54 protein-coding genes and 3 pseudogenes (1 of these 57 running past the window's edge) are annotated in these 52,931 nt (G+C 61.7%); 21 read left to right on the top strand and 36 right to left on the bottom strand.

Features of this window, described 5'->3' with window-relative positions:
- Positions 1 to 325 precede the first annotated feature (325 nt).
- From J4O76_RS21830 to J4O76_RS21790, 9 genes are all read right to left on the bottom strand, one after another.
- The gene (locus tag J4O76_RS21830; RefSeq protein ID WP_426284187.1) at positions 326 to 463 is read right to left on the bottom strand and encodes a hypothetical protein; all 138 of its coding nucleotides are present in this window, start codon (positions 461 to 463) and stop codon (positions 326 to 328) included.
- A gap of 302 nt (positions 464 to 765) precedes the next feature.
- Entirely contained in the window at positions 766 to 1,935 is a 1,170-nt protein-coding gene (locus tag J4O76_RS21825; protein ID WP_426284185.1) for an IS110 family transposase, read from the bottom strand.
- A 64-nt stretch (positions 1,936 to 1,999) separates the two neighbouring features.
- Positions 2,000 to 3,241, bottom strand: coding sequence for an IS1182 family transposase (locus J4O76_RS21820; protein ID WP_426284184.1), 1,242 nt, complete (start codon positions 3,239 to 3,241; stop codon positions 2,000 to 2,002).
- Positions 3,242 to 3,631: 390 nt separating this feature from the next.
- Positions 3,632 to 3,931 carry a hypothetical protein gene (locus J4O76_RS21815; protein WP_426284182.1) on the bottom strand — a complete coding sequence of 100 codons (300 nt, stop codon included), beginning with the start codon at positions 3,929 to 3,931 and terminating at the stop codon, positions 3,632 to 3,634.
- A 35-nt stretch (positions 3,932 to 3,966) separates the two neighbouring features.
- Positions 3,967 to 4,857 (bottom strand): SDR family NAD(P)-dependent oxidoreductase, encoded by an 891-nt coding sequence (locus J4O76_RS21810; RefSeq protein WP_426284181.1) that lies wholly within the window; start codon positions 4,855 to 4,857, stop codon positions 3,967 to 3,969.
- 15 nt (positions 4,858 to 4,872) lie between these two features.
- Complete coding sequence (locus J4O76_RS21805) at positions 4,873 to 6,441, bottom strand: class I adenylate-forming enzyme family protein (RefSeq protein ID WP_426284180.1); 1,569 nt, start codon at positions 6,439 to 6,441, stop codon at positions 4,873 to 4,875.
- Between the two features lie 10 nt (positions 6,442 to 6,451).
- The gene (locus J4O76_RS21800) at positions 6,452 to 7,819 is read right to left on the bottom strand and encodes an MFS transporter (RefSeq protein ID WP_426284178.1); all 1,368 of its coding nucleotides are present in this window, start codon (positions 7,817 to 7,819) and stop codon (positions 6,452 to 6,454) included.
- Positions 7,816 to 9,744 (bottom strand): cellulase family glycosylhydrolase, encoded by a 1,929-nt coding sequence (locus J4O76_RS21795; protein WP_426284177.1) that lies wholly within the window; start codon positions 9,742 to 9,744, stop codon positions 7,816 to 7,818. Before J4O76_RS21795 ends, J4O76_RS21800 begins: the two co-directional genes overlap by 4 nt.
- 204 nt (positions 9,745 to 9,948) lie before the next feature.
- A complete protein-coding gene (locus J4O76_RS21790; protein WP_426284175.1) occupies positions 9,949 to 10,629 on the bottom strand; it encodes a TetR/AcrR family transcriptional regulator in 681 nt (226 codons plus the stop codon).
- A 274-nt stretch (positions 10,630 to 10,903) separates the two neighbouring features.
- Between J4O76_RS21790 and J4O76_RS21785 the strand changes: the two genes are divergently transcribed.
- The 3 genes from J4O76_RS21785 to J4O76_RS21775 all read left to right on the top strand — a co-directional run bounded on the left by J4O76_RS21785 (position 10,904) and on the right by J4O76_RS21775 (position 15,175).
- Complete coding sequence (locus J4O76_RS21785) at positions 10,904 to 13,282, top strand: TonB-dependent receptor (protein ID WP_426284173.1); 2,379 nt, start codon at positions 10,904 to 10,906, stop codon at positions 13,280 to 13,282.
- Between the two features lie 77 nt (positions 13,283 to 13,359).
- Positions 13,360 to 14,343 carry an alpha/beta hydrolase fold domain-containing protein gene (locus tag J4O76_RS21780; RefSeq protein ID WP_426284172.1) on the top strand — a complete coding sequence of 328 codons (984 nt, stop codon included), beginning with the start codon at positions 13,360 to 13,362 and terminating at the stop codon, positions 14,341 to 14,343.
- Between the two features lie 4 nt (positions 14,344 to 14,347).
- The gene (locus tag J4O76_RS21775; protein ID WP_426284171.1) at positions 14,348 to 15,175 is read left to right on the top strand and encodes a lysophospholipase; all 828 of its coding nucleotides are present in this window, start codon (positions 14,348 to 14,350) and stop codon (positions 15,173 to 15,175) included.
- On the opposite strand, the gene J4O76_RS21770 is transcribed toward J4O76_RS21775, so the two are convergent.
- The 7 genes and pseudogenes from J4O76_RS21770 to J4O76_RS21740 form a co-directional block, all read right to left on the bottom strand.
- Complete coding sequence (locus J4O76_RS21770; RefSeq protein WP_426284170.1) at positions 15,172 to 15,327, bottom strand: hypothetical protein; 156 nt, start codon at positions 15,325 to 15,327, stop codon at positions 15,172 to 15,174. The genes J4O76_RS21775 and J4O76_RS21770 overlap by 4 nt on opposite strands.
- Positions 15,328 to 15,414: 87 nt before the next feature.
- Positions 15,415 to 15,603: pseudogene (locus J4O76_RS21765) on the bottom strand (type VI secretion protein ImpB); the annotation flags it as partial.
- Between the two features lie 5 nt (positions 15,604 to 15,608).
- Complete coding sequence (locus tag J4O76_RS21760; protein WP_426284200.1) at positions 15,609 to 16,004, bottom strand: LexA family protein; 396 nt, start codon at positions 16,002 to 16,004, stop codon at positions 15,609 to 15,611.
- Between the two features lie 102 nt (positions 16,005 to 16,106).
- Positions 16,107 to 17,206, bottom strand: a protein-coding gene (locus J4O76_RS21755; protein WP_426284169.1) for an IS3 family transposase whose coding sequence is annotated in 2 segments (ribosomal slippage) — positions 16,107 to 16,954 and positions 16,954 to 17,206 — 1,101 coding nt in all. Because the reading frame shifts where the segments join, the coding sequence is not laid out codon by codon here.
- 109 nt (positions 17,207 to 17,315) lie between these two features.
- Positions 17,316 to 17,750 (bottom strand): annotated as a pseudogene (locus tag J4O76_RS21750) (transposase); the annotation flags it as partial.
- 12 nt (positions 17,751 to 17,762) lie between these two features.
- A complete protein-coding gene (locus J4O76_RS21745; RefSeq protein ID WP_426284167.1) occupies positions 17,763 to 17,972 on the bottom strand; it encodes a transposase in 210 nt (69 codons plus the stop codon).
- 161 nt (positions 17,973 to 18,133) lie between these two features.
- Positions 18,134 to 18,691, bottom strand: a complete 558-nt coding sequence (locus tag J4O76_RS21740) for a hypothetical protein (RefSeq protein WP_426284165.1) — start codon at positions 18,689 to 18,691, stop codon at positions 18,134 to 18,136.
- A gap of 153 nt (positions 18,692 to 18,844) precedes the next feature.
- On the opposite strand from J4O76_RS21740, the gene J4O76_RS21735 reads away from it, so the two are divergent.
- Positions 18,845 to 19,258, top strand: coding sequence for a LysR substrate-binding domain-containing protein (locus tag J4O76_RS21735; protein ID WP_426284199.1), 414 nt, complete (start codon positions 18,845 to 18,847; stop codon positions 19,256 to 19,258).
- A 91-nt stretch (positions 19,259 to 19,349) separates the two neighbouring features.
- Here J4O76_RS21735 and J4O76_RS21730 read toward each other — a convergent pair.
- From J4O76_RS21730 to J4O76_RS21720, 3 genes are all read right to left on the bottom strand, one after another.
- Positions 19,350 to 20,107 (bottom strand): IS5 family transposase gene (locus J4O76_RS21730; protein WP_426284164.1). Its coding sequence is split into 2 segments (ribosomal slippage): positions 19,350 to 19,774 and positions 19,774 to 20,107, totalling 759 coding nucleotides; the frame shifts between segments, so codons are not numbered across the junction.
- 265 nt (positions 20,108 to 20,372) lie between these two features.
- On the bottom strand, positions 20,373 to 22,850 hold the full coding sequence (locus tag J4O76_RS21725; protein WP_426284163.1) for a DEAD/DEAH box helicase family protein: 2,478 nt from the start codon (positions 22,848 to 22,850) through the stop codon (positions 20,373 to 20,375).
- A gap of 192 nt (positions 22,851 to 23,042) precedes the next feature.
- Positions 23,043 to 23,348 (bottom strand): hypothetical protein, encoded by a 306-nt coding sequence (locus J4O76_RS21720; RefSeq protein ID WP_426284161.1) that lies wholly within the window; start codon positions 23,346 to 23,348, stop codon positions 23,043 to 23,045.
- Between the two features lie 111 nt (positions 23,349 to 23,459).
- Between J4O76_RS21720 and J4O76_RS21715 the strand changes: the two genes are divergently transcribed.
- The 3 genes from J4O76_RS21715 to J4O76_RS21705 are packed head-to-tail and all read left to right on the top strand — an operon-like array spanning position 23,460 to position 24,952.
- Positions 23,460 to 23,648: a hypothetical protein gene (locus J4O76_RS21715; RefSeq protein ID WP_426284160.1), complete on the top strand. Its 189-nt coding sequence runs from the start codon at positions 23,460 to 23,462 to the stop codon at positions 23,646 to 23,648.
- Positions 23,649 to 23,651: 3 nt separating this feature from the next.
- Positions 23,652 to 24,497 carry a hypothetical protein gene (locus tag J4O76_RS21710; RefSeq protein ID WP_426284159.1) on the top strand — a complete coding sequence of 282 codons (846 nt, stop codon included), beginning with the start codon at positions 23,652 to 23,654 and terminating at the stop codon, positions 24,495 to 24,497.
- Entirely contained in the window at positions 24,494 to 24,952 is a 459-nt protein-coding gene (locus tag J4O76_RS21705) for a hypothetical protein (protein ID WP_426284158.1), read from the top strand. The genes J4O76_RS21710 and J4O76_RS21705 overlap by 4 nt, the downstream gene beginning before the upstream one ends.
- A 135-nt stretch (positions 24,953 to 25,087) precedes the next feature.
- On the opposite strand, the gene J4O76_RS21700 is transcribed toward J4O76_RS21705, so the two are convergent.
- The 3 genes from J4O76_RS21700 to J4O76_RS21690 all read right to left on the bottom strand — a co-directional run bounded on the left by J4O76_RS21700 (position 25,088) and on the right by J4O76_RS21690 (position 27,366).
- Positions 25,088 to 26,545, bottom strand: a complete 1,458-nt coding sequence (locus tag J4O76_RS21700; RefSeq protein WP_426284157.1) for a hypothetical protein — start codon at positions 26,543 to 26,545, stop codon at positions 25,088 to 25,090.
- Between the two features lie 142 nt (positions 26,546 to 26,687).
- Complete coding sequence (locus J4O76_RS21695) at positions 26,688 to 27,176, bottom strand: hypothetical protein (RefSeq protein WP_426284155.1); 489 nt, start codon at positions 27,174 to 27,176, stop codon at positions 26,688 to 26,690.
- On the bottom strand, positions 27,094 to 27,366 hold the full coding sequence (locus tag J4O76_RS21690) for a type II toxin-antitoxin system Phd/YefM family antitoxin (protein ID WP_062126301.1): 273 nt from the start codon (positions 27,364 to 27,366) through the stop codon (positions 27,094 to 27,096). Before J4O76_RS21690 ends, J4O76_RS21695 begins: the two co-directional genes overlap by 83 nt.
- A gap of 373 nt (positions 27,367 to 27,739) precedes the next feature.
- On the opposite strand from J4O76_RS21690, the gene J4O76_RS21685 reads away from it, so the two are divergent.
- Positions 27,740 to 28,837: a site-specific integrase gene (locus J4O76_RS21685; RefSeq protein WP_426284154.1), complete on the top strand. Its 1,098-nt coding sequence runs from the start codon at positions 27,740 to 27,742 to the stop codon at positions 28,835 to 28,837.
- A 5-nt stretch (positions 28,838 to 28,842) separates the two neighbouring features.
- Here the strand turns inward: J4O76_RS21685 and J4O76_RS21680 are convergent, their stop codons facing one another.
- On the bottom strand, positions 28,843 to 29,379 hold the full coding sequence (locus tag J4O76_RS21680; protein ID WP_426284152.1) for an MSMEG_0572/Sll0783 family nitrogen starvation response protein: 537 nt from the start codon (positions 29,377 to 29,379) through the stop codon (positions 28,843 to 28,845).
- A 261-nt stretch (positions 29,380 to 29,640) separates the two neighbouring features.
- On the opposite strand from J4O76_RS21680, the gene J4O76_RS21675 reads away from it, so the two are divergent.
- Complete coding sequence (locus J4O76_RS21675; protein ID WP_426284151.1) at positions 29,641 to 31,050, top strand: PLP-dependent aminotransferase family protein; 1,410 nt, start codon at positions 29,641 to 29,643, stop codon at positions 31,048 to 31,050.
- A 520-nt stretch (positions 31,051 to 31,570) separates the two neighbouring features.
- Here the strand turns inward: J4O76_RS21675 and J4O76_RS21670 are convergent.
- Positions 31,571 to 31,975: a MerR family transcriptional regulator gene (locus tag J4O76_RS21670; protein ID WP_426284150.1), complete on the bottom strand. Its 405-nt coding sequence runs from the start codon at positions 31,973 to 31,975 to the stop codon at positions 31,571 to 31,573.
- Positions 31,976 to 32,059: 84 nt separating this feature from the next.
- Between J4O76_RS21670 and J4O76_RS21665 the strand changes: the two genes are divergently transcribed.
- The 10 genes from J4O76_RS21665 to J4O76_RS21620 all read left to right on the top strand — a co-directional run bounded on the left by J4O76_RS21665 (position 32,060) and on the right by J4O76_RS21620 (position 40,876).
- A complete protein-coding gene (locus J4O76_RS21665) occupies positions 32,060 to 32,830 on the top strand; it encodes a MauE/DoxX family redox-associated membrane protein (protein WP_426284149.1) in 771 nt (256 codons plus the stop codon).
- Between the two features lie 126 nt (positions 32,831 to 32,956).
- Positions 32,957 to 33,430 (top strand): DUF983 domain-containing protein, encoded by a 474-nt coding sequence (locus J4O76_RS21660; protein WP_426284197.1) that lies wholly within the window; start codon positions 32,957 to 32,959, stop codon positions 33,428 to 33,430.
- Between the two features lie 54 nt (positions 33,431 to 33,484).
- The gene (locus J4O76_RS21655) at positions 33,485 to 33,781 is read left to right on the top strand and encodes a hypothetical protein (RefSeq protein ID WP_426284147.1); all 297 of its coding nucleotides are present in this window, start codon (positions 33,485 to 33,487) and stop codon (positions 33,779 to 33,781) included.
- A 26-nt stretch (positions 33,782 to 33,807) separates the two neighbouring features.
- The gene (locus tag J4O76_RS21650) at positions 33,808 to 35,232 is read left to right on the top strand and encodes a PLP-dependent aminotransferase family protein (RefSeq protein ID WP_426284145.1); all 1,425 of its coding nucleotides are present in this window, start codon (positions 33,808 to 33,810) and stop codon (positions 35,230 to 35,232) included.
- A gap of 107 nt (positions 35,233 to 35,339) precedes the next feature.
- Positions 35,340 to 36,731: a cytochrome ubiquinol oxidase subunit I gene (locus tag J4O76_RS21645; protein ID WP_426284144.1), complete on the top strand. Its 1,392-nt coding sequence runs from the start codon at positions 35,340 to 35,342 to the stop codon at positions 36,729 to 36,731.
- A 6-nt stretch (positions 36,732 to 36,737) separates the two neighbouring features.
- The gene (cydB, locus tag J4O76_RS21640; protein ID WP_426284143.1) at positions 36,738 to 37,745 is read left to right on the top strand and encodes a cytochrome d ubiquinol oxidase subunit II; all 1,008 of its coding nucleotides are present in this window, start codon (positions 36,738 to 36,740) and stop codon (positions 37,743 to 37,745) included.
- Complete coding sequence (locus J4O76_RS21635; protein ID WP_426284142.1) at positions 37,745 to 37,867, top strand: DUF2474 domain-containing protein; 123 nt, start codon at positions 37,745 to 37,747, stop codon at positions 37,865 to 37,867. The genes cydB and J4O76_RS21635 overlap by 1 nt, the downstream gene beginning before the upstream one ends.
- A gap of 30 nt (positions 37,868 to 37,897) precedes the next feature.
- Positions 37,898 to 39,127 carry a 5-aminolevulinate synthase gene (gene hemA, locus J4O76_RS21630; RefSeq protein WP_426284140.1) on the top strand — a complete coding sequence of 410 codons (1,230 nt, stop codon included), beginning with the start codon at positions 37,898 to 37,900 and terminating at the stop codon, positions 39,125 to 39,127.
- Entirely contained in the window at positions 39,124 to 39,768 is a 645-nt protein-coding gene (locus J4O76_RS21625) for a 2-dehydro-3-deoxy-6-phosphogalactonate aldolase (RefSeq protein ID WP_426284139.1), read from the top strand. The genes hemA and J4O76_RS21625 overlap by 4 nt, the downstream gene beginning before the upstream one ends.
- A 13-nt stretch (positions 39,769 to 39,781) precedes the next feature.
- Entirely contained in the window at positions 39,782 to 40,876 is a 1,095-nt protein-coding gene (locus J4O76_RS21620) for a fatty acid desaturase family protein (RefSeq protein ID WP_426284137.1), read from the top strand.
- A gap of 43 nt (positions 40,877 to 40,919) precedes the next feature.
- On the opposite strand, the gene J4O76_RS21615 is transcribed toward J4O76_RS21620, so the two are convergent.
- From J4O76_RS21615 to J4O76_RS21605, 3 genes are all read right to left on the bottom strand, one after another.
- The gene (locus J4O76_RS21615) at positions 40,920 to 41,120 is read right to left on the bottom strand and encodes a Gfo/Idh/MocA family oxidoreductase (protein ID WP_426284136.1); all 201 of its coding nucleotides are present in this window, start codon (positions 41,118 to 41,120) and stop codon (positions 40,920 to 40,922) included.
- Between the two features lie 15 nt (positions 41,121 to 41,135).
- A complete protein-coding gene (locus J4O76_RS21610; protein WP_426284134.1) occupies positions 41,136 to 42,113 on the bottom strand; it encodes a carbon-nitrogen hydrolase family protein in 978 nt (325 codons plus the stop codon).
- A 295-nt stretch (positions 42,114 to 42,408) separates the two neighbouring features.
- Positions 42,409 to 43,875 (bottom strand): benzaldehyde dehydrogenase, encoded by a 1,467-nt coding sequence (locus J4O76_RS21605; RefSeq protein WP_426284133.1) that lies wholly within the window; start codon positions 43,873 to 43,875, stop codon positions 42,409 to 42,411.
- Between the two features lie 321 nt (positions 43,876 to 44,196).
- On the opposite strand from J4O76_RS21605, the pseudogene J4O76_RS21600 reads away from it, so the two are divergent.
- Together J4O76_RS21600 and J4O76_RS21595 are read left to right on the top strand one after the other, a co-directional pair.
- Positions 44,197 to 45,879: pseudogene (locus tag J4O76_RS21600) on the top strand (GMC family oxidoreductase); the annotation flags it as partial.
- Positions 45,880 to 45,889: 10 nt separating this feature from the next.
- The gene (locus J4O76_RS21595; RefSeq protein ID WP_426284132.1) at positions 45,890 to 46,489 is read left to right on the top strand and encodes a DMT family transporter; all 600 of its coding nucleotides are present in this window, start codon (positions 45,890 to 45,892) and stop codon (positions 46,487 to 46,489) included.
- Between the two features lie 2 nt (positions 46,490 to 46,491).
- On the opposite strand, the gene pcaF is transcribed toward J4O76_RS21595, so the two are convergent.
- The 9 genes in view from pcaF to J4O76_RS21550 are tightly spaced (at most 25 nt apart) and all read right to left on the bottom strand, a layout consistent with a single transcriptional unit that may run on beyond the window.
- Positions 46,492 to 47,694 carry a 3-oxoadipyl-CoA thiolase gene (pcaF, locus tag J4O76_RS21590; RefSeq protein ID WP_426284131.1) on the bottom strand — a complete coding sequence of 401 codons (1,203 nt, stop codon included), beginning with the start codon at positions 47,692 to 47,694 and terminating at the stop codon, positions 46,492 to 46,494.
- Between the two features lie 6 nt (positions 47,695 to 47,700).
- A complete protein-coding gene (gene pcaD, locus J4O76_RS21585; protein ID WP_426284130.1) occupies positions 47,701 to 48,480 on the bottom strand; it encodes a 3-oxoadipate enol-lactonase in 780 nt (259 codons plus the stop codon).
- Positions 48,480 to 49,139: a 3-oxoacid CoA-transferase subunit B gene (locus tag J4O76_RS21580; RefSeq protein WP_426284129.1), complete on the bottom strand. Its 660-nt coding sequence runs from the start codon at positions 49,137 to 49,139 to the stop codon at positions 48,480 to 48,482. Before J4O76_RS21580 ends, pcaD begins: the two co-directional genes overlap by 1 nt.
- A complete protein-coding gene (locus J4O76_RS21575) occupies positions 49,139 to 49,849 on the bottom strand; it encodes a CoA transferase subunit A (RefSeq protein ID WP_426284128.1) in 711 nt (236 codons plus the stop codon). Before J4O76_RS21575 ends, J4O76_RS21580 begins: the two co-directional genes overlap by 1 nt.
- Positions 49,846 to 50,598, bottom strand: a complete 753-nt coding sequence (locus J4O76_RS21570) for an SDR family NAD(P)-dependent oxidoreductase (RefSeq protein ID WP_426284126.1) — start codon at positions 50,596 to 50,598, stop codon at positions 49,846 to 49,848. The genes J4O76_RS21575 and J4O76_RS21570 overlap by 4 nt, the downstream gene beginning before the upstream one ends.
- A gap of 10 nt (positions 50,599 to 50,608) precedes the next feature.
- Positions 50,609 to 51,385 (bottom strand): benzoate diol dehydrogenase BenD, encoded by a 777-nt coding sequence (gene benD / locus J4O76_RS21565; protein WP_426284125.1) that lies wholly within the window; start codon positions 51,383 to 51,385, stop codon positions 50,609 to 50,611.
- Positions 51,382 to 52,410: a benzoate 1,2-dioxygenase electron transfer component BenC gene (benC, locus tag J4O76_RS21560; protein ID WP_426284123.1), complete on the bottom strand. Its 1,029-nt coding sequence runs from the start codon at positions 52,408 to 52,410 to the stop codon at positions 51,382 to 51,384. The genes benD and benC overlap by 4 nt, the downstream gene beginning before the upstream one ends.
- A gap of 25 nt (positions 52,411 to 52,435) precedes the next feature.
- Positions 52,436 to 52,924 (bottom strand): benzoate 1,2-dioxygenase small subunit, encoded by a 489-nt coding sequence (gene benB, locus J4O76_RS21555; RefSeq protein WP_426284122.1) that lies wholly within the window; start codon positions 52,922 to 52,924, stop codon positions 52,436 to 52,438.
- A protein-coding gene (locus J4O76_RS21550) for a Rieske 2Fe-2S domain-containing protein (RefSeq protein ID WP_426284121.1) crosses the window boundary here: on the bottom strand, positions 52,921 to 52,931 show its 3' portion. 1,393 nt of this gene lie beyond the right edge of the window; the window shows 11 of its 1,404 coding nt (coding positions 1,394-1,404); the start codon falls outside the window, past its right edge — the gene reads right to left on this strand; the stop codon is at positions 52,921 to 52,923. Before J4O76_RS21550 ends, benB begins: the two co-directional genes overlap by 4 nt.

Genomic DNA, 52,931 nt, shown 5'->3' with positions numbered 1-52,931 from the left:
CGTAGGGCGGTGAGCCCCGTGGTCATAATCGCCCTTTTGGGTCATGCTGATATGGTGACGTATACCGCTTCTCAAATCTCTCGATGGTGCGGTTTCAAGAAGCATTTTGTCATTCCCGCTTCTCGATCCCAATGGGAATGCCGAAGCCTTCTCGCTGGCAGGTCGAGAGTGTCCGAAAACGCGACGCGAGATGGTTGGGCTGGAACGTGCGCGGGGGGGAATTGCACAATCTCGGGCATTTGCTGACTTTTGCGCTCCGGTGACGGCCAAATTGGCTCTGGGACGGTCATTCCCGCGGTCGTGACGGGAGATATGGTCGCCTGGATCAGGCCTGCACCGCCCGGATCAGCCCCGGCACGTCGATGAGAGTGATGGCGCGTCTGAGATTGTAGGCCAATGCCGTCAGGCTGAACTCGGCGCGGACCTTTTCTAGCCCGCGCATGAGGAAAGCGCCCTGGTTCATCCACTGCTCACATGAGGAATGAGGGGCCAAGGTTTCACCGACGCATAAGGCTTCTCCATTAAAGTGGCGGAGTGCAGGTTCGAGCCTATTGTCGACACGGTCCGTTCAGCCGGCCCGGTCCAACTCACATACGGTCCTCCGCGTCTTGCTCGGGTACCATTATCCCGCGTTCGGCGGGTCAGGCTCAGGTGGACGATACCATTCTTAATCCCGGCTATTTGACAGCCATACAATGGACCGGTCGTCCGCCTGCATCCGTCAGGACGTGATCAGGTCCTGAGGATCCGGTTGGAGGGGATGGATCAGGGCTTGCTCATGACGGCCCCCTCGATGACGACGCCTGCGGTGACAAATTTCAACAGAGCGACGAGCAGTTTGCGCGCCAGCGCGACGATAGCCCGCTGCTTCTGACGGCCACCATTGAGCGTGACGCGTTGCTGGAACCAGCGGCTCAGCGACGAGTCCGACTGGTGCCGCAACCATAGCCATGCGATCTGGATCATGGTCGTTCGCAACCTCGGATTTCCCGCCTTGGATACGCCCTGATCATGGTTGATCATGCCGCTTTGCCATGGCGTCGGCGCCAGGCCAGCATAGGCTGCTACCTGTCGTCGGTTGTCGAATTGGCGGAAAAGACCCTCGGACCACAACACCGCCGCAAATTCCGGCCCGATGCCCTTCAGGGTGCGCAGCATCACAGGCGGAGGGGTCGGGGCATCGGCCTTTTCTTCCTCGATCATGGCGTCGCGCTCGACCTCTATCTTGCGGATCTGCTCCATTACCAGTTCCAGCCTTTCCAGCTCGCGTTCGATCAAGGCACGAAGGTGTGGTGGCAGAGGCCGTCCGTCGCCGGTCGTCAGGGTCGCCAAGCTGGTATGCCGATCACGATGCCTGGGTTCATAATCGCCGATACCCTGCGAGAAGAGTAGGCCCTTGATTCGATTGACGTGCAGTGTCCGTTCGGTGACCAGCGTTTTGCGCTCCCGGATCAAGCGTCGCCGATCTTCGTCCCGCGGTGTTGGTGCCCGCACCATCGCACAGACCCGGGGCTCACCACGCTTGTAGGCCATCAACGCGCGCAACAATGCCTCGCCGTCGATCCGGTCGGTCTTCACGCGCCGTCGGTGACGCGACACCGCGATGGAGGCAGGGGCGACCACATGGCTCTCGACGCCCGCAGCCTCGAGCGAGCGGTGTATCCAGAACCCGTCTAGACCAGCCTCCTGGATCGCAATGACCGGGTAATCCATGCCGGTCCGCTCACGGGCTTTTCCACGCAGACCCTGCAGAAGGGAGAACAGGCCGGCCAGGTCGCTTGCCACGATCATGTGTTTCGGCATCTTCTCACCGCCGCCCGGTGACAGCGACGTGATCAGCCACTTGGACCGCGATAATTCCAACGATACGAAAATGGCACCCAACTGCCAATGAATGGCGGCCGGGTTTTCATGCAATTGTGCTTCCAACGACATGGTATCCTCCGAAGAACTGGGTTCGCTACCGTACTCTGGCAGAGCGCTGGTCGCAGTCCATTCCTCATGGGATCTTGATCGAACCGAACGGGTGCTCGACGGTGGATTTGCGGATGACGAGGATGCCGGGGCGCTTTGCCAGGCGTGCCGCCATGCGCTCGATGACCGCCTCGTGCTCCCCGCGGTTGATGCGCCGCCAGCGCCCCGTGGTGCAGCGCGCCTTGATCTGGCAGCTCGCACAGGCGGCGGGGCTCGAATACTGAACCGACAGATGCCCGCGCGTCACCGAAGCATAGCGGGTGTCCAGCACCTGGCCGCCAGGGCAGTGATAGGCGTCAGCCTCGGGATCGTAGCGGAACCGCTCCTTGGCGAAGAGGCCGTTGCCGATGGCGGTACCGCGACGCGGGCGGGGAATGTACGGCGTGATGCCCGCCGTCTCGCACGCGACGATATCGTCGCCCGAATGATACCCCATATCGGCGACCGCATCGATACGCCCGACCCCGAGTGCATCCATGGCGGCACCGGCGGTGGGCGCCAACAGACCCATGTCGTTGCAGGCATTGGTGACGTGCTGCTCGACGATCAGGCTATGTTTCGCGTCGACCGCCACCTGCGCGTTGTAGCCGACCGTGACCTTCGAATGCGCGACCATGAGGCGGGCGTCGGGATCGGTGAGCGAAAGCTGTCCTTCGCCGCTGTTCTCCAACTGGCCCAGCAGCGCTGCGCTGGCCTGACGCTGCTCTCGCAGCCGGGCGATCTTGGTCGCCAGCGCGTCGCCGCGACCGGTGCCGGCAGCATCCTCACCGCGGTCGATCTGGTCCAGTTCCGCCAGATACCGCTCCAGTCGCGCGTCGGTCGCAGCAAGGTACGTCGCCAGTCGCTCGCGGCTGAAGTTGCGCGCCCGGCTGTTCACCGCCTTCAGCCGCGTCCCGTCCACCGCCAGCAGCTCGCGCCCGAACAGGTCGAGCTTGCGACACAGCAGCACGAAGGCGCGGAACACTGCCTTGAACGCAGCCCGATTATCTCGACGGAAGTCGGCGATGGTCCGAAAGTCCGGCCGCATCCCGCGCAGCAACCAGATCAGTTCGAGATTGCGGGTCGCCTCCGCCGCCAGGCGCCGGCTCGACCGCACCCGGTTCAAGTACCCGTACAGGTAGAGCTTGAGCATGTCGGCCGGATCGTAACCGGGCCGCCCCGTCGCCTTCGGTCGCGACCGCATGAAACCGGCACCGCTCAGATCGAGGTCGTCGACGAACCGCACCGGGTTGTCCGCTGCCACATAATCCTCGACCGATGCCGGCATCAGCAGCGCTTAATCCCGAGAATGTCCCTCGATATACGCCATGCCCGCAGCTTACACCGCTCCGGCCAAGCGTGGAATCTAGAACGGCGTTTTCGGACACTCTCCCATCCCAATCGGGAAGGGCGGGATTGGCAGAAAGCGGTTATGTTGGACGCTTCACGTCTTGGCCGAACTGGAGGATGTATCCATAAGCTGGCTAAGGAGGCGATCAGGGGTATGCGCATTGAGCATCTGACCAACTGGTTGGCAGAGCAATGGGTGACGGGTGCGGCCTGCATCGCGGGTGCTTTGGTCGCCGTATTACCGCTGATAGCCCGTTGGAAGCAGTCGGCCGGATATTACGACAGATGGGAAGCGCCGATTTAGGTATCACCGGCGCTTCCAACACCTTTAGGCGGTCTTCTTACCCGTAAGCGGGAAGGAGCCGAAAGCGCCTGTATCGACGGTGCCGCTGATCGTCTCGCCGTCGATCGTCGCCTTGCACTCGAGCGTCAGCGGCATCGGCACAGTGATCGGCTGCTTCCAGGCGATCGCATTGCCGTCGACCGAACCGACGACATCGGACGATCCCATTGCGCCGGCGCTGGTGCCGGTGAAGGTCGAGCCATCGACGATGATCGTCAGGGTCATGTCCTGATTGCCCATCGGGGTGTTCGCCACCAGGGCGTAGGTGCCGTTTAGATCGCTCATATCATATTCTCCTTGAGTAAACTGGTGTCGGCGAATTAGGTTTGGCTCGCCGCCTGCGACGCGGCCGTAACCTCGCACTGGATCTGGGCGCCGCCCGCGTCTGGCACGGTCTCGCCGGTGCGGTCGGCGATCTCGTCCCACCGCGCCGCAACCTGCTCCGCAGCATCGTCACCAGCACCGATATAGACGCCCGGCGTCAGTGTGATGAAGGCGCGCTCGAAACTGCCGGCGCCCGCGCATAGGATCGCGCGGGTCGGTGCGTCGTCGCAAACGAGCTTGATGAGGCCGGGGCTGACTCGTTCGGGAACCAGCAGTGCCTTCATCGGAGGCGGCAACAGCGCGTCCGTCATTGCAGTCGCTGCGGTCGGCGCCAGGCAGTTCACGCGGATGTCGTTTTTCGCCCCCTCAATGGCGAGCGTCTGCATGAGGCCGACCAGCGCCATCTTGGCCGCACCGTAGTTCGCCTGCCCGAAATTGCCGTACAGCCCCGACGACGAGGTCGTCATCACAATGCGGCCGTAACCCTGTTCGCGCATCAGGCCCCATACCGCCTGCGTGCAGATCGCCGCGCCCATCAGATGGACGTCGATCACGTCACGGAAGTCCTTGAGGCTCATCTTCGCGAATGAAGAATCGCGCAAAATGCCGGCATTGTTCACCAGAATGTGGACACCGCCCCAACGCTCCCGAGCCGCCTCGACCATCGCAGCAACCTGCGCCTCGTCGGTCACCGAGCCGCGCGCCGCCAGTGCCTCGCCGCCCGCCGCCCCGATCTCAGCCGCTACTCGGTCCGCTGCCTCGCCGATGTCGTTGACCACGACCCTTGCACCGTGACGCGCGAGCAGCAGCGCATGCGCGCGCCCCAGCCCGGCCCCTGCGCCGGTCACGATCGCGACCCGTCCGTTCAGTTCCATGTCGTTCTCCATCGATAATCGGTGTGGTCAGGCCGCATCGAAGCGGTCGCGCAGGTCGCGCTTCAGCACCTTGCCGATGGCATTGCGCGGCAGCTCGGGCACGGCTTCAGCGCCCGACAGACGCTGTGTCTTGCCGACGCGTTCGTTGACCCAAGCGACCAGCGCGGCAGGCTCGATCCCGTCGTTCCGCGGCACATAGAAGGCATAGGGCGTCTCGCCCCACGCCTCGGACGGCACGCCTACTACGGCGATGTCCGCGATTGCGGGATGTTCGCTCGCGACGCTTTCAAGATCGGGAGGATAGATGTTGAACCCGCCAGAGATAATCATGTCCTTGGTCCGGCCGAGCAGAGTCAGGAACCCCTCCTCGTCGAACCGGCCCAGATCGCCGTGTCGAATGAAGCGGTTTCCTTCCGCGTCGTGCCAAGCCGCCTCGTCGGTCGCGTCGGCGCGCCCGTGATAGCCCTTCATCATCATGCCCGATCGCCCAACGATCTCGCCGATCGCGCCCACGGGCAGCTCGTTGCCATTATCGTCGATGATACGGATATCGTTGCCCGGTGCCGGTCGACCAACGGTGTGCAGCTTGTCCGGTCGATCGTGCGCTGGCAGCAGGCAGGTGCCCCCGCCCTCGGTCATCGCGTAGATTTCCAGCAATCCACCCGGCCAGCGTCGAACGATATCCGCCTTCAGATCGGCCGAGAACGGTGCACTGGTAGATGTCTTGAGCCGAAAAGAGGACAAGTCGAACCGATCGAAATCCTCATCCGCCATGATCCGCTGATACTGGACCGGGACCAGCATCGCGTGCGTCGCGCGCTCGCGCTCCGCCAGCTCGAGGAACCGGCGCGCATCGAACTTGCCGAGCAGTACCGCGGTCCCGCCGAGCGCGAGGGTGGGGAGCAGGCTGACCAGAGTGGTATTGGAATAGAGCGGCGTCGAGACCATCATCACGGCATCCGTCATGCCGAACATCGCGTAGGAGACGATCTGGCTCCATCGCATCTGATAGGTATGGACGATGCCCTTAGGGGTGCCCGTGGTGCCCGACGAGTAGATGATGTTGAAACTGTCCGTGGGATCGATCGCAACGTCGAACGTCACCTCGCCGGTTGCCGGCGCCCACGCCTCCAAACCATCCAGCTCCACGATGCTGGCGGGATCGGTGAGCAAGATCGATGCGGCGTCCCCGTCCACGAAAACGCGTGCTGCACCACAATCGGCGATCATCCGGCGAAGCTGATCGGGTGTCGACGATGGCGCGATCGGCGCCGGCACGCAGCCCGCGCGCAGCGCGCCGAGAAATGCCGTCACCGCCGGGATCGTGGTCGCGGACACGATTGCCACCACGTCACCCTTCATCAGCCCGTCGCGATGCAACGCGGTGGCGATCCGATCGAGGAGAGCGTCGAGATCGCCGTAAGAGATCGCGCGATCTTCCTGAACGACCGCGCGGCGCTCCGGGGCCGCCTTTGCATGCCCTCTTATCAGTTGAGCTACGGTGCCGAAGCCATGCTGAAATGCGCTCGCTACCGTTAGAGCGGGTAGTCGCGTATCCTCATCGGCGCGTGAGGCGAGATCGTTCGTGTTGAGCATCGGGATATCCCTATTGCGGCAGGCGGGCACGGCGTCGCCCAAGGACGCGCACGATGCGCCGGTGCGTTTGTTGATCGAGGGGATAGAAGGCGATCACGGCCGCGGCCGCGACGAGCAGAATTGCTGGCAACACGATCATCAGGAAACGCATCGAAGCCAACGTCGCCGGGGTCTGTGCCACATTGGCCGTGTAGCCGATCGCTGACAGGGCCTCGCCGAGCCCGGCTGCCGCCAGACCGAGACTCGCCTTCTGAATAAGTGACACAAGCCCGAACACCGCGCCTTCCGCGCGCACGCCCGAGCGCCATTCGCCAAACTCGACGGTATCCGGGATCATGGACCAGAAGCCGAGATAGCTGGCACCGGCGCCGGCGCCGACGAGGATCAATACCGGCAGGACGTTCGAGGGTGTCTCCGGAATTACCCAGAGCAGGACGGAGCCGACGACGCCCACCACCGATCCGGTCAGCCACATCGTCCGCTTCGATGTTCGCTTGCTCAACCACGTCCAAGCCGGGATCGACACCATCACCGACGCAGCAAGAATGCCCAGCGCTGGACTGATGAGATCCTCGCGACCGAGTTGGTATTTGAAGAAGTATGGCAGCGTTTTCTGGAAAAACGTCTGTCCTACAGCACCGAGCAGCATGGCTGCACTGACCAGCCAGAATGCCCGGTTCGAAGACAGCATACGGATCATCTCGCCGACCGCGGGGCGCGGTTCGTCTTCCAGGACCGGTGCCTCGCGAGTCGCGGTAAAGACGAAGATGAGAATGGCCGTGGCGAGCGCACCATAGAGGACCGCGGTCCAGAAGAACCCCGTCTGACCCCCGCCGAACGCCGTAACCAGCTTGAGGGTCGCGACTGCTCCGAACAGACCCGCGGCTGCGCCTGCGACCATGCGGATGCCGGCGAGTACGCCACGTTCCGCGCTGTCACGCGTGAGCACGGCGGACATGGCGAGGAAAGGCATGCCGACCACGGCGAACATCGTGCGGAACAGGATGTGGGTAGCGGCTGCGAAGAGCACGAGCGCCGACCCGCCGAGCGTCGTGGGGAGAAACATGAGTGCCCACGATGCTGCAAGTGGCAACGCCCCCAGAAGGACATAGGGACGGTAACGTCCCCACCGCGTTCGCGTTCGGCTTGCGATGTAGCCGATCCAGGGATCAAAGATCGCGTCCCAGATCAACGCGCCTGCGAACACCCACCCGGCGACGGCAGGCGTAAGGCCCAGCACATCGGTATAGTAGAACAGCAGGAAGAGGCTGGCAGTGGTGAAGAACAGATTGAACGCGAAATCGCCGATGCCATAGCCGACCCGGCCACCCCAACTGAGGTGAGGGCTTGGGAGCAGAACGCTCGAACGCCCCGTCATCGCCGTTCGACCCGGATCGACAGGAGACCCGCTGCCGTCGTCAGAACCGCAAACGTCTGATCGCCGACCTCGGTCTTCGCGCCATCCGTCACATCAGAACCAAAGCCATCGGGATATTGGAGCTTCGGAACATAGATTTCGGTCGGAGCCTGGATAGACGGATCGACATCGACCCGAGCCTCGAACACCCCGCTCTCGCGATCGAACCGCTGGCTGACGATCGTGCCCTGCGCTTTTCGGACGTAGGGGCGGCAGAACCCTTCGATGCCGCGGCCACCGGAGTCCGGGTCGTCCGGATCCGTTGCCTGATCGACCGACCAGATAGATAGATCTTCCTGGTTCCATCCGTCGCCGATCATCGGATCGTTGCCGTTCGAAACGGTGTAATTCCACTGGGTCGAGGACAGGAGTCCGCGATCGATCGCGTTGTACATCAGCGTGAGCGCAGTGGATTGCGCGTGCCAAATCGAAGGATCGCGCTCTCCCGCGGCCCAGCGGGCATACGCTTCCGCGCCGTTCATGTCGTATTGGATGCCGCACTCGCCGAGCAGTGTCGGCGACCCCCTGCCACCGTTGAGTACCGACGCAGCCGCCGCGATACGGGACATTTCGTCGGCGTAGCCGTCTTCGATCTCGGAGGGGCTATGACGCTCCTCGCCCGTGAGCACATGCTTCAGATAGTCAGGTGCGAACCGCTTCGTCACAAGCGAGCTGATGTCGTACCAATGGCTCGCGTTGACGGTCCGGTCCGGTGCGTCGGTGGGGAATCCATGCCCCTTGATGAGGTCGAAGGGATCGACCTCGGCGAAGAGTAACCAGTCCGGTCGAACCGCGCGGATCGTGTCGCCAGCGGCACGGAAGAACGGCGCCATATAGTCGCGGTTGATCTCGATCTCGCGATCGCCGACGCGCTGAAAGTGGTTCTCGATGAGCGCAACCGGCTTGCCGTCGACGATGTCCCAGACGCCGGCGTCACGAAACGGATCGGTGCGACCAGGCAGCCAGATGGAAGTGCCGGCCTCGTTGAACCGCTCGGAACCCACGACGCCCTGCCCCGGCGCGACGACCGGAAGTTCGCGTGTAGACCCTGCGGCCAAGGCGAGCCCATCGAGCACCGACCATATGGGGCCACGGTAGCGCACGACAGGGGCGCTCAGCGCCGCGCCGATATATCCGGAACTGGGTTCATTGAGCGTGTCGAACCCGATGACATGATCGAGATGCGCGACCCTCTCGGCCACGGCGCGCATCGCGCCGAAATAATGATCCTGCAGATACGTCTGGACGTTCCGGCCCTCGACCTTGAGCCCAGGCGCAAGATCCGCGCCCGCGAAGAACAGGGACCACATGATCCCGTTAGCCGGACGGGCGTAGTTTCCGCTCCAGCTCATGACGGGATAGCTGTCCTGACGTCCTCCGACGGCAGGGTCATAACGCGCCTGCATCAGGTGCGCGGCACCTGTTTCGGCGAACTTGCTGAAATCGAGGCCGGCCGCCTCGAAGGTCCACCCCGGCGCCCCATCGCCGCCCGACATTCGCGACCATGCGTCTTGATGGAAGTCGACGAAGGTGTGGAGACCATGCTGCCCGGCGCGGCGACAGACCTCGGCAAGATAGTCGAGGTACGCCTCGTCATAAGCCCCGGGACCGGCGTGTTCGACCGCCTCCCAAGTGGTCAGCAGGCGCAGGCAGTTGAAGCCCCAATGCCGCAGCCGGGCGAGGTGCCCGTCGATCTCAGCGAGGGGTGCGGGACGCCCCACGAAACTGACATCGCGATGCTCGGCAAAGTCCGTTGGAATGTGCGTCCGCCCATCAGGTGCAAAGGGCACCTTGGTATCGCCACCCAGGTTGACCCCCCGCAGGATCACATGCCGCTGAGCGGCGTCACGGAAGGTCGTGCCGCGAATATCGATCTTGCCGGTCAATGGATCATCCTCCTGCCCGGTTTCGTGGAACCGGTGGTGCTGTGTGTTCGGAATTTTTCGGGAGCCGGCGTGGACGTCCCCGGTCAGACCCGGACGCGATCGATCGCGCGGCTACGCGTATGGCGCGACCGTCCGACATGTGCTGAGCATGATCGTCGTCGGTAGCCTGCCGCCGCAACTTGAGAGGGCAGCAGAGGTTCGGTTCTACGGGGCCATCGAAGAATGGGATGCCTGCTCGACGAGCATTCCCGAGGCGATAGCGCCTTCGATCAGCCTGCGAAGATATCCGACGGACCGCTTTATCTCGGCCGGGTCCGACACGAGAACCTGCGCGATGGACAGACCGCGGATCGCCCAGACCAGCAGGCGCATGCCGGCAAGCGTATCGGCCTCGTCTCCCGCACCGAAACGCAGGTGCATCCCCGCCAATGCTCTTTCCTCGATCCGCGCCTGCATCGGTCCGACGAGCGCGGCCAGTTCCGGATCGCTGCGCGACGCCTGGAGGATTTCCAGCACGGCAAGGCCGGACGGCTTGCTGAGCACCTCCCACAGCAACTCGGGCCAGTCCGACATGCGCGTACCGCGGTGATCGAGGCCTTCCAGTTCCTGATATTCGCGATGCTCGCGCTCGTAGACCGCGCTGATGACATCCGCCATCAACTGCGACCGACCACCGAAGTGATGGGTAATCAGCGCGCGGCTCCAGCCGGCCTCTTCGGCAATGGCCGCTGTCGTCGCACCCACATAGCCCGACCGATGTAGAACAGTGATGGCAGCGTCGATCAGCGTTGCGCGAGCCTCGGCAGTCCGTTCCGGCTGGGTGCGTCTCGAAGGGCTTTTGGTCTTGGGAGGCTTTGCAGCCGAGTTTTCGCTCGCGTTCGACATTGCGGCCTACTCTATCCGAACACTCCGCCGCTTTGAAAGCGAGGGATGTCCATTGGTCGCCAGAAGGTATGAAGGCGACGCTGCGATCAGCCGTCAGCCGCTCGAAACCCTGCCAAGGGGGTAAGGGCCGATTTCCGGTGGCAAGCCGACATGCTCGCCCACCAGCGACCATCCAATCCTCTCCAACTTACTTTCTGTCTTGACAGGAAGTTAGATTATCCAGATGTCGGCCGCAACGGAAAAAATATCCGGCCGAATACGAAGGAGAGGATCGATGAAGCGCATTGCCGTCCTGACCGCTGTCAGCTTGTTGTCATTGGCCACGGCCGTTCAGGCCCAAACGGCCCCGGCAGTGCCTGGGGCGACGCGCGATCCTGCCGATGCGGACGGTCGCCAGACCTCTCCGAGCGCCTCGACCGAGACGGCATCGGCAACATCCGATTCATCGACCGTTGGCGACATCGTCGTCACTGCGCAGCGGCGCACCGAGAACCTGCGCGACGTGCCGATCGCAATCACCGTCGTTAGCGGTGACTCGATCCGTGAAACCGGTGCGGTACAGCTTTCGGACATCACGCAGCGGGTTCCGAGCCTCCAATTCACGCCCGTGCCGGGCACACCGACCTTCTCGGTCCGCGGGATCGGGACGAACTCGTTCGACTATGGCGTCGAGTCCGCGGTCGGATTGGCGATCGACGATGTGAACATCACTCTGCCGCGGCTGAATCCGGTCAATTCGCTTGCCGACGTCGAGCGCGTCGAGGTGTTGCGCGGCCCACAAGGTCTGCTGTTCGGCAAGAACACGACGGCGGGTCTCATCTCGGTCACCACCAAGCGCCCACAACTCGGTGTCTACAGCAACGAAGGCCGACTGCAGGTCGGCAGCCGCAACCAGATCCAGGTGTACGACGTCATCAACGTGCCGCTCGGCGAGAACGCCGCACTGCGCGTCCGTGGTGGATATCAGTATCAGGAGCCCGTCCTGCGCGTCCGCGGCCCCGGAAGCATCGAAGACACGCGCAACTACAACTTCAACGGCAAGCTGCTGTGGAACATCACCGATCGGCTGACTGCCTATGCAATCGCCGACTATCAGAACAACCGCGGCGATCCCGGTGTCTGGACGATCCGCTCTTTCGGGGCGGGGACGTTTGCTCCGGCCGCCGGCAACACCTTCGTGCGGACTCAGCTCACGGCATTGGGCATCGTACCGGGGCCGAACAACCGGGACACAGGCATCGGCGCCTATAACGCCACCGACATCCACTCTTTCGGAGGTCAGCTCACCCTCGATTATGACGTTGGCGGCGCCACCTTCACCTCTGTGACGGCCTACCGGGATGCCATCCAGACGTTCAACAACCTCGAGGTCGATAGTACGCCGCTGCGCGTATACGACAACAATCTCGGCAAGCAGGATGCTCACCAGTTCACACAGGAACTGCGCGTGGCATCGTCGGGAACGCACTTCCTGAATTACGTCGCCGGTCTCTATTATTATCAGCAGTCGGTCGACGCGAGCAATGCACAGTACGGAACCTTAGGGTTCCTGCCCAATGCGTCGCCCGTTCTCCTGTCGCAGATCGGGGGTCAGGTCGGCTACGACCTCGACAACAAGAGCTACGCCGCGTTCGCCCAGCTCACGCTCAATCTGACGGATCGGCTACGTTTGATCGGGGGCGGACGCTACACCCGGGACGAGATCGAGAACACGACGACGGTATCGGCCGTGCCGGGCGTGTGTTCGGTAAGCCTCGCGCTGACGGGTGGCGTCGTGTGTCAGCCCAGGGCACTCCCGTACTCGGTTTCTGCGGCGCGCAATGCCGATGGTTGGTCGGCGCGTGCTGGCGTGCAGTACGATCTCGCCGAACGGACGAACGTCTACGCAACCTATTCGCGCGGCTACAAGGGACCGGCGATCAGCTCGATCAATGCGAACCTCTACGCGGTCGATCCGGAGACCGTGAACGCCTATGAGGTCGGCTTGAAGACCGACTTGCTCGATCGCCGCGTGAGCCTGAATCTCGCAGCCTTCTACAACAAGTTCAGGAACTTCCAAGCGCAGGTGTTCGATCCGACCGTTCCGCCCCAGGGGGTGTTCCGGACCGGCAACGCTGGCGAGCTGCGAACGAAGGGCATCGAGGCGGAAGCCATTCTGCGCCCGGCGAAGGGCTTCAGCATTTCGGGAGGTGTGACGTACCTCGACACCGAATTCCGCGACTATTTCCCGCCGTGCTATGCCGGACAGACCGCAGCGCAGGGATGCACGCTGCCGGGACCGAGCTTCGATGCTTCGGGCAAGCGCCTGCCGACCGCGCCGAAATGGACGACCAGCCTTGCCGCTGCCTACGAAACGAACATCTCGTCGTCGGCCAAGGTCTTCGCCAACGCCGACTGGTCCTATCGTAGCAACCAGTTCTTCATCGTCGGAAATCCCGGCACCGTGCAGAACGGCTATTCCCTAGTGAACGGTACGATCGGCGTGGGCGATCCCGATGGCAAAGTCCGCGTCAGTGTCTTCGTGCGCAATCTGTTCGACAAGCGTTATGCCGCGGTGATCTTCCCGAGCTATTTCGATACCGGCGGCTTCTCGCAAATCCTGCCCGACAACGCGTTCCGGCGTATCGGCGCGGCTCTGGAATGGCGCTTCTGATCGGCTCTCCAACCTATAGAGGCGGCATCTGCCGCCTCTTTTTTGTGAATGCGCCTGACCCGGATGAAGGATCGACGATGCAGTTGAGCACACCTCAGAAGATTTTGGCAGCCACCAGTGGGGGCGTTGCGCTCGCGGTCGGCGCGCTCGCGGTCGCGGCCGGCCGCGAGAAGGTCAGCCGGCGTGGCTGGCTCGTCGCCAATGTTCTTGTTCCCGCACTATACGGCAAGCGTGGCGGCGGTCTCGACGTCTTCTATCAACGGATCGCCCAGGATCGGGCGAACGGTCCGGCGCTGCCGTCCGCGAAGATCCAATCCAACTACGTGTTCACCGATGTGACGATCGCGGGAATACGCAGCTTTCGGTTACGGTCGAAGGACGTCCCATCGCCGGGAAAGCGTATTCTCTACCTTCATGGCGGTGCGTACGTTTTCGACCTGATGGCGTCGCAATGGCCGATCGTAACAGGACTCGTCGACCGGACCGATGCCGAGGTCGTGGCGCCGATCTATCCCTTGGCACCGGAACATCAGGCGGAAGCCGGATTGGCTTCCGTCGAGGCGGTTTATCGATCGCTCGTCGACGAAGTCGGTGCTGGGAACATCGTCATCGCAGGCGACTCTGCCGGGGGCGGGCTCGCTTTGGCGCTCGCGCATCGCCTGCGCGAGGCGAAGGTGGCGGCGCCAGGTGCGCTGATCCTCTACTTCCCATGGCTCGATGCGTCTGTCAGCGGTCCCGAGCAGCCCGATCTTGAGCGGATCGATCCCGTCTTGTCGATCGACCAGTTGCGGGAAGCGGGTCGAAAGTGGTCCGGCGACCAGGCCGACGATCATAGAGCCAGCCCATTGTTCGCCGATCATGCCGGACTGCCACCGGTGCTGGTTCTGGTGGGAACGAAGGATCTGCTGCTTTCCGACGCTCGCCGTTTCTCGGCGTCGCATCATGCGGCGGTTCTGCAGGAATTCCCCGGGATGTTTCACGGCTTCGTCTGCGCGCCCATTCCCGAGGCGAAGCGGGCGCTGGATGAGAGCGCTGCATTCATCGCCGCCAGCATCGGCTAGCGCCATGATCGAAGCGGTAGCCGAAGCCTGGGATATCGGGACCGGCGTCAGCGGTTATCGTTGGCGCGCCCCGAATGCCCATGCGTCCCTTTTGCTGCAGCACGGCTACGCCGAATATGCCGGGCGCTTCGTGACGCGTTACAGCCGGCTCATTCCCCATCTGGTCGACGCCGGATTCGACGTTCACGCTTTCGATATGCGCGGCCACGGAGCGTCTCCGGGCGCGCGCGGGGCGGCCGACATCGAGCGGGCGGTTCAAGACCATCTAGCCGCGCGACACATGCTCGAAGGCAGCAAGCCTACCTTCCTGTTCGGGCACTCGCTCGGCGGGCTCGTCACCGCCGCGAGCGTTGCGCGCGACCAACGCCAGGTGGCCGGGGTCATTCTCAGTGCACCTGCGCTGTTACTGGCGGCACCGCCGGCAATGCGGCTGATCGCCAAGGGGCTCGCATGGGTGGCTCCGACGTTGGGGATCGTCCCACCGCAGGCAGCGACCGGGATTTCGCGTGATCCTGCCGAGGTCCGGCTGTTCGAGCATGATCCGCAAATCTACCGCGGCAAGATGCCTGCCCGCTTGGGTGTCAGTGCTCTTGAAGTCGCGAACGATACTTGGCCACGATACCGCGATTGGACGGTGCCGACGCTGACACTTCATGGCACGGACGATACCTACACCGATCCTAAGGGGAGCGTTCTGTTCCACGCGCTGATCCGCTCGACGGTCAAGGAACGCGCATCGATTCAAGACGGTCGTCACGAACTGCTGAATGACCTCGGCCATGATGAGGTCCTCGATATCATTCTGTCCTGGCTTCGACGCATCGTCGGCTAGGTGTAGCGGCCTACCATGATACCAAGGTATTTACGGATTTGGCGGGTGCGGGGTTTCGACCCGACAGCCTTCATCGTCTCGGTAGCCTCCCGCTCGGTCGGATAGACGAGATCCAGCCATCGGTTACGGACAGCCGAGTAAAAAAACTTCATGAGCCGGCATGATCGCCGTCGTTCCGTTTCGGACCCGATACCCTTCCAAACTCAGACCGCTTTCTACCCCAAAGCCTGCGTAGGTGCGAGCCGGTCGCGTATCTTGAAGACCGGCTCGCCCATCCGGATGTGCAGCGCCTTCGCTTCCTCGCTCCGCGCGACCGCGCAGCCGTCGTTGTTCGACAGGACGATGACAGGCACACCCCGCAGGTTGGGATCGAACAGCCGCTCTGCACTGACGTAGAAGTTGGAAACGTCGACGATCGCCCACGACATACGGCCTAGCGCCGGTAATCGCGGACGCTGATCCGCACGACGCCCCATATCTCTACGCCGTCGGCCGAGGTCGGCTCATAGGACTGCTGACTGTTGCGGGCCTCGAGGCAGGCGGCACCGCGGCGCCGGACGGGCTGGCGGCAGACGAACCCGCCGCCGACGATCGCGATCACGATATGCCCTTCTGCCGGGCGCGTATCCCGATCGACCACAACGACGTCGTTATCATGGATTCCGGCCTCGACCATGCTGCTGCCGCTGATCCGGAACACGAAGCTCGCCGCCCGATCGAGCCGTAGCAGCTCGATCAGGCTTATTGCGTCATCCTGCCAGTCCTGGGCAGGGCTTGGAAAGCCGGCGCCTGCCGCACCGACGATGCGTAGATGAATCCCCTTCGGCACCTTGAGCTGCCCCCTTCTGAGTGGTCCATCGACTATGACAGTCTGGATCAAGGTTGAGGGTCCCCCGGTTTCTCATCCAACCTGAAGGTGAGTTTCCGGCGTTCATTCGGCCGCCTTGGCAGCCGCTGCAGCAGCATATTCGACCGGCGTCATCCAGCCAAGCGATGTGTGAGGGCGGCTCTCGTTATAGTCCCGTCGCCAGGCCTCGATCTTGGCTCGAGCGTCCGCGATGGATAGGAACCAATGTGCGTTCAGGCACTCGTCACGAAGGCGACCGTTGAACGACTCTACGAACGCATTGTCGGTTGGTTTGCCCGGTCTGCTGAAGTCCAGCGTGACGCCGTTCTCGTATGCCCAGCGGTCGAGAGCCTTTGAGATGAACTCCGGCCCATTGTCCACGCGAATGGTCTTGGGCGCGCCGCGGGTCGACGAGATCCGTGCCATCGCCTCGACCACCTGCTCGCCCTTGATCCCCTGGTCGACGTCGATCGCCAGCGCTTCGCGCGTGAAGGCGTCGACCACGGTCAGCGCTCGTAACCGCCGACCGTCGAACAGGGCGTCCGAGACGAAATCCATTGACCACATCTCGTTCGCCGCCAGCGCCGCTGGTTGCCGCTCGCGGTTGGCAGCGCTGACGTTGCGCCGGGGCTTCTTGAGCCGAAGGCTCAGTCCATCATCACGGTAGAGCCGGTAGACGCGTTTGTGGTTCACGACCCATCCTTCCCTGCGCAGCAGGATGTAGATCCGGAAATAGCCATAGCGCGTTCGCGTCGCCGCCAGATCACGGATGCGCATCACCAGCGGCGTCTGATCCGGCTTGTGCGAGATGTAGCGCACCGACGACCGCTCGACGCCCAGCGCCGAGCAACTGCGCCGTTCGCTCACTGCATGGGACGCCTGGACGTGCGCGACGAGCTCGCGCCGTCGTCCAGGCGTCAGAGCTTTTTTGCCAGGACGTCCTGCAGGATGTGCTTGTCCAGACTCAGGTCGGCAACCAGCTGCTTCAGCTGCCGGTTCTCATCCTCGAGCTGCTTCAGGCGCCTCAATTCGCCGACACCCAGACCGCCGTACACCTTCTTCCAACGATAGAACGTCTGCTCCGAAATCCCCATCCGCCGGATGACTTCGGCCACCGGTGTGCCGGTCTCCGCCTGCTTCAGCGCGAAGGCAATCTGCTCGTCTGTGTACCTAGATTTCTTCATTTCCAGCTCCTTGCCCGAAGGCTTCTCAAGGCCGGAAAACTCTCGCTCAAAATGGACTAAAAAACAGGGGGGACGTCAAGGTGAGCGAGATCTGCCCTTCGCCACTTTCCTAAAGCTGATCGAGCAGCGCCGAACTGGCCTGGCGCTGTTCGCGCAATTTGGCGACCTTCGTCTTCAGCGCGTCGGCACGGCCGGTGCCGGCACCATCCTCGCCGCGGTCGATCTGATCCAGCTCGGCCAGGTAGCGCTCCAGTCTAGCGTCGGCCGAGGCGAGATAGGTCGCCAAGCGCTCGCGGCTGAAGTTGCGCGCCCGGCCGTTCACTGCCTTCAGCCGCGTGCCGTCTACCGCCAGCAGGTCGCGTCCGAACAAATCCAGCTTGCGGCACAGCAGGACGAACGCGCGGAACACCGCCTTGAACCCGGCCCAGTTGTCGCGCCGGAAGTCGGCGATGGTCCGGAAGTCCGGTCGCACCCCGCGCAGCAACCAGATCAGCTCGAGATTGCGGGTCGCTTCCGCTGCTAGGCGCCGGCTTGAGCGTACCCGGTTGAGGTAGCCTTACAGATACAGCTTGAGCATGTCGGCCGGATCGTAACCGGGACGCCCCGTCGCCTTCGGCTGCGTCCGCTGAAAACCCGCGCTACCCAGATCGAGGTCGTTGACGAAGGCGTCGATGAACCGCACCGGGTTGTCAGCCGCCACATAGTCGTCGACCGACGCTGGCAGCAGCAGCGCCTGGTTCCGGGCATGACCTTCGATATATGCCATGGCCGCAGGCTACACCGACCCGGTACGCCGTGGAATCCATAACGCCGTTTTCGGACGGTCTGCATCCCCAAAAAGGGAATGTATCAGAACAATCCGCTTTCTACGCTATGCCATGCCGCTGCCGCGCACCGCCGCAGGTCATGGCGGCGGTGCGCACTCCGTCAGCGACGGGTGCAGATCGGGCGACCCTCGGGTGAGAGAAGCGGTTCGGTCCGCACCCTACCGTCGCGCGCCGTCCCCTGGTATACAGCGCAGCTGCGCGCGTCGTATTCTATCCGAGCGTTGCGATACTTCAGCCGGGCATCGACTTTTTGGAACGCGATCGTTTCCGCGCTCGGCAGCATGTCGTTGCCGTAGCTGCGTTCCACACCGCGACGATCGAGCTCGACATCGATGGCGGCCAGCGTGCGTTCGTAGGAGGCCAACTCGGCGGCACTGATGAAGCCCTGCTGACGCGACAGACGGGTCATGCTTGCCTGCGTACGCGAGACTTGCCGACGCAGCGCCGTGGCACGGGTCCGGGTTATCTTGCCGCCGCGCTGTGCCGTGGTGATCCTGGCGTCCGTGGTTTCGATCCGCGCCTTCAGATCGGCTGTGGCGCGGAGATTGTCGGCTCGCTGCGTTGACGTTCCCTCTCGCTGCGCAGAGGCTTGCGCCTGCAAACCGGCGACTACGGCCAGCGCCGCGAGGATCGGAACCGTCGCTTTACGAAAACTCATCAAATCTCTCGTTCTGATTGTCGGGAATAAGACGTGACGCGATCGGGCGCCCATCGTTCCCTTACACCTTGTTCATGACGCCGGCGTGAACTGATGGTGCCATGCACTTCTTTCCGAGACGGCCCAAGCTTGGGCACGCTTTAGGACAGCTCGCTGATTGCGCGACGGCTATCTACCGTCCGGCGCGTTCTCGTCGCGTCGCCGCGCTATCTGTCGACGGCCGGCACCCCGCTGATGCCGGCCGATCTCGCCGTCCATCGCGCGATCGTGACCAGCCGGGCGCCCGACGTCTGGTATCTGGCGGACAACTGGCATTGCGAGGTCCGATGGGCGATCGCCGCGGGTAACATGCTGGTGACGCATGAGCTTGCCCGGCTGGATCAAGGGATCGCCCTGCTGCCGGACTTCCTGGTCCGCGATGATCTACGCAGTGGCGCTCCTGTCACGGTGCTGAACGACCATGCGGACGATCGGGCGACTGCATGGATCGTGACCAGTCCCCAGCTTTACCGCTCAGCCGCTGTCAAAGCGGTGATCGAACACATTGCGGGTGAGCCGGAGGAGTAATCCTACACTACCGATTAGCTCCTCATAAATTTGCGGTGCCGTTTGGTAGGGTGCCGTATGGTCTTCCTTGGTTAGGGTCAGGACTCACTGATTAGAGCCAGAAGATGACGGTTGCCGCGAGCGCAACGGCCGAGAAGAAGGCGGTTGGGCATCGATCGTAGCGGGTGGCGACCCGGCGCCAGTCTTTGAGGCGGCCAAACATGATCTCTATGCGGCTGCGGCGCCGGTAGCGGCGCTTGTCGTATTTGACCGGCTCGTTGCGGGATTTGCGACCCGGGATGCAGGGCTGAATGCCCTTGGCCTGAAGAGCGTCCCTGAACCAATCCGCGTCGTAGCCGCGATCACCGAGCAGCCACTGCGCTTTTGGTAGGTCGTCCAGCAGCGCTGCCGCGCCAGTGTAGTCGCTGACTTGCCCGGCGGTCATGAAGAAGCTCAAGGGGCGCCCGTTTGCATCGGCAACGGCATGGAGCTTGGTGTTCATGCCACCTTTGGTGCGGCCGATCAGGCGGCCAAGATCCCCTTTTTAACCCGCAGGCTCGAAGCCGTGCGGTGCGCCTTCAGGTAGGTGGCGTCGATCATGACCGTTCCTGGCTCCGCGCCTGCGCTCGCCAACCCCTCCATCATGCGCGTGAACACACCAGCCTCGCCCCATCGCTTCCAGCGGTTATGCAGCGTCTTGTGCGGACCGTAGGCGCTGGGTGCATCTCGCCAGCGCAGCCCGTTGCGGTTGACGAACACGATGCCGCTCAGCACCCGACGGTCGTCCACTCGAGGCTTGCCGTGGCTCCTGGGGAAGAACGGCTGCAGCCGCTCCATCTGCTCATACGTCAGCCAAAACAGGTCGCTCATTCCGATCTCCTTGCGGAGCCTGAATCAGATCGCGACACTCACATCAATGGGTCCTGACCCTAGGGCCTCAGGCGGACCAATGGGCCAATCTGAGGCAAATTTTTGACGTCATCTTCCAGCGCAAATCAGACCGGCTAGAGTAAGAGCGCTGAGGGTATGCTCGAAACGAACCGGGCTAATCACTTGGGGTGTAGGAGGTGGCAAGGTCCGCAGAAACGTGTTGATATGAATGTCGCCGATCGCAATGGATCGGCGACAAAGTACCCTATTTCCCCTTTGTAGTGAATTCGCTGACGAAGGAGTCTGCCGTCAAACCAAAATGGGTCAGCTGCTTGGCAACAGTCTTTGCATCCGCGAAGCCATTCGCCTCACTGATTGCACGGGCATAACCCCGCAACCGGTCCTTTAGCTTATCCAGCTTTTCAATCGTGATGATACGAGCATCGGGGTGAAGCGTCGCCGCGTTCTCCGGCGTGATCTTTTGATGAACCATCACAGGGGTGGCCGAGGAAGACTGGTCGTATTGCTTTCCAAACCAGATCATTGATCCAGTAAGCTGATTGCAATCATGCTTGCTGATCGCCTTTGCGCTAGTCGCACCACTTTTGCATTCGATCACAATATATTCGAGCCCTCCAAGTGACCATAGGTTGTCAGGACCCTTACCGTAATCATCCTCGGGCATCTGAGAGCCAAAACCTAAAAATTGACCAAGATCACGCATGGCTCTTTCAAACCGCTTTGTTTGAGGTTCTCCCCAAGCGAGCGCCTCGACTAGCGCGTTGACCCATAAAATAAGGTCATTTTTTTCAAGAAAGCGCTTCATAGCGGCAGTAGCTGCTACGGCCTGACTGTCGCGCGGGGCATCGAGCTTATTATACGTGATACCCTGTAGCGGCCTGACAAGTGCTCGATTCATTTCTACAGCAGAGAGTTGTATCTCTTGTGCTTCGCTTGGATTGCTGTGGTGGACGTACTCGGCGAGCTGTTGCTTTAGATACCCTTTAGCGCGACGTTCACTGACGCTTCCGACAGCTTGTTGCGCCAGTGCCTTCGCCTTGTCGAAGCGCTTCAGGCGCGCTGCATCGAAGGCTTGACGAAGGAAAACCGTCGCGGGCTCAACATGGCCGGGTTCTGCCTCATCTGCGTTCACGATCGCGTCCTTGCTAGTTTCAACCCAGCCCTCGGCTTTCGAGAGACACAGATCCATTACCTCTTCCAACTCTGCTAACGGCTTGCCGCGAATTTGTTCAGTAACGTCCTTTCCAAGCTTCAATTGAGCGCGCGTCGCAGGAGAAAATAACGCGCTGGCTTCCGGATTATGGATACGCTGAGTCAAGCGCGAGCCGATCAGCAAAACGACGCAATGATCCTCACTCGACCGTACCCCACGACCCATGCCCTGCTCGATGCGTTGGATTTGGCGGACGAGCTGCCGGCGGGTTTCGTTAAGCGCCATCTGCTCGGCACGGCCTAAGAGGCCTTCCACCTCAGGGATGCCATCTATGATTAAGATTTCGCAGGCCTTGGCCGGAAGATCAACGCCGTCGTATTTATTGATAAATACGGTTATGCCGACGTGGCCTTTACGTAGCCGCTCGGCGCCAGCCTCTATTGAGTCCTTATCAAGCGTCTGATCGGCTACATCTGACCAGTATTTTGCCCGCTCCTTGGAGGGCACAATCACGCAGACATTAACTTGCTTCGACCGGCGATGAGCCATCTCTTTAATCTCATCGACCGTGATGTCTGGATTGATTTCTTGCGGCGCCAAGATCATTCGATCGCCAATATCTCCGCCGCCCTTGGGGCGGATGGGGTGAACGACCTCTTCTGGATCGGCCTGAAAATGGGAAACCAAGATACCGTCGTCCGCCAACGTTGCGGTCATATAGATGTGACGGGCGGCGTCGGTGAACGCAGGAATGTTGTCGATCGGCAGATAGCGGGGCGCAATCTCGAGGTGCCCACCGCCAAATGCGGCCTGGCATAGGGGAAGGACGTCGCGGACAAGTGGCCAGGGCCACTTCAGATCGTCGTCGTACCGGTGCGGGTGCAATATCGCGCTGGCCTGCTTGTTCTTATCCTTCCATGCCCAGAACGGCACTGTCATGACGGCCGTTGGATCGTCCGCTCGCACGTCGAGTAGCAACTGATCAGACTGCTGTTCGAGGTCCTCGGCAAAAAGGTCCAGCAGTGGCGTGTAGGCAGGATGATTGGCATCCAACTTGATCCGGAACTGATCGGCGACAGTGGCAAGACAGGCGTGCGCGTCGTCAATCACCACCGAGCCTATCCGGACCTTGCTCCCGCCTTGGCCTACCCCGAACGACGATTTGCCGTTGAACAACTTCCATACGTTGATGATCAGAATAGCGTCACCTGCCAGAAACGCCGCGTCTGTGAGGTCCTCTGTCACCGTGATGCCGAGGTCCGCAGCCTCTGCAACAGCTTGGGTGATGAGGAAATTGTCCGGTACTACATAAACAGCCGGTCCCTTGCCCTCATTTAGGCAGCTTTGCAGACAAAGAAGCCCGACAACGGTTTTCCCTGAGCCTGTGTTCATCTTCAAAGTCACGCTTTGCTGCTGCCGGGCAGCGTACCAACCATCTAGGACATCGCCTTGCTCATCGGATGGGCGCTTGAACCGGTTATTGCGCTTTAGCGTCGTGAAAATCTTCCGGGGGTCAGTCTGCTTCTTTAAGGAGTTGCTTGCTTTAAGCTTGTTCAAATCCAATGCCACAAATTATCCCCTATTAATGCAATGTCTATCGGGTCACCGGTCGCTTGCTGTGCCTAGAGCGGATTTGGCAGAAAATCCTTAAGATCAGAAGGGCGTTTTCGAGGTGCTGCGCAGCTTCCGGTCGCTTAATGGCAGGCCCATTCTGGAGTGGATGGTCATTATCTTTGCTTAATCGCTTTGGGTACGATCAGCTTAGGTAAGCGACTGCGTTGGCACGACACGGCGATAGACCTCTTCCAGCTCGGTCTGGGCTGCGTCGGCCGCAGTGCGCGCCGCCTGTAGACGGGGAAAGTATCCGTCCCATATTCCCTGATCGACACGGGCCATCGCCTTTTGCATTCCTTCATCGGCTAAGCGGCCAACCGCGTCCTGCGTCCGAGCGACCTTCTTGAAGGCACCATCAAGCTCTAGCCGTTCTTCCGGGGTCATTTTATACTCCACAAAATCTGGAAGCATTTGCTTCGCACCCAAGACAACAGAAGCCAGGGCGGTGCGCAACGGGTGAATTTAAGGGGACAGGAGCGCAACGGTCATTAGCCTGACGCCGGATCCGCGTAGCGTTTGGTACGTTAGGTAGACGATGCGTCTTATCTGCTCTATCTAACGCTCATGGCGACGATCATGACCATCGGCGAACAGCGCCGTGCCGGCGAAGCCGCTCGCAAAGTAGGCGGCTACTCGGAACTCATTCGTCTCGAAACCGAGCGGCGTCAGGCGAAGGGCAAGGGGCATGTGGTGCGCGATGGCGCGAGCGGCCGCTATTCCTTCAAGCCTGGCATCACCGCGCCCAAGAAGTAGATCATGCCGCTCACGCTGGGGTTTCTGGCCAGCGTCGTCATTCTTCTCCCCGGCCTGATAGCCCTCGCCACATTCAACTTGCGCGTTGGGAGGGCAGGTGCCCGTCGGCCAGAGCAGCAGCTGACCGCGATCAATTCCCTAGTCGCCGCTGTGATCCTTTCGATTGGCACCCATTATCTCGGCTACATCGTCGCAGCGGGCATGATCGATGCCGTACTAGCAGTCCATGAGGCCTATCCCAAACTCGACTTCGGCCCCGTGGTGCCTAATCCTGTCGGCGCCTACTACCTCGCTGTCACCAGCGGGACCGCAATGCCTGGACGTACCGCGATCGCAACGGCAGCTCTGCTGGCGCTTGAGGTATTCAGCGTCCTGGCCTTCGTCGGTAGCGAGACCTTCGATCTTCTGTTCGAGCGACTGGATTGGAACGGGCAGGGGTGGGTGTTCCAGCATATCACCCGACCCGCGGAAAACGGTTATGCCCCGATTGGCCATGTCTTTACCTCAACGACTAGCGGCGCATACGGCGTCGCCTACAAGGGCATCGTCATCGACGCTCGGCAGGGCGCCAACGGCGAATTGATTGCCATCGCGCTCGCGCGGCCGGAACGCTTTCTGTATGAAATCGGCGCCTTTCCCGGCAAGAAAACCCGCTGGTTCTGGCACCGTCAGGATCAAGGCGGTGAACTAGATCGACCAACCGGCTTTACCCTTCATGGCAAAGATACTGTAGGCGGCGTCGTGCAGCTGGATAACCGCGTTATCACCAACGTCGTCGTCCACAGCGTCGCCCAGAGTCTTTTGGAGGAAATAGCGCCTGATAGTGCAGACGCGGAGGGTGAGGCGTGACGGAGTTCGTCTCTTCTTCGCTAGGCCAAACCGTCGGGCTAGCGCTGGGCCTTGCTTTGTTTCCAGTGATGATCTGGCCGCTGCTAGGCTTGGTGCAGGACGTGTGGCAATTGCCGATGGTCGTGCAATTGCGACCGAAAACCGGTGGCGCGATTGTCGCCGCTACGATCTTGGCGATCTTCCTTGTCACGGGTTGGCTTTTGGGAACGGGGCACGCCGAAGGCCGATTGCTGTTAGCGGCTGCATTTGGAGCACGCCCAGCGCTCTTTCTGATCCGCCAAGTTGTATGGTCGCAGACACCTCCAGCGGTGCGACGCGAAGCGGCCGACATTCGCAACGAGTTGGCTCTTCGTCTGCAGGAGCGGACGGTGAATCCTGAACGTGGTTGGCCGACCTTTGTTTTCGATGTCGAACGCGCCCGCCGTCGGGCGGCTTATGAGCCGCCTCCGATTTGAAGAGGCTTCCGCTCGGCACCAACGCCGGCTGAAAGCAGCCGCCATCAGATGAACGCGTCACCTCGGCACAATGGCAGATGCTCGTGACCAGGTGGCGAACATCCTCCTCTCCCGCGAGCCGGCCTAGGCTGTTGATTATGCGTCAGGGTAAGTCGGCGTGCGATCCTCGAGCGCTTTCAACCGTTCCTGCGCGTTCGCCAGAAAATCGTCGATCATTGCGTTGCCGTCGATACCCAAGCCGTTCCAATTCGGCTGCAGCTGAACGTAGCGCGACACCCTCTCCAGTGCGGACAAGAGCGGACCCGGCGGTGGTAGGGCTGCCTTGTCGTCCAACGCTTCGAGTGCGTCACCGATCGTGATGATATGCTGCAGTCGGTGGTTCTCGAAATAGGGCTGCGGCGTCACTACGGCTTTGAGAAGCTCCCTGGCATCAAGCAACGACTGCCGATCACCCCGTGCGACGGCCACATAGAAGGATGTGAAGGCGTGATCGGTACGCTGCGGCGGTTCGAGCACATCAATCGCGATCGAGCGTAGCAGTCGGAAGGCAGCGTCTGGATTACCTCGGCGAAGCTCACATTCAGCCTCGAATGTCCGCAACTCGGGCGCCGCTTCAAGGGCGACTGAGGCGCGATAGGCATCGATCGCAGCATCATGGCGGCCGGCGTAGCGCCGGGCATCGCCAATCGTTCTCCAGACGTTGGCGCATCCTGAGGCAGCCAGTTGGATGGGATCGGCGATCAAGCCGCTCAGGCGCTCGTCAATTTCGGTGAACAGAGCGGCGTCGTCATTAAGAACGGCCAAGCCCTCCAGCGCCTTGGAAAACCAGATCTGGCAGGCGGAGTTGAACGGCTTTTCCTCCTCCATTGCACGCCCAAGCGTGAGGACCTTACCAAAGGCGACACGAGCACCGGCATCGTCGCCAGTCAGCAAAATCTCGAATGCGCGGGCACCGCCATATTGCAGCATGTCAGAGCGGCTCTTGGAGCGGGTTCGAATAGCATCGAAGAAGGCGACGCGCTCGCTCATGCCCATGGCTTGGCCATGTAGGTCGAGGTGGATCTGAAGCAGGTCGATGTCCTGTTGATCAGGCGTGATCGGTTGGAGGCCCGCGATCTCACGCGCAGCTTGCGCGCGATCATGCTGCCAAAGCGCACAGATGCCGCGCTGATAGGCAATCTTGGCATGCCAGCGAGGATCGTTGATATTGGTCCTCAGGCGGTCTAACGTCGCGGGAAGGCGACCCAGCCACCCCTTGCGAGCGTAGCCCCACATCAGACTCTCGACGTAATCGGACAGCGCTTCGATATTGAGATTCATGAGGTAGGCGTGGCGAAGCTCAGGCCGATTGGCGACCGCAGGTGCCGTATGACTGAGATGCCAGATGGTGTATTGCGTAACGTCAGCGCGCAGATGCCAGATCATTTCCGTCCAGCGCTGCTCCTTGGCGAAGCGCTTCCACCGTGTACCGTTGCTGTGGCCCGGCAATCTGGCGCTGCAACAGGCTTTGTAGCGCAGACCCGAGCCGCACAGGCATGGGCCTTTCGGGTCCGGTACGAAAGGCCGATAGGGGCGGCGGACAGTTCCTTGCATATCTGCTCCAAGGCGATGCTGAGGAAAACAGGCGTGCAGCGCGGCCTGCCTGAATCAGTGGTAATAGCCTTATGCGGTAAACGCCGTTGTCGCGGCGACCCGATGGACGCCGCGTAGACTTGGTCTATGCAGACACTGCTTATCAGATATCGCGATCTACCGGTCGCCCGATCCCGGCAGCGACGATCGCATCACGAACCCGCCGAAAGAGGCTTGCCGGCAGATAGCCATAGCTGACGGAGGGCTCACGCCCGGGCACAGGGCGGATATCGTAGCCCGGCCACGCGAAGCGATTCCACTCGGTGATGATGATCCACGACCGATCACCCGACAGCCCGAGGTCGCGCCGAACGGCGTCGGGCACTTCGATTGCTAGCTGATCCCGGGTAGGGGCCTTGGTGGTCAGCGGCACGACGTGGACCTGATCGATTCCGTCATTGGTCTGGGTGACCAGGACGACCGCAACCGGCCGGTCTTTTATACCTTCATCTCGACCTTTAACGTACTCGTATTCCCACAGGTAGCTGTAGTTCAGAACCTCGCCGGGTTCAGGAAGCGTTGAGCCTTTTTTCGGCCGCTTCGGAGCCGCGGCCGGGTTCGACGTCCCGGATGGCTTCGAGGGTTTGGTCATCAAGATCCTCCACGCGACCAGCGATCCGTTCACGACGGCGCAGGCGCTCATATTCGTCGACGGGGACCATGACGAAGCGCACGCGGCCGTTCCGACTGACTCCGACCGGGCGGATCATCGCCTCGTCGGAATAGCGGCCGAACTGCTTTTGCAATTCGCCCGAGGGTACGATTTCCATGCTCGTCGCCATGAGCGGGTGTTCCTGTGCTGAATGCGTTGCAGGCTGCTGCCTTGCTCGGCGGGATCTCGATCGCATGCAGGCTGCTGCCTGTACGCGGGGGGGCGGTCGTGCGTGCGGCTCAGCCTGCACGCGCAGATCGGTAGTAGAAGCACGACCGGCTTTAAGCCAATATCCATGAAATAGGCAGAACACGGACAACCGTCAAGATGCGTAGCGATAGGAAAACTCGTGTAAACGGGATAACTAGGACGAAGTTGCAAGGGCGGAATATCCGGTCGATCATTCTAGCGATAACCTTAATTCCCGCTAGAAACATGCTGGCGTCAAATTGAGCGTTCGCGTACCTGTCAGGCGATGAACAACGTGACATCCGGCCTATTTGATGATCGAGCGACCCGACGTGTCACACGACGCCGAAACTGACACGAGCTTGGCCGGCGACCTTATCGTGGCCGATCAGGTCAACGAACTCGCTGCATACCTACCCGATCTGGCGCCGGACGATCGCCACCGCGTCGATGGGTATGTCGCTCGTGCGTCGGCAAAAGCGACGTTGCGCGCCTACCAATCCGACTGGAGGCTGTTTTGCGCCTGGTGCGAGGAAAGCGGATATCGCTCGCTGCCCGCGACGCCGGCGATCGTCGCTGCCTTCCTGACGTTACTGGCGGAGCGTGGGTTCGCACCGCGGACGCCGCATCGGGCGCGCGGAGGGCGCGAGGCTTTGGCCAAGCCGCTTGGACGGTCGACGATCGGTCGACGGCTGTCGGCGATCGTTTTTGCGCACCGCGCAGCGGGGTTCGATCCACCGACGCAGCAGCCAGACGGCGCGCGGTTGGAAAAAGCCATGCGTGCCATCCGCCGCGACAAGCGCGACGATCCATCAGGTAAGAAGCGCCCGGCGGATGGCGACGTGTTGCGTGACATGTTGCGGACGATCGATGGCGATGATCTGCGGTCGTATCGCGACCGGGCCTTGTTGGCGATCGGGATGGCGGGGGCCTTTCGCCGATCCGAGCTAGTGGCGATAACCGTCGGCCGGGTGTCGGACGATACGCGCGGATTGCTGGTCCGCGTGCCGACGTCGAAGACCGACCAGGAGGGCAGGGGGCATAGCGTCGCCATTCCCGATGGCCGGCGCCTCGAGCCGGTGCGGCATTATCGCGCCTGGCTCGAGAAAGCCGCGATCGAGACCGGCCCAGTTTTTCGCAAGTTGACCCCGCAAGGGCGGCTCACCCAGCAGCCGATGAGCGCGCAGGGTGTTGCGCTTGTTGTCAAAGCAGCTGCCCGATCCGCTGGTTATCCAGAAGCGTTATTCTCCGGCCACTCACTGCGGGCTGGGTTCCTGACCGAGGCAGGGCGGCAGAATGCCAATCTGTTCAAGATGCGTGAGCATAGCCGGCATGCCTCGATCGACATGGTGGCGGAGTATGTGCGCGATCACGAGCGCTTCCGGGAACATGCCGGCGAAGGGTTTTTATGAATGCCTCAGCCCTGTGGACGATGCGGGAGAGCCATGAGCATGTTCGTGCTTTCGACGACGCTACTGCGGACCCATGGCCCGATGCCCGGGATCAACGACGGCTCACCATGACCGTAAAGTGCTTGCAGCGCGAACCGGCAGGCATAGACCTTGCCGCCTTCGGCCATAAACTTCTCGACTTGGTTGTTGACGGCCATGTGTCCGGGAAATGCTTCGTCCCCGAGCTTGGGAAATCCGCGTTGGATACCGAGCGTGACGCCGGGGCCATAAAGTAGAACGCTGGTCTCGAAGCCCTTGCGCTGCAATCGGGTGGCCTGGAGCATGTTGACCAGACCAATTGAGCCTTCGAAGGCGACGGTATGGAAGGTAACAAGCGCCTTTTCGCCGGGCTCCGCCTTCACATCCTCAAAAACCTTCTGCTCGTAATCGACGAAGAAATCGCCCTTCTGATGGGCGGCGGCGGTGACGCTTGGCATGAGTTGCTCCGGGTTCAAATGGTCCCGCATCGGCGGGGCGACCTTTAAACTGATAGAAACAAACATGTGGTCAATGATGCAGTCACAGCGCATCGGGAAGATGCATTCAATTTACACCATGCGTCACGGTGAGCCGTTCGATTTTGTCGGCCAACCGCAATCTCGGTGAATTTATAATTTCATTGCGATTTATCGCCGTGTTAGCAAGTGCCTGACGTTTGCGCACCTGCTTCGTCCGGTGCCTATAATGCGAGCACTTCGTGAAACGAATCAGATGCGCAATGTGGGTTAGCTCTTCGGAAATTGACTGGCTTGTCATGCCATGAAATGCAGTCAATCATTGATCGGGAGGTGATGTTCGTGGAGTCGTGGACGCCAAATGTCGAGAAGTTCGGAAAGCCGCATTACCGTGCAATCGCCGATGCCATTGCTGAAGACATCCAGGCAGGCCGGCTGCGTGCTTCCGACCGCCTTCCGCCGCAACGCGAGCTGGCTGTACGCCTGGAGCTAAATTTCACCACTGTCGCGCGCGGCTATGTCGAGGCACAGCGACGCGGGCTGATTGAGTCTCGCGTCGGACATGGCACCTTTGTCGCAGGTCAGCCGCGTCGATCTCACGCTGCCGTCCGGCCGAGCGTTGTCGATCTGACCATGAACGTTGCCCCCGAACCGGAAGATCGCTCTCTACTTGATCGGATGCAGGCAGGGCTACAAAAGGTCGCTCACGATCTCCCCACCCTAATGCGGTATCAGGCATTTGGAGGGACGTATGTGCAACGCGAGGCTGCTTGTCGGTTTTTGCGATTGCGCGGGGTCGAGGTTACCGCTGACAGGCTTTTAATCTGTCCAGGAACGCACGTCGCGTTTCAAGCGATCCTGCAAGCAACGATGCAGCCCGGCGAGACCCTCCTGTGTGAGGCGCTTACATATCCGGGTATCAAGGCGGTCACAGGCCGATTGGGAATAAAGCTCGTTGGTGTGCCGATCGACGAAGATGGAATTGATCCGGCCGCGCTGGAAGAACTGTGTCGTGAGCAAAAGCCAAAGGCGCTGTATCTCAACCCGACGCTACTTAATCCAACGACGTCCACTATGCCTGAGGCCCGGAGGCTAGCCACGATCGAGATTGTTCGTGCGCACGGTATGATCATCGTAGAAGACGATGCCTACGGCGCCCTGCTAAGAAGGCCCATTCCGGCGTTCGCCGCGCTGGCCCCCGACCTTACCTACTATGTCGTGAGCTTATCCAAATGCGTCGGAGCAGGGCTGCGGATAGCCTATCTGGTGGCGCCCGATCAGCGACGGCTTTGGCCAATTTCAGGCTCGCTGCGGACCACGACGGTGATGGCATCCCCGCTCACAACCGCGCTTTCCACGCTCTGGATTGAGGACGGCACGGCATCGGCGGTCATCGACGCTATCCGCAAGGAGACTCAGGCACGGCAGAAGCTGCTCGCCGAGCTTCTACCGAAGGGTAGCTATGTAACGCATCCCGAAGCATTCCACTTCTGGATGGCCCTTCCCGAACCATGGCAGCGATCGGCGTTCGCAGCCCGGATGCGCTCATCGGACCTCAGTATCGTCGTCAGTGACGCTTTCACCGTGGCGGGGCCGCCCGTTGAAGCTGTACGCATCTCGCTTGGTGGCGTGCTCAGTCGAGCGGAAGTTCGTAGCGCGCTCGATTTCCTGTCTCATATCCTCGAACACGAGACCGAAGTGGGTCCGGGCTTTGCGTGAGATCAAGCTTGGGCTTTGGGAATGACTCGGCCGGGCACCGATCCAAGCTAGCGTGATCACCTAGCGGGAAGGCTGAACCGGCACCCAACTGCTTCGTCAATCGGCGGTGCGCCTAAGGAGGCGGTATATTATGCACGGCGAGCGCAGCAGGAATTGGACGCGGCAGCGCTAGCAGGCGATTCAGCGGTGAAGAAGATACACCTGAATTTGGCATCGAAGTATGCGACGCTGAACGAGGCCTTTGCCCTCACCTCCAACCGTCAGTGACGACAAACAGGTCAGGCCGTCCGAAAACTCTCAGCGCGAACTTAGCGAATTAATATAGCTGCGCTTCCATGGGTACGCCTAGATCGTTACTTAGGTGCGTGCGGGCGAAACTACGTTGTGCTTGCTGGGCGCCGATTGAGGCAGGTGACGAGTTTTCGGACGGTCTGAGGTGGGTTCGGATAGGTCTGGGAATGATCGACCGGATCGATCAATGGGCTAGGAGGCGTAACAGCCCAGTCCGAGCCATTCGACTCTAGTTGTCCGACTGTTCGAACGAGGTCAGGATCGGGCACGGACCGGCCGCGCCGCTGCCACATTGTTGAGCGAGCCGGCGCAGCGATGCGCGGGCCTGCTCCAATTCTTCGATCTTGGCGTCCAACGCCGCTATCCTCTCGCTGGCGAGTTCACGCGCCCGTGTTCGATCGTCGATCGCATTGAGCGCCAGCAATTCCTCGATCTGCGCGAGCGTGAACCCAGCCGCTTGCGCCGAACAGATGAAGCGCAGCCGGCGTACGTCTTCAATACCATAGCGGCGCACGCCCCCGCCGTGTCCGGTGCTGCTCGGCCGCTCGGGCGCCTCCAGCAACCCGCGGCGCTGGTAGTAGCGTACGGTTTCGACGCCGACGCCGGCCCCGCGCGCCAGCCCGGCGATGGTCATTTGCGCCAACCCTTGACTCCGTACCATGGTCCGGACCCTATATGGGTGGCAGCCTGAAAGATACCAGCTCGAAAGCCGCTGCTCATGACCACGATCGTCGCCTCCCGCCGCGCCACCTTGTACCGGATGGTAATGGACAAGCACGTCTGCCCCTACGGCCTGGAGGCCAAGGATCTGCTGCAACGCGAGGGCTACACCGTGGACGACCACTGGCTGACCACGCGGAAGGAAACGGACGCCTTTACGGCCGAGAACGGTGTGAGGACGACCCCGCAGACCTTCATCGGGGGCAAGCGGATTGGCGGTTACGACGACGTGCGCCGCCATTTCGGTAAAGCCGTCGCCGATCCCAAGGCAACCACATACAAGCCGGTCGTCGCGCTGTTCGCAGTGACCGCGCTGATGGCGCTCGCTGCAAGCCATGCCGCTTATGGCACGCCCTTTACCCTACGAGCGGGCGAGTGGTTCATCGGGTTCAGCATGGCGGTGCTGGCGCTGCTCAAGCTCCAGAACATCGAGAGCTTCGCCACTATGTTCCTCAATTACGACCTGCTCGCGAAGCGCTGGGTGCGCTACTCCTACATCTACCCCTTCGCTGAGGGCCTGGCGGGCGTGCTGATGATCGCGGGCGGGCTGACCTGGTTGTCGGTGCCGGTCGCGCTGTTCATCGGGACCGTGGGTGCCGTGTCGGTGTTCAAGGCGGTGTACCTTGATAAGCGCGAGCTGAAGTGCGCCTGCGTGGGCGGGTCTAGCAACGTGCCGCTCGGTTTCCTGTCGCTGACTGAGAACCTCATGATGATTACGATGGCGCTATGGATGACCGTCTCGCCCGCGGCGCTTACAATCGGCCACTGAGGCTTGCGCGGAGCAAAGCGCGGACCGGCGCGGACGAACACATGCAAACCGGCTCGTCGATATGATCGGGTCACAGCTTAGAGATGGCGCACACAAAGACCCTAGAAAGTCCATGCAATGCGTACTATGTACGGAACATCGCTACAAACAAACGGTGCGCATGTGACTCAGGATACGGATGGTGACAAATTCCGCTGGATTATTAAGACCGGTTGGAAGGGCCTTTGCCCGCGATGCGGCAAGGGACACATGTTTAAGTCGTGGCTGAAGGTCGCGGACCGATGCGAGGCCTGCGGTCTCGACTATCGGTTTGCCGCGCCTGACGATGGTCCTGCCTTCTTTTCCCTGTGCATCGTTGCCTTTCCGCTCGCTTTCTTTGTCGTGTGGATTCAGGTTAAATTTGATCCGGTGTGGTGGGTGCATCTGTTCACGTCGCTCCCGGTCATGCTTCTAGGATGTCTGCTGCCGCTGCACCCAATCAAAGGCTGGCTGGTCGCCTCTCAGTACGTCAACCGTGCTCAAGAGGCTGGTACGGGCAAGATCTGGGATCAGCTTCACGGTCGCGAAAATACGAAAGATAGCAGCAACTTCGACGATTGATCCGGCCACAGGTCTTTTCTGATTCATTCCTTGGAGCGGCCTATGCGCTCATTTATGCCTGATGCCCGGCGCATCGCCGCTTCATACCTAACATCTACGGGGCGCTCGGACGACGCTCGCACGGTGCTCGCCGGCAGCGGAGACGATTATGTCGAAGTCCGGGTCGCCCTACAGGCGCTCGGTGAAGTTGCAGCGCGTATGGGTCGCGCCGAGCGGGCGCTAGCCTGTTACGCCGATGAAACCTTCTGGGAGGCTGACTGCGCGGAGGCCTCGCTCGCCTTCCACGATCATGGCGAAACCGCGCGGTCGGCGCTTGCGGGCAAGGAGCTTTACGCCCTTCACCGCGACTGAATTAGAAGACAATTTTTGCCCTTGCTATGCATGGACTTTGTAGGTGGAACATATATATGAGAACCATGCAAACCTGGAAACCCGATATCGAGTCCTTTTCAGGACCAAAGTACCTTGCGATTGCTGAGGCGATCTCGAAAGATATCGAGGCCGGACGCCTTCTCGCCGGTACGCGCCTGCCGCCCCAGCGTGTTCTTGCCGAGACGCTGAGCGTCGATTTGACGACGGTGACTCGTGCTTACGGCGAGGCGCAGCGGCTCGGGCTGATCGAGGGTGACGGCCGGCGTGGTAGCTTCGTTCGGCAGAAGAAGGTCGACGCTCCAAAGATCAGCTACAGCGAGCCGGCCGATACCGGAATGAACGCGCCGCCTGAAATTCCAGGCGCACTCCTTGCCGCAGCGTTCCGACGATCTGCCGACGCATTGCTGACCCGTTCTGATGTGGCTGCGCCGTTCCAGTATCAGCCGAGTGGTGGCATGATCGTGGCTCGCGAAGCTGGTGCCGATCTGTTGAGCGCTCGCGGCGTTCCATGCCACGACGACACCGTTCTGGTGACGGCGGGCGGGCAGCATGCCCTGCACGCGATCGTTAGCGCAGAGCTGCAACCTGGCGACACCGTAGCAGTCGCCGCACACATCTATCCGGGGTTTCAATCGGTCGCGCGCCGGTACGGCTTGCGCCTGTACGTCGTAGCGTCGGATGCGGAAGGCCTGGTCGCGGAAGCGCTCGACGCCGCCTGTGCTCAAGGCAGTGTGCGTGCTGTATATGTCGTACCTACCAACGATAATCCGACGACTGCGACAATGGGCGTGGACCGGCGCAAGGCGATCGCCACTGTCGCAGAACAGCACGGTCTGATCGTCATCGAGGATGACGCGTATGGTCTCCTGCCGGAACGGCCGTTGCCCCCGATCGCATCGTTCGCAGAGGATCGGACCTGGCACATCGCCAGCGTGTCGAAGATTTTATCGCCTGGTCTGCGGATCGCGTGGCTGCGTGCACCCACAGTCGCACAGGCATGGCGACTAGCGGCAGACGTGCACGAAACCGCAATCATGGCACCACCGCTCAATGCAGCGGTCGTGGCGGACTGGATTGGCAGCGGAGTGTTTCAGCAGCTCACCAACGCGGTTCGGGTCGAAGCACAAGCTCGTCAGGCGATCGTGGCAAAGTTTCTCGATCCGCAAGGGTTCCAGTCGCAGCCGGAAGGGTATCATCTGTGGATGCCGCTCCCTGCGGACGCCAATCCTGGTGAGATCGTGAACACATTGCGTCCGCACGGCTTATCCGTGGTAGGTGCAGAGGTATTCGCAGTTGACCGGACAAGCGTTTCACCTGCGTTGCGCGTGTCGATCGGGGGCACTCTTCCCCGTGAACGTCTTGAACGTGGCTTGCGCTTACTGGGTGCGATGACCGCCCCAAACGCGACCAGAAAGATCTCGCTGGTCTGAACCTATACTGTTGTACCTGATCGATCACATCACAGAAAGATGGGCGATCAGGCGCGACGTGATGGCCGGGTTAGTCCCGGTATAGCGAACTACAAGAGGACCCCTTCATGGGTGACGAAGCCCTTTTCCTTGCCCGAGTGCAGTTTGCATTCACGGTATCATTCCACTTCATATTTCCAGCATTTTCCATCGGGCTTGCAAGCTTCCTGATGGTGCTGGAAGGCGCGTGGCTGCGGACCGGCCGGGGCGTCTACGCCAATCTCTATCGCTACTGGCTGAAGATCTTCGCGGTGGCTTTCGGCATGGGCGTCGTCTCGGGGATCGTCATGTCCTATCAGTTCGGCACGAACTGGTCGGTATTCTCCGATAAGGCCGGCCCTGTCGTTGGGCCGCTCATGGCCTATGAGGTGCTGACCGCCTTCTTCCTGGAAGCCGGTTTCCTTGGCGTGATGCTGTTCGGCATCAACAAGGTTGGACCAAAGCTCCACTTCTTCGCGACCTGTATGGTGGCGCTCGGAACGTTTATCTCCGCGACCTGGATCATCAGTACCAATAGCTGGATGCATACGCCGCAGGGGTTTGCCATCAACGCACAGGGGCAGTTCGTACCAGCCGGATCGTGGCTGCCGATCATCTTCAATCCAAGCTTCCCGTACCGTCTGACACACGTCGTGATCGCCGCCTATCTGACGACCTCGCTTGTCGTCGGCGCCGTCGGCGCCTGGCACCTGCTGCGCGACCGCACCAATCCCGGGGCGCGAAAGATGTTCTCGATGGCGATGTGGATGGTGGCGATTGCGGCACCGGCACAAATTCTTGCCGGTGATGCTCATGGGCTCAACACGCTGGAGCACCAGCCAGCCAAGGTCATGGCCATGGAGGGGCATTACGACAGCCATCCCAACGGGGCTCCGCTGATCCTGTTCGGTATCCCCAATGCGGCCGAGAAACGCATCGACTATGCGATCGAGGTACCCAAGGCATCGTCCCTGATCCTGAAGCACGACCCGAACGCGCCGCTCGCCGGCCTCGACACGATCCCTGACGACCGTGAGCCGCCCGTCACCGTGGTCTTCTGGTCCTTCCGGGTCATGGTCGGACTGGGCATGGCGATGCTGGGGCTTGGACTGTTCAGCCTTTTCGCGCGGTTCCGTCGGCAGCTCTATGATTGGCCATGGCTGCACCGGGCTGCGATGATCATGGGTCCGGCAGGCTTTGTCGCGGTGATCGCCGGCTGGATTACGACGGAAGTCGGACGGCAGCCTTATACGGTCTACGGGTATCTGCTGACTGCCCAGTCGCACTCGCCGCTCCGTGCCGCAGCCGTTGCGACGTCGCTGCTGACGTTCGTGATCGTCTACTTCATCGTGTTCGGCGCGGGCACCTATTACCTGCTCCGCCTCATGGCCAAGGCACCTGCTCCCCATGAGAGCGAACCGGCCTCCACCCCGCAGCGGGCGACGGGCTTCACGCCCGCCCCTGCTCTGAGCAAGGAGTAAGCTGCCATGCTTTACAATTATGATCTGGCTACCGTCTGGGCCTTCATCCTTGCCTTCGCGATCTTCGCCTATGTCGTTATGGACGGCTTCGATCTTGGCATCGGCATTCTCTTCCCAACGCTGAAGGTCGGGGAGGAACGCGATCAGGCGATGAACTCGATCGCTCCGGTGTGGGACGGCAACGAAACCTGGCTGGTGCTGGGAGGGGGCGGCCTGATGGCGGCCTTCCCACTCGCATACTCCGTCATCCTGCCGGCAACTTACCCGCTGGTTATCGGCATGCTGCTCGGTTTGATCTTCCGCGGCGTGGCATTCGAGTTCCGTTGGCGCGACCCGCGCCATCGCCCCTATTGGGACACTGCCTTCTTCGTCGGCTCGGTCGTGGCAACGTTGTCGCAAGGCATCCTGCTCGGAGCGGTGTTGCAAGGGATCAAGGTCCAGGGTCGCGCCTATGCCGGCGGGTCTTTGGACTGGCTGTCGCCCTTCAGCTTGCTAACCGGCGCCGCGCTTCTTTCCGGCTATGCCCTGCTGGGGTCGAGCTGGTTGATCGGCAAGTCGCACGGTTCGCTTCAGGAACATTCGCGAAAAATGGCGTTCCGGCTGGGCATAACGACCCTGATTGTGATGGCAGCGGTTAGCGCAGCGACGCCGTTCCTGGCGATCGACTATTGGCACCGCTGGTTCGAAATGCCCCGCGTGTTGTTCACGGCACAGGTCCCTCTCGCGACGATCGCGGTCGGAGGCATCTTCTTCTGGAGCCTGAAGCGCGGCCGGGAACGCCTCCCGTTCCTTGTCACGCTGGCTCTTTTCGCACTCGGTTTCCTGGGCCTTGGGATCAGTATGTTCCCGTATGTGGTGCCGCGTGCACTGACGATCTGGGATGCGGCAGCGCCCGAGAAGAGCCAGATCTTCATGCTGGTGGGTACCGTCTTCATCATGCCGCTCATCATCGCCTACACCGCCTGGGCCTATTGGGTCTTCCGCGGCAAAACCGTCACCGAAGGCTATCACTGATGGCTGACACCCCACCGGCATCGCTTTGGCGACGGATCGGCTGGCTGGTGCTGATCTGGACGCTCAGCGTGGTGGCCCTCGGGATCGTCGCCAGCATCATCCGCTGGTGGGTACACCCCTAAACTTTCTCTGACGTTCCGTAGGAGCGAACCATGAACCTCGATGCTCATTTTGAAGATCTTCTAGCCAAAACCCGGCTTGAAGGGCGTTACCGGACCTTCGCACAGTTGGAGCGGATCGCGGGCGCCTTCCCGAAGGCACGCTGGCACCGTCCCGACGGTACCATGCGCGAGGTGACGGTATGGTGCAGCAACGACTATCTCGGCATGGGGCAGCATCCTGACGTCCTTGCCGCGATGCACGAGACCATCACACGCTCCGGTGCCGGCACCGGCGGTACACGGAATATCTCGGGCACGGTCAGCGAGCACGTCGCTTTGGAAGAGGAGCTTGCCGGACTCCATGGCAAAGAAGCCGCACTGTTGTTCACGTCCGGCTGGATCAGCAATCTGGCAGCCCTTGGAACACTCGGACGATTGCTGCCGAACTGCGCGATCTTCTCGGACGCACTCAACCACAATTCCATGATCGAGGGCATCAAGCGCTCTGGCGCGGAACGGTTTATCTTCCGTCACAACGATGTAGCGCATCTGGAAGAGCTGCTGGGATCGGTAGACGCGGACAGACCCAAGATCATCGCTTTCGAGAGCGTCTACTCGATGGACGGCGACGTCGCTCCGATCGCCGCGATCTGCGAGCTGGCTGAGCGGTTCGGGGCAATGACGTACCTCGATGAGGTTCATGCTGTCGGCATGTATGGCGCGCAGGGCGGCGGGATTGCGGAACGTGAGGGATTGGCTGACCGGATCACCCTGATCGAAGGCACGCTCGCCAAGGCCTTCGGCGTCATCGGTGGCTATGTAACGGGCCCCACCTTGCTCATCGACGTTATCCGGAGCTTTGCGGAGAGCTTCATCTTCACCACCTCGCTATGCCCGCATCTTGCGGCCGGTGCACTTGCTGCGGTGCGCCACCTCAAAGCGAGCGGCACCGAACGCCAGCTTCAGCAGGAGCATGTCGCCTATGTGAAGACAGCGCTCCTCGCGGCAGGTCTTCCGGTCGGCACGGACACTGCGAGCCACATCGTGCCCCTGATGATCAACGACGCCCACCTGTGTCGTCGGACGAGCGAATTGCTGCTAGAAGAACACGGGATCTACGTGCAGCCGATCAATTACCCGACTGTACCGGTTGGCCAGGAGCGGCTGCGGATCACGCCGACGCCATTCCATACCCCGGCTCACGCCGACCGTCTGGTTGCCGCTCTTATTGCCGTGAGCAACGAGATTAACGGCGCTCCCCAGATGAAGCTTGCCGCATGAAAACGCTGTTCGATGCCGCGATGGCGGAGCTGCCGCTCGTCGCGATCCTGAGGGGCATCACGCCGGATGAGGCTGCGCCGATCGGCGATCTCCTGGCGGAGGCTGGTTTCAGGTTCATTGAGGTGCCGCTCACCTCTCCGGATGCCTTCACGAGCATCGCCTTGATGGTCGAACGGCTCAGTTCCGACATCATCGTGGGCGCCGGTACAGTGCGGCAAATCAGCGACCTTGATCGCCTTGTCGATGTCGGCGGACGTCTGATGGTGACGCCGCACGCGGATACCCGGCTGATCCGGGCGGCTGTCGATCGCAAGCTTATAACACTGCCTGGGGTGGCTACGCCTACCGAGGCATTCGCCGCGCTCGACGCTGGCGCGGATGGCTTGAAACTCTTCCCATCCGAAATAATTCCGCCCTCGGTCGTCAAGGCTTTTAGGACGGTTGTCGGGCCTGACGTTCGCCTCTGTCCAACAGGCGGTATCGAGCCATCCGATCTTGGTAGGTATCTTGCCGCTGGCGCGAGCGGCTTTGGTTTGGGCGGGGCGCTATATCGGCCTGGCAGCACAGCAAGCGACGTGGAGGCAAATGCTCGCGCTTTCGTGACGAGCTGGCAAGCTGCCCGGCGCGGTATGAAGGGCTGATACGTTGACGACTATGGCTACCTTGGAAGCGGGGGTTGAACCCGCCGCTCCATCACGCACGAAAGATCGCGAAATGCTGGCCGCTGCTGCGGCAATAAGCAGGGACTTCGGTCGGGTGAAGCCGTGGATCTACTGGACCGACCTGCTGCTCACAGCTGGTGTCGCTTACGGCGCGTTTGCCGGAGCGCTGCTTTTGCCGTTCGGTGTATTGAGCTCGCTGTCGATCGTGGTCTGCATGCTCGCTTTCTATCGCGGGATCAGCTTCATCCACGAACTCACCCACATCAAGAGTGGAAGCCTGCAAGGGTTTAGAACCGCGTGGAACCTGATGATCGGCATCCCGCTTCTAGTGCCGTCGTTCATGTATGACGACGTGCACACCCTTCATCATGCAAGGACCAGCTACGGTACGGCGCGCGACCCCGAATACCTGCCATTGGCTTCCATGCGGGCGACCGCGGTGATCATGTTCGTCGTCGTCTCGGCCTTGGCACCTCTCGGATTGCTGATCCGTTTCGCCGTGTTCAGCCCTCTCAGCTTCGTCAGCTGCCGCATCCGTCGATCGGTGATGGAGCGCTACTCGGCATTGGCTATCAATCCCGCCTTCCGTCGCCGTCCACCCACCGGTGCCTTTCGGCGCGAGTGGATCGTACTGGAGGCTGCTACCAGCGTGTGGGCAACGGCCCTGATCATTCTGGCACTCACCGATGCCATAACCCTGAGGAGTCTTACGATTGGCTTTGCGATCGGTGCCGGCGTTGCGGTGATAAATCAGGTTCGTACTCTGGCCGCGCATCTTTGGGAGAACGAAGGCGGCCTTCCAATGACGCTGACGGAACAGTATTTGGACTCCGTCAACGTGCCTCCGCCTGCGACCCTGCCGGCACTGTGGGCACCCGTCGGATTGCGATATCACGGACTGCATCATTTGCTGCCCTCCGTACCTTATCACAATCTCGGCAAAGCGCATCAACGCCTAGCAAACCGACTTGGCACGGGCTCTTCATTCCATCGGGGAAACCATGGCGGGCTAAGCCATGTCCTCAGCCGTTTTTTTGCGCCCCCTCCCGTCAGCATCGTTGACGCTGTAAAAGGTAGTAGCCGCTAAGCAAAGGCGACCTAAATGCCATACGATGTTAAGCAGCTATTAGTCAGTGCAACGGCTTCTCTACCATCACGTGCCGCCCCGCCTCAATCGCCGCGAGCGCCCATTCAGCATGGGTGGCGTTGGACGTGGCAACCCCGATAAAGTCTACCATCGCGTCTCGAAGCAACTCGCGCGGATCGTCGCGGACGGCTATTGTCGGCGACAGGCCAGACCCACTTGGAGGACCAATGCCTACAGCGGTCATTTCGTTAAATGATCTCTACAGGGTTTCGCTTGGCCGAATGGGTTCGAACGTTTCTACGCGCGCGTGGGGTTCGCGGTTGAACAGCAGCCGCAAAACGTCCGGTCGGGAGTAATGACCGACTGGATCGTAGGCTGCCTTCGCGACGCTGATGGTACCGAGATCGATGTCCGCATATAGCAGACCTTCGTGAGTCTCAGGCAACGGCTCGCATAGCGGTGCCCCATCGGGCCCGTAGATCATCGCGTAGCCGCCTCCCGGAAGGAGCAGCGCCTCCTTGCCAGGTTCAACAAGCATCTTGATCATTTCAGGAGACACCAGTGCGCACGGGGCGAGCACGTAGCATTGACCTTCCAACGCATAGACTTGACTGGCAGCGTTGTTGGCCTCCGCGCTGAGTTGAAAGGCCATGCCGCGATAGACGGAAAAGCTCGGCCAAGCTGCGACGTGGACTTGCTCATGTTGCGAATACATCGCGTATTTGGTGAGCGGCTGAATGTGCTCGGCGCAGCACAAGGCGCCAATTCTTCCGATCCCAGTTTCGTGCACGGCGATGTCTGAACCGTCCCCTTCGCCGTATACTGTGCGTTCGGCGTGGGTGGGTTTAAGCTTCCGCCGGGTAGCTATCACTGTGCCGTGATCGTCGATGATTGCCTGCGCAATGTAAAGAGTGCCGCCGCTTCGTTCACAGAAGCCGAGCACCACGTAGATGTCATGTTTGGCTGCGGCACTGCGTATCCGTTCGAACTGCGGGCTGCCGATCTCCAAGGCGTTTTCGAAATGGCGCTGGACGAAGCGCATGCCCCAAGCCGGCGAGTCCAGCCAGATCCACCATGGGTAACCGGGCAGCCAGGCCTCGGGGAAGGCTATCAACGTGGCGCCGGCTCCGGCCGCCTCTGCGATCATGCCGATCGCCCGTTCTATCCCGGCCTCCAGATCGAGAAAGGAAGGGGCCGCCTGTACGGCAGCAACTTTGTACCGGCTTCGCTGTTCCATGCTTGATCTCCCCCAATATGCTTCGTGACGGCGTGCACCCAACGTGTTGCGGTTACCGCTCGCTCCGACTTCGTTCACCGTAGGCTGTTACGATCACGGCGTATCATCGAAGCGTTTCTCACGAAATTCAGATGAGTGGCGGCGGTCGCTACCGTACGCGGGTGCATATGGCCGAGCGACCGACAGTACGGATGAGCCCCGGGTGCGACTGCAGCCAGCGCTCATGGTTGCCAAATTCCGTAAGCATGGCCGAGGAAGAACAGTTCCCCGCCGCCACCTGTTTCGTCACGCGCGTTCAAAACGGATAAGCGGGAGCTTTGCCTTTGATCGTCGTCCACTGCCAATGCGTGAACTCCTCCCAGTTGGCAGGACCGCCGATCGACGTACCGTTACCTGATGCTCCGACTCCACCAAAGGGGTTGACGACATCATCGTTCACGGTCTGATCGTTGATATGAACTAGACCTGCCTGGATCTGATCGCCGATCGCGATTCCGCGTGCGACGTCGTTGGTGATGATCCCTGCCGAAAGGCCGTATTCGGTGTCGTTGGCCAGGGCGATGGCTTCCTCGTCGCTGCGGAACGGGACGAGGACCGCGACGGGGCCGAAAATCTCCTCGCCGAACGCCGGCATGTCCTTGGTCACGGCGGTCAGTACCGTAGGCTTGAAGAACAGGCCGTCGGCGGTGCCGCCCGCGATCACCTCGGCGCCCGCGGCAACACTGCGATCAACGACATCGCGTGCGTGATCGACTTGGCCCTGATTGATGATCGGCCCAATCGCCACCGTGCCCGACATTGGATCACCGACCGGCAGCGCATTGGCATGCTCGGCGAGCTTGCGCGAGAAAGCCTCGATGATGTCTGCGTGTACCAGGATACGTCCTGCCGACATGCAGATCTGGCCTTGATGCAGGTAGCTCGCCCAAGCGGCGTTGCGCGCAGCGAGGTCCAGATCGGCGTCTTCGAGAACGATCAGCGAGTTCTTGCCGCCGAGTTCGAGCGAGACTTTCTTGAGGTTCTCGCTGGCAGTACGCCCGACCATGCGTCCGGCGCCGGTCGATCCGGTGAACTGGATCATTGCGATGTTGGGATCTTTGCACAGCGCCTCACCGGCGTCGCCGCGACCGGCGAGCACCTGGAGCAGACCAATGGGAAGCCCAGCGAGCTCGAAGATACGCGCGATCACAAGGCCGCCACAGACCGCAGTGCGGGGGTCAGGTTTCAGGACCACTGCATTTCCCACCGCCAGCGCTGGAGCGACCGCGCGCATCGCTAAGTACAGCGGAAAGTTGAAGGGCGAGATGATCCCGACCACGCCGAGCGGACGTCGGCGGGCGAGACTGATCCGGTCGCGTTCGCTGGGCAGGACGAGCCCCTGCGCCTGATGCGGCATCGCGCCGGCCAGCTGCAGCGACTTGATCGTGATCGACAGCTCGAACTCAGCCTTGGCACGTACGGACCCGCCCTCGCGCATGATCCATTCGACGATCTCGTCCCAACTCTCGTTGGCGACCTGAACCGTTTTGGTAAACACCGCCGCGCGCGCGTCGGGCGTGGCTGCGGCCCAATCGCGCTGTGCTGCACGCGCAGCCTTAGCCGCGGTGGCGATCTCAGTAGGCGTGGCGATTGCTATCTTGCCAAGTACCGCGCCGGTGGCGGGCTCGACTACGTCCGCCGAAGCTGCGGTCGTCTGCCATGTACCATCGAATATCGCGCCCGCGAGCTGCGCGTCGCCAATCATCTTTGCACTGTCCGTCATCACCGCTCTCCTGCGTTCATTGAGGCAGGATGTAGGCATCGCTCTTGGAGCGGCAAACACTGTTCGGGTTTCGGCGCCATACCGTTTGGGTATTTTCGGCGCAAACATCATTGATTCAGCACAGGAATGTCGCAGATCTCGAGCAAGGTGCCCGATCCAGGGGGCCACCTTCAGGGTATCGGTCGCATACGCGATATATATTGGACGGCGTGAAACGGCACTCGTTACGACGCGGCAGTCGACACGCTGAAATGCGGCGATGAGGCCGGCGTGAGCCGGTCCAAACCAAGAAGGCGGCAGCGGTCGCCGGGGAGAGGATTGATGAAAGACGACGCGAGCGCCGTTGCGCTTGGTGCCGTGCTGGCTGCCGAAGATGCTCTGATACAGGGCCGCATCGAGCGCCGGGATTTCCTGCGTTTCGCGGCCATGGCCGGGATAGCATCGACCACTGCGATGAGCCGGGTGGTGTTCGCCGAAAACGTCCGCACAAACCAGCTCCGCCTAGGCGCCTCGCTCGAGAAGCAATACGATTATATCGTCTGCGGCGCCGGATCGTCGGGATCGGTCGTTGCACGTCGTCTTGCGGAGAACCCCGCCGTGAAGGTCCTGCTGCTTGAGGCCGGCGGTAGCGATCAGGTGCCCAGCGTCACCAATCCCGGCGTCTGGTTCACCAACCTCGGCGGCGAACTCGATTGGGGCTTCAAGGGCGAAACCAACCCCAAGATCAACAACCGCCAAATGCCTCTGTCGATGGGCAAGGTACTGGGTGGCGGATCGTCAATCAACGTGATGATCTGGTCGCGTGGCCACAAGAACGACTGGGACTATTTCGCGAGCGAGTCTGGCGACGATCGCTGGAGCTACGAGAACGTCCTTGGCATCTACCGTCGGATCGAAGACTATCAGGGCCCTGCCGACGCACATCGCCGTGGCAAGGGCGGATTGGTCTATGTCGGCGATACTCCCAAGCCGCTGCCGATCGCGCCAGCCATGCTCGAGTCATGTCGAGGCGTCGGCATCCCGACTTTCCCCGACCAGAATGCGGTGCTGATGGAAGGCGAGGGTGGCGCCGCCATCCCGAACGTCCGTTACAAGCCCGGCGAGCGCCTGAACGTGTTCTCCACCTATGTCCGCCCGATCCTCGACAAGCCCAACATCACCGTGCTGACCCATGCCGATATCCGAAAGCTGACCACCAAAGGCACGCGCGTTACCGGTGTCGAGTTCACCTATGGCGGCAAGCTGATGACCATCGCGGCATCGCGCGAGGTGATCCTGTCGACCGGTGCGATCAACACGCCGAAGATCCTCATGCAGTCAGGGATCGGCGAAGCGGCACAGTTGCGCAAGTACGGCATACCCGTAGTCGCCGACCTGCCCGGCGTCGGCAAAAATTTCCAGGATCACTTCATGATCGCTGGCTGCGTATGGGAGTATAAGGAACCGCTCGCGCCGCGAAACAACGCAGCCGAAGCGACCTTTTTCTGGAAAAGCGACTCCAAACTCGAAACCCCGGACCTTCAGCCGTTCCAGATCGAGATCCCGTACGTCAGCGACGTTACCGGCAAACGGTACAATCCTCCGGCAGGGTGCTGGTCATTGTCGCCAGCCGTTGTACGGCCGAAAAGCCGCGGCGAGGTCACGATCTCCGGCGCGGACCCGAGCGCTCCTGTGCGGATCAATGCCAACACCTTGGCCGAGCCGGATGACATGACCGCAATCCTGCGTTGCATCGAGCTGTGTCGCGAGATCGGCAACACCGGGCCGCTGGCCAGGTTCAACAAGCGTGAGGTGATGCCGGGCAAGATAACGGGTGCCGATCTGCAGAATTTCGCCCGCGATGCCGCAGTCACCTACTGGCACCAGAGCTGCACCGCGAAGATGGGGCGCGACGAAATGTCGGTGGTCGACGGTGAGCTCCGCGTCCACGGCATCCAAGGTCTCCGGATTGCCGATGCATCGGTGATGCCGCGGGTTACGACCGGCAACACCATGGCGGGCTGCGTCGTCATCGGTGCCCGCCGCAGTCTGTGCGCTGATCACCGGATTGCAGCCTTTGCTGACGGCGGCGCTGGCAGGACCGCTGCTCGGCGAACGGGTTTCGCGTCGGCAATGGGCGGGCACCGTCATCGGCCTGATCGGCGCGGCGCTGGTGCTAGCACCGCAGGTCTTCTCGTCCGTGCAGGTCGCGGCACCGGTGGCGATGGTCGCAGCGGCTACCGCAACGCTCGCGATCACGCTCGGCACGATCTGGCAGAAGCGGACGGGCGGCGCGGCCGATCTTCGTGTCGGAGCGGCAATCCAGTTCGCGGCCGCAGCACTGTTCTTGCTGCCAGCCGTACTCGTAACCGAAAAGGGTGAGTTCGACGCGAGCTGGCAGGCCTATACAGCGCTCGGCTGGTCAGTCATCGGCCTGTCCGTAGGCGGCATGACGTTGCTGCTGATAATGATCGGGCGCAGCGCGGTCGCCGTTGTAGCGTCGTTATTCTATCTGGTTCCGCCGGTCGTCGCCATCCTTGCCTTCATCCTATTCGGCGAGGCGTTAACCGGGGTCCAGATCTTGGGACTTATCGTTGCATCGGCCGGCGTCGCGATTGCGACGCGCGGCCGGTAGGGTCAGACGCGTTCCAACATCAGCGCGATACCCTGACCGACGCCGATGCACATAAAGGCGAGCGCATAACGGCCGCCGGTGCGCTGCAATTCCTCGGCCGCGCTCATCGTGATCCGGGCGCCCGACATGCCAAGCGGGTGGCCGAGCGCGATGGCGCCCCCATTACGGTTCACGCGGTGGTCGTCGGATGCGATGCCGAGGTCCCGGAGCGTGGCGATCGCCTGGCTGGCAAAGGCCTCGTTGAGCTCGATCACGTCGAGCTGATCAATAGTGATGCCTGTGATCCGGCTGAGCTTTCGCGCAGCCTCTATCGGGCCGACCCCCATGATCCGTGGTGCGACGCCCGCCGCTGCCATGCCGAGAATACGTGCGCGCGGTATCAGCCCGTGACGAGCTGCGGCGGCCTCGGACGCCACCAGCATCGCGGCGGCACCATCGTTCAGCCCAGACGCGTTGCCCGCCGTCACCGTGCCGTCGCTACGGACGACCGGCTTCAGCTTTGCGAGGGCCTCCAGGCTGGTCGGGCGCGGATGTTCGTCCTGCGCGAAGACGATGGGGTCGCCCTTCTTCTGGTGAACCGTGACGGGCACGATCTCCGCCGCCATTCGACCACTAGCGATTGCAGCGGCGGCTTTTTCCTGACTAGCGAGGGCAAAGGCGTCCTGCTCCTCGCGGCTGACACGCCACTCGGCCGCAACATTCTCGCCGGTCTCGGGCATCGAATCCACGCCATATGCGTGGCGCATTGCCGAATTGACGAAGCGCCAGCCGAGGGTCGTGTCCTCGATCTTCTGCGCACGATCGAACGGGGTCGCCGCCTTGCCCATCACATACGGCGCGCGGGTCATGCTCTCGACGCCGCCAGCGATCATCAATTCGGCATCGCCGCTGCGGATCGCCTGTGCAGCAATGCCGACTGCGTTCAACCCGGAGCCGCACAGCCGGTTGACGGTGGTGCCGGGTACGAGGTCGGGCAGGCCGGCGAGGAGCACGGCCATGCGTGCGACGTTGCGATTGTCCTCGCCCGCTTGGTTCGCGCAACCGAGGATGGTGTCATCGACCGCCGACCAGTCGACGCCCGGGTTGCGCTCGACCAGCGCCCGGATCGGGATCGCGGCGAGATCGTCGGCACGCACCGATGAGAGCGCTCCGTTCAATTTGCCAATAGGAGTACGGATCGCATCGCAGATGAAAGCGTCGGACATGGGACCTCAGTGGACCAGAGTGGCGATAAGCGCAGCGGCCAGCGTATCGGGTGCTTCCAGCGGTGCGAGATGTGCGGCGTCCAGCACGACGTGACGCGCGCCACGGATACGCGCGATCAGATGTTCGCCGTGGCCCTCCAGCGGCGTCGACGTATCGCGCGTGCCGGTCACGACAAGCGTGGGCATGGCGATGTCGCCGAGGCGACCCGCCAGCGCCATGTCTCGGATCGCGGCACCACACCCCGCATAGCCCGCGGGATCCATCGTCAGCAGGTTGCGGCGAATGGTGGCCTCGACGTCTGGATGGTCGCTGATGAACTGCGGCGACAGGAAACGTCCCATTGCGAGATCGACGATCCCTTCGATGCCGTTCGTCCGCACCGTCTCGACACGCGCGGTCCAGGCGGCGGGATCCATCGTGGCGGAGGTACAGACGAGCGCGAGCCCGGTGACGCGTTCGGGTGCATCGAGCGCCAATTGCATCGCGATCATGCCGCCGAGCGATACGCCGGCGACGGTCGCCGTCTTGATGCCAGCGGCATCCATCGCCGCTTCGACATCGCCCGCGAGCATCTGCATCTCGTAATCGCCGTCTGATGCATCGGAGGCGCCATGCCCGCGCGTATCGATCCGTAGCAGCATAAAATTGCGCCGCAGCGTCGGAATGGCCGAAGCCCATAAATCCAAGTCGGTCCCTATTGAATTCAGCAGGACGAGCGGTGGGTTGGATACCCGGCCTTCGACCTTCCAGTAGATCTCGACGTCTTGCGACCGGACAAAGGGCATCAGGCGGCCGCTTTCAGAACGGCGTTCACCGCGAACGATGCGCCGGTCTTGGCGCGAACCTCTTCCAGCGAGACGCCTGGCGCCAGTTCGATAAGAGTCAGGCCACCTGCGCGCTTGTCGCAGGCCATCACGCAGAGATCGGTGATGATGAGATCGACGCATGCCTTGCCGGTCAGCGGCAGCGTGCAGGCAGGCAGGATCTTCGGCACGCCAGCCTTGTTGGCGTGGTCCATCACCACCACCACGCGTTTGACGCCCGCGACCAGGTCCATCGCGCCACCCATGCCCTTCACCATCTTGCCGGGGATCGTCCAGTTGGCGATGTCGCCGGCTTCGCTAACCTCCATCGCACCCAGCACGGCCATGTCGATATGCCCGCCGCGGATCATCGCGAAGCTATCCGCCGACGAGAAGAAGCTCGACGTCGGCAGCGCGGTGATCGTCTGCTTGCCGGCGTTGATAAGATCGGGATCGACCTTGTCGCGGGTAGGAAAGGGACCGATTCCGAGCATGCCGTTTTCAGACTGAAGAGTCACGTCCAGGCCCTCGGGAACGTAATTCGCCACCAGCGTTGGGATGCCGATGCCGAGGTTCACGTAAAAGCCGTCCTGCAATTCCTTTGCGGCGCGCCCGGCCATCTGTTCGCGGGTCCAGCCCATCACACGGTCTCCAGTTCGCGGAGGGTCAATTTCTCGATCCGCTTTTCGTTGATCGTCGACAGCACGATCCGGTCGACGAAGATGCCCGGCGTGTGGATGCAGTCGGGATCGAAGCTGCCGGCCTCGACGATTTCCTCAACCTCGACGACGGTCACATTGCCGGCTGTCGCCATGTTCGGGTTGAAGTTGCGCGCGGTCTTGCGGAACATCAGATTGCCCTCCGGATCGGCGCGCCAGGCCTTGATGATCGATAGGTCGGATCGCAGCCAGGTCTCGCGAACATACTCCTCTCCTTCGAACGTCTCGACCGGCTTGCCTTCGGCAACGACGGTGCCGACGCCCGTCTTGGTATAGAAGGCCGGGATACCCGCGCCACCCGCGCGGATACGCTCGGCGAGTGTGCCCTGCGGTGTCAGTTCCAGCTCAAGGTCGCCGCTCAGATACTGCTGCTCAAACAGCTTGTTCTCGCCGACGTAAGACGAGATCATCTTGGCGATCTGCCGGCTTTCCAGCAGCATCCAAAGGCCGAAGCCATCGGCGCCAGCGTTGTTCGAGACCACGGTCAGGTCCTTAACGCCACTCGCCCTGATCTCCGGTATTAGGCTTTCGGGATTGCCGGACAGGCCGAAGCCGCCCGACATGATCGTCATACCATCGAACAGCAGCCCGTCGAGCGCGGTGGCCGGAGTGTTGTAGATCTTGTTCTTCATTTGGAATCCTCACGCGCGACCTGGAAACCGGCGAACGACTGGCTCACCGGCATGATCTCCAGCCGATTGACGTTGAGATGGGACGGCAGGGTGGCGATCCACAGAACCGTACTAGCGATGTCCTCTGCGGTCATCGGATGTGCGCCCTCGTAGAGCGTGTCCGATGCGTTTTGGTTGCCGCCGGTGCGGATCACGGTGAATTCGGTTTCGACCATGCCGGGATCGATCGCACTGACGCGCACGCCGGTACCGTGTAGGTCTGACCGCAGCCCCAGCGTGAATTGCTGCACAAACGCCTTGGTGCCGCCGTAGACGTTGCCGCCGGCATAAGGGTAGGTCCCGGCGACCGACGCCATATTGATGATCGCCCCGCGCCGCTCGACCAGCGTCGGCAGCAGCGTTCGGGTGATCGTGACGAGCGCGGTGACGTTGGTGTCGATCATCGTCCGCCAATGATCGAGATCGGCCGATTGCGCAGGCGCAGTACCAAGCGCGAGTCCGGCGTTGTTCACGAGCAGGTCGACCCCACGAAACGTGTCGGGCAGGGCATCGATCGCGCCGCGGGCCGCTGCCGCGTCGCGGATGTCGAACACCGCCGCGTGGACATGGGCCCCCAATTCGTCGGCCAGCGCCTTCAAACGGTCGGCCCGACGTCCGGTCGCTATCACCTGCCAGCCAGCGCCGACGAGGGCCCGCACAGTCGCCTTACCGATGCCGGAGGTCGCGCCGGTTACGATTGCCGTCTTCATGTCGTTTTCCTCAGCCCAGATCGCCGCCCGCGACGGGCAGCACCGAGCCGGTAATGTAGGATGCCTCGTCCGACGCGAGGAACAGGATCGGGGCGATCTGTTCGTCGAGCGAGGCATAGCGTTTAACGAAGGTCGATCCCGTCACCTGCGCGACCGCATCCGCCATCCACACCTGCTCGCGTGTATCGTCGCCGTCCGGATTGCGCGGCACGATCCGGGCAGGGGCCTGGGTGCCGCCGGGTGCCGTCGCAACCACCCGGATGCCGGCCTCGCCATATTCCATTGCCAGGCTCTGGGTCAGCGCGTTGATCCCGCCTTTTGCCGCCGAATAGGGAACACGGCGGATGCCCCGCGTCGCGTTGGACGAGACATTGACGATCGTTCCGCCTCCCTGTCGCAGCATTGTAGGGAGCACAGCGTGGCAGCAATAGAGCGTCGGCATCAGAGAGCGGCGGATCTCCGCGTCGATCTGGTCGGGCTCGAATTCGGCGAACGGGCGCATGCGGATTGCGCCGCCGACGTTGTTGATGAGAATGTCCACTCGTTCGAATGCTGCTTCGGCTTCGCGGATCGCGGCTGCGGCGCCGTCGTAAGTCTCAAGATCGCAACTGAAAGCGCGCGCGCGATCGCCTGCTTCGGCCGCGACGTCGGCGACAAATTCCGCCTTGTCGACCAGCAGCACCTGTGCGCCTTCGGCAACCGCGCGCAGGGCCACGCCGCGGCCTATGCCCTGTGCCGCGCCGGTGACGACGATGACCTTGCCCCGGAAGCGATCAATGAAGATCATGCCGCTTCTCTAACCGCTTCGCTAGGCGCGAACTTTTCGTAGTGGAAATGTTTCGGCTCGACGCCCTTGTCGCGCAGGAACGTCCGCACCGCCTCGACCATCGGCGGCGGTCCGCATAGATAGATGTCGCAATCGCCCGCGTTCAGATGCTCGTCGGTCAGATGCTGCGTCACATAGCCCTTGAGTGGCTGGCCGGTATCCGGATCGGCGACGCACGCCGCCCAGGTCATAGTCGGCAAGCGCGCAGCGAGGGCCTCGATCCGCTTGATCTCGACAAGATCGCCATCCTTGGTGACGCCGTAGATCACGTGAACTGGCTGCTCGGTCCCTTGGTCGGCCAGCACTTCCAGCATCGAGAGGATGGGCGCGAGCCCGGTGCCGCCCGCAAGCATGATCGTCGGCCGGTCGACCCCGCGCAGGAAGAAGCTGCCCTGCGGTCCCACAAATGCCATCGGCGATCCCACCGCGCCCTCGCTCGCGAGCCACGTACTCATCAAGCCACCGGGTATGTTGCGGATAAGGAAGCTCACTTCCTCCGCGCCGGGCTTCGAGCTGAACGAATAGGCCCGGTGCTGGCCGGTACCCGGCACCGTCAGGTTGACATACTGGCCGGGCAGGAACCCGAGCGCAGCGGGGTCGTCGGGGCGCAGCTTCACGATGATCGTGCTGTCCGACACCAGCTCGACGCTCGACACCGTGCCGCTATGCTCCGCTGGCTTGACCTTACACGCCGAGGCGGGAACCGGAACCGCGATGACGCAATCGGACGAGACCTGCATCTGGCAGGTCAACACCAGGCCTTCCTCGGCCTCGTCTTCGGTCAACGCGTCCTCGATATACTCGTCGCCAAGGTCGTACTCGCCCTGTTCGCAACGGCATTTGCACGTGCCGCACACCCCATCCGAACAGTCCATCGGGAGGTTGATCTTGTTGCGGAAAGCGGCATCGAGCACTTTCTCGCCTGCATTGCAGTCGATGAAACGTGTTGCGCCATCCTCGAAGTTGAGTGCAATGCGGTAGCCCATGGTTTCCCTCCCGACGCCGGGCCGATCAGACGTGGTAAACGTCGATCACCTGGCGAATATAGTCGTTCTTCAACACGACTTTCTTGTTGGTGATGAGTGGCAGCGCTCCGGTCGCATCGATCGTGTAGAACGACGTGCCGAAGAAGCTCAGCGTCTCTTTGTAGCGGTGGCTCAGCGTGTGCCAGTTGAACCGCAGGTCGATGATCCCGTCACGCTCGCTGACGATCTCGACGTTGGTGATCTGATGGATCGTGCGCGGTTCTGGCATGCTCGCGCCCGAACGCTCGGTCTTGATGCGGAAGACCCGATCCTCCAGCCCGTCACGGTTGGGGTAATAGATCAGCGAAATCTCACGCTGCGGATTCTCGACGATCTTGTCGTCATCGTCCCATGCCGGCATCCAATACACTGCCTCGGGCGCATAGCAGCGCACCCACTCGTCCCATTCGCGATCGTCCAGCAACCGCGCCTCCCGGTAGAGGAAGTCGACGACCTGCTGATAGGCGAGGGTCATGCCGCCA

Source organism: Sphingomonas sp. NFX23 (assembly GCF_049887795.1).
In the GTDB taxonomy this organism is placed as follows: domain Bacteria; phylum Pseudomonadota; class Alphaproteobacteria; order Sphingomonadales; family Sphingomonadaceae; genus Sphingomonas.
Note: the sequence above shows the minus strand (reverse complement) of the source record. Positions and strands in the feature narration are given on the sequence as shown.

Bases quoted from the DNA above. Each gene is read 5' to 3' on its own strand.
- J4O76_RS21570 (WP_426284126.1), bottom strand. From the start codon at position 50,598: ATGAAGACGGCAATCGTAACCGGCGCGACCTCCGGCATCGGTAAGGCG.
- J4O76_RS21775 (WP_426284171.1), top strand. From the start codon at position 14,348: ATGATCGAAGCGGTAGCCGAAGCCTGGGATATCGGGACCGGCGTCAGC.
- J4O76_RS21605 (WP_426284133.1), bottom strand. From the start codon at position 43,875: ATGACGGACAGTGCAAAGATGATTGGCGACGCGCAGCTCGCGGGCGCG.
- benB (WP_426284122.1), bottom strand. From the start codon at position 52,924: ATGACCCTCGCCTATCAGCAGGTCGTCGACTTCCTCTACCGGGAGGCG.
- J4O76_RS21745 (WP_426284167.1), bottom strand. From the start codon at position 17,972: ATGGCATATATCGAAGGTCATGCCCGGAACCAGGCGCTGCTGCTGCCA.
- J4O76_RS21780 (WP_426284172.1), top strand. From the start codon at position 13,360: ATGCAGTTGAGCACACCTCAGAAGATTTTGGCAGCCACCAGTGGGGGC.
- J4O76_RS21805 (WP_426284180.1), bottom strand. From the start codon at position 6,441: ATGCTCAACACGAACGATCTCGCCTCACGCGCCGATGAGGATACGCGA.
- J4O76_RS21675 (WP_426284151.1), top strand. From the start codon at position 29,641: ATGCAGTCAATCATTGATCGGGAGGTGATGTTCGTGGAGTCGTGGACG.
- pcaF (WP_426284131.1), bottom strand. From the start codon at position 47,694: ATGTCCGACGCTTTCATCTGCGATGCGATCCGTACTCCTATTGGCAAA.
- J4O76_RS21690 (WP_062126301.1), bottom strand. From the start codon at position 27,366: ATGGCGACGAGCATGGAAATCGTACCCTCGGGCGAATTGCAAAAGCAG.
- J4O76_RS21655 (WP_426284147.1), top strand. From the start codon at position 33,485: ATGCCTGATGCCCGGCGCATCGCCGCTTCATACCTAACATCTACGGGG.
- J4O76_RS21685 (WP_426284154.1), top strand. From the start codon at position 27,740: ATGATCGAGCGACCCGACGTGTCACACGACGCCGAAACTGACACGAGC.
- J4O76_RS21670 (WP_426284150.1), bottom strand. From the start codon at position 31,975: ATGACCATCGCCGGGCTGGCGCGCGGGGCCGGCGTCGGCGTCGAAACC.
- J4O76_RS21615 (WP_426284136.1), bottom strand. From the start codon at position 41,120: ATGACCGCTGTAGGCATTGGTCCTCCAAGTGGGTCTGGCCTGTCGCCG.
- J4O76_RS21820 (WP_426284184.1), bottom strand. From the start codon at position 3,241: ATGCCGGCATCGGTCGAGGATTATGTGGCAGCGGACAACCCGGTGCGG.
- J4O76_RS21700 (WP_426284157.1), bottom strand. From the start codon at position 26,545: ATGCAAGGAACTGTCCGCCGCCCCTATCGGCCTTTCGTACCGGACCCG.
- J4O76_RS21770 (WP_426284170.1), bottom strand. From the start codon at position 15,327: ATGAAGTTTTTTTACTCGGCTGTCCGTAACCGATGGCTGGATCTCGTC.
- J4O76_RS21815 (WP_426284182.1), bottom strand. From the start codon at position 3,931: ATGAGCGATCTAAACGGCACCTACGCCCTGGTGGCGAACACCCCGATG.
- benC (WP_426284123.1), bottom strand. From the start codon at position 52,410: ATGGGCTACCGCATTGCACTCAACTTCGAGGATGGCGCAACACGTTTC.
- J4O76_RS21660 (WP_426284197.1), top strand. From the start codon at position 32,957: ATGTACGGAACATCGCTACAAACAAACGGTGCGCATGTGACTCAGGAT.
- J4O76_RS21695 (WP_426284155.1), bottom strand. From the start codon at position 27,176: ATGACCAAACCCTCGAAGCCATCCGGGACGTCGAACCCGGCCGCGGCT.
- benD (WP_426284125.1), bottom strand. From the start codon at position 51,385: ATGATCTTCATTGATCGCTTCCGGGGCAAGGTCATCGTCGTCACCGGC.
- J4O76_RS21740 (WP_426284165.1), bottom strand. From the start codon at position 18,691: ATGAGTTTTCGTAAAGCGACGGTTCCGATCCTCGCGGCGCTGGCCGTA.
- J4O76_RS21715 (WP_426284160.1), top strand. From the start codon at position 23,460: ATGGCGACGATCATGACCATCGGCGAACAGCGCCGTGCCGGCGAAGCC.
- J4O76_RS21785 (WP_426284173.1), top strand. From the start codon at position 10,904: ATGAAGCGCATTGCCGTCCTGACCGCTGTCAGCTTGTTGTCATTGGCC.
- J4O76_RS21830 (WP_426284187.1), bottom strand. From the start codon at position 463: ATGAACCAGGGCGCTTTCCTCATGCGCGGGCTAGAAAAGGTCCGCGCC.
- J4O76_RS21575 (WP_426284128.1), bottom strand. From the start codon at position 49,849: ATGAAGAACAAGATCTACAACACTCCGGCCACCGCGCTCGACGGGCTG.
- J4O76_RS21580 (WP_426284129.1), bottom strand. From the start codon at position 49,139: ATGGGCTGGACCCGCGAACAGATGGCCGGGCGCGCCGCAAAGGAATTG.
- J4O76_RS21625 (WP_426284139.1), top strand. From the start codon at position 39,124: ATGAAAACGCTGTTCGATGCCGCGATGGCGGAGCTGCCGCTCGTCGCG.
- J4O76_RS21645 (WP_426284144.1), top strand. From the start codon at position 35,340: ATGGGTGACGAAGCCCTTTTCCTTGCCCGAGTGCAGTTTGCATTCACG.
- J4O76_RS21710 (WP_426284159.1), top strand. From the start codon at position 23,652: ATGCCGCTCACGCTGGGGTTTCTGGCCAGCGTCGTCATTCTTCTCCCC.
- J4O76_RS21610 (WP_426284134.1), bottom strand. From the start codon at position 42,113: ATGGAACAGCGAAGCCGGTACAAAGTTGCTGCCGTACAGGCGGCCCCT.
- J4O76_RS21665 (WP_426284149.1), top strand. From the start codon at position 32,060: ATGACCACGATCGTCGCCTCCCGCCGCGCCACCTTGTACCGGATGGTA.
- pcaD (WP_426284130.1), bottom strand. From the start codon at position 48,480: ATGCCCTTTGTCCGGTCGCAAGACGTCGAGATCTACTGGAAGGTCGAA.
- J4O76_RS21790 (WP_426284175.1), bottom strand. From the start codon at position 10,629: ATGTCGAACGCGAGCGAAAACTCGGCTGCAAAGCCTCCCAAGACCAAA.
- cydB (WP_426284143.1), top strand. From the start codon at position 36,738: ATGCTTTACAATTATGATCTGGCTACCGTCTGGGCCTTCATCCTTGCC.
- hemA (WP_426284140.1), top strand. From the start codon at position 37,898: ATGAACCTCGATGCTCATTTTGAAGATCTTCTAGCCAAAACCCGGCTT.
- J4O76_RS21620 (WP_426284137.1), top strand. From the start codon at position 39,782: ATGGCTACCTTGGAAGCGGGGGTTGAACCCGCCGCTCCATCACGCACG.
- J4O76_RS21810 (WP_426284181.1), bottom strand. From the start codon at position 4,857: ATGGAGAACGACATGGAACTGAACGGACGGGTCGCGATCGTGACCGGC.
- J4O76_RS21800 (WP_426284178.1), bottom strand. From the start codon at position 7,819: ATGACGGGGCGTTCGAGCGTTCTGCTCCCAAGCCCTCACCTCAGTTGG.
- J4O76_RS21650 (WP_426284145.1), top strand. From the start codon at position 33,808: ATGCATGGACTTTGTAGGTGGAACATATATATGAGAACCATGCAAACC.
- J4O76_RS21680 (WP_426284152.1), bottom strand. From the start codon at position 29,379: ATGTTTGTTTCTATCAGTTTAAAGGTCGCCCCGCCGATGCGGGACCAT.
- J4O76_RS21635 (WP_426284142.1), top strand. From the start codon at position 37,745: ATGGCTGACACCCCACCGGCATCGCTTTGGCGACGGATCGGCTGGCTG.
- J4O76_RS21825 (WP_426284185.1), bottom strand. From the start codon at position 1,935: ATGTCGTTGGAAGCACAATTGCATGAAAACCCGGCCGCCATTCATTGG.